Raw genomic sequence first — 56,203 nt, 5'->3', positions numbered from 1 at the left:
TGCTGCTCGGCACTGACGATCCGATCGCCCACATGCTCTGTACGACGGTGACCATCGCCTATACCGGCGGCGGCGCTGCGCGCAATTACGGCCGCCCGCGTATCGTCCAGCTCCATATCCTGCTGTCCTGCGGGCCGATGTCCCTCGCGCTCGCCGTCCATGGCGATCTTTACCATATCGGGCTGGCGGGACTGCTGGTGCTGTTTTTCCTCGGGTTGAAGGACATCAACCTGAGCCTGCACTCGATTTTCGTGAAGGCGCTGGAGGCCAGCGAGCGCGAAGCGGCGATCGCCGCGCAGTTCGATACGGCGTTGAACAACATGCCGCACGGTCTTTGCATGTTCGATGCGAATGGCCGGCTTGCCGTCATGAACTATCGCTTCAACGACATGATGGGTTTGAAAGTCGATCTCATCAGGTCCGGGGCGTCCGCTGCCGATGTCGTCGCGGCCTGTCTCAAGGCCGGCACCGTCACCGCGGCCAGCGCCGACGCGATCATTTCCCAAACTGGAAAGAGCCAAAAGGCCGAGGTCGTCACGCTGTACTCCACGGGCTCCGAGGAGCATGCGCTGGCGTGGACCTTCCAGCCGATGGTGGACGGCGGCACCGTTGTCCTGGTCGAGGACATTACCGCGCGCCGGAATGCCGAGGCCAGGATCGGTCACATGGCGCGTTTCGACGAATTGACGGGACTGCCCAACCGCGTGCATTTCCGCGACGAAATCGGGCAGATGCTGGCGTCCGGCAATGGGCTGTCCGCGCTGCTGTTCATCGATCTCGATCAGTTCAAGCAGGTCAACGATACGCTCGGCCATCCGAGCGGCGACAAGCTGCTGTGCGCGGTCACGGCGCGGCTTCGGCGGCTGCTGCGGCCTGAGGATTTCGTGGCGCGGTTCGGCGGCGATGAATTCGTTGTGTTCCAGCGCGGGCTTCAGTCCACGGAGGATGCCGCATCGCTGGCGCGCAGGATCGTCGAGCGTCTCAGCGAGCGCTACGAGATCGATCATCATCTGGTCGAGATCGGCGCCAGCATCGGCATCGCGATGACGTCGCCCGATGCCAGCGTCGACGTTCTGTTGAAGAACGCCGATATGGCGCTGTATCGCGCCAAGGCCGATGGCCGCGGCACCTACTGCTTCTTCCGCGATGAGATGGCGCACACCGTCGAAACGCGGCGCGTGCTTGAACTGGATCTGCGTCATGCGCTCGCGCATGAGGAGTTCGAGCTGTACTACCAGCCGCTGGTCAATCTCAAATCGGGCCGCATTTCGACCTGCGAAGCGTTGCTGCGCTGGAATCATCCGACGCGCGGCGCGGTTTCCCCGGCCGACATCATTCCGGTTGTCGAGGACATGGGCCTTGTCGTGGACCTCGGCCGATGGATTCTGCGCAAGGCCTGCATGGAATGCATGAAGTGGCCGGATCCGGTCAGCGTCGCGGTCAATTTCTCGCCGCAGCAATTCCATCAACGCGACGTCATGACCGAGGTGCGCTATGCGCTCGAGGTGTCCGGCCTGCCGGCGCATCGGCTGGAAATTGAAATCACCGAGTCATCGTTGTTGCGAAACACGCAATGGACCCTCGACGTGCTGTCGCAACTGCGCGAGGCGGGAGTTCGCATTTCGCTCGACGATTTCGGCACCGGATATTCGAGCCTGAGCTATCTGCATAACTTCCCGCTTCAGAAGGTGAAGATCGACCGCTCGTTCCTCGAGGATATCGGCAGTAGTCATCGGCCGCTGACGCTGCTGCGCGGCGTCGCGCGCCTCAGCGCAGATCTCGGCATGTCGGTCGTCGTCGAGGGCATCGAAACCAACGAGCAGCTCGAACTCATCAGCGCCGAAGGAACGGTCACCGAAGCGCAGGGCTTCCTGTTCAGCCGTCCGGTTCCTGCGCCCCGCGTGCGCGAGCTGTTGAAGGCATCGCACGGTGCCTCGACCAAGGGTGTCATTCCGCTGCGGCAGACATTGCGCTGATATTCGCCCCGCGATCCACACGCCTTCTTCATCCGACATGGCCGCAATGCAGGTAACAGCTTTTATCGTTGACAGGGGTTAAGGTTAACTCCTGCAACACTTTGCGATTTTGTTAAGAAGGTATTAACCTCTGTTCATGTGGCGCGGTACTGTCGTATCGCTCGTCGGAGCATCGAAAATGGTCTCTGCTGTCCGAACGACCGGCCGTTCGTCGGAACGGTTAAGCTATCCGCTCGAAGCCGTTGATTATAAACTCGCCGAAACCCAAGCCGACAAAGAACAGGTCTATCGTTTGCGGTATCGCGCCTACCTGCGCGAAGGGACGATCGAGCCCAACGCAGCGCAGATGGTTCAGGATCAGTACGACGAGCTTCCGAATTCCTGGAACTTCGGGGTGTACCGCGATGGCGTGCTGATGAGCTCGCTGAGGATCACCGTGTCCTCGCCGGAAATGCCGACCTGTCCGTCGCTCGGGGTGTTTCCCGATTTGCTCGAGCCTGAAATCGACAAGGGGCGTGTGCTGGTCGATCCGACGCGGTTCGTTGCGGACCCCGATCGTGAAGCTCGCTGCCCCGAGTTGCCCTACATCACGCTGCGCCTTGCCTATATGGCCTGCGAGTATTTTGCGGCGGACATCGGACTGGCGAGCGTTCGCGCCGAGCATCAGGCATTCTACCGCCGCGTGTTCCTGCACAAGTCGATCAGCGAGCCGCGGGACTATCCCAGTCTCACCAAGCCAATCTGTCTGATGGCGGTCGATTATCCGGCGATGCGCGAACGGGTTTACGAGCGCTATCCCTACTTCCGCTCAAGCTTCTTCGAGCGCCGCAAGCTGTTCGAGCGCAGCCAGTCCCCGATGGAAGCCGCACCGGTTCTCACTCTGCCGCAGTTTCCGTTCGCGCAGGCGACTATCGCCCCGCGGTCCTGAGGCGTCTCCGGCCCGAACAGCCGGAATTTCCTATCAAATAAAGGGCTCCAGCCAGTGGCTGGGGCCCTTTTTACCTGGCGCATTCACCATCGCGCCATATTCATCCCGCATTAACCATCGGCATCGGTTTTGCCGGATGTGTGGCATTTGAGCGTGTCCGGCAACGCCTCATCAAGGTTGACGGAACGTTCGCTTAACCAAGCCGCTGTAGACCGGACCAGTCCTTTAGTAACCAGAGCGTGGAGGCTCCGGAATGAAACATCAGATGCGTATCCTCCAGGGATTGAAGCTGGCTGCGGTCTTGGCTGTGGCGCTTTCGATGGGCGCTTGCGCCAACAAAACCGGAGTCGGCGGCGATGCCATGGCGAGCGCGGCGGTGCCGGGCAGCCAGCAAGATTTCGTGGTCAATGTCGGCGACCGCGTGTTCTTCGAGAGCGATCAGACCGAACTGTCGCCGCAGGCCATCGCGACCCTCGACAAGCAGGCGCAGTGGCTGCAGCAGTACAATCGCTACGCCTTCACGATCGAAGGTCACGCCGACGAGCGCGGCACCCGCGAGTACAATATCGCGCTCGGCGCAAAGCGCGCGCAGTCGGTTCGCAGCTTCCTCGCGTCGCGTGGCATCGATCCGAGCCGCATGCGGACGATCTCCTACGGCAAGGAACGTCCGGTCGCGGTCTGTAATGACATCTCGTGCTGGTCGCAGAACCGCCGCGCCGTGACCGTGCTGAACGCCAGTTCGTAAGAACGTCGCCGAGAGCCTTTTGAAAACGGCGCCTGCGGGCGCCGTTTTTGTTTTGTCGGCCCTGTCGTCAGCCACATTTTTGGCGTACTGAAACCGACATTGTTGTTCGCGAAACTGCTTTATTCGCCGGGTCAAAATGTCATCCAGATTTCAAATTCTCGTCTATGCGGTGCTCGCGTCCGCTCCCGTGTGGCTGTCTGCCGGGGCGTCCGCCCAGCAGGACATTGATCCTGAACTCCGCATCGAGCGGCTGGAAAACCAGCTGCGCACGCTGACCGGACAGAACGAGGAATTGCAATACCGCAACCGCCAGCTCGAGGAGCAGTTACGGGCGCTCCAGGGCGGACAACCGGCGCAGCCTGGTCAGGCCGCTGCGCCGCGACCCGTAGCGCCTAACGTCGCTGTCGTGCCGCAGCCTCAGCCCAATGCAGGATATCAGCCAAATCCCGGTTACCAGCCGCCGCCTGCGAGCGGTCCGGCACCTGCCGTGATTGCAGCCCCCGTCGCCAGCAGCGGCCGTCGCGGCGATGCTTTCGATCCGAGCAAGAACCCCAGTGCGCCGGGTGTGCCGCGCGCGCTCGGCGGAGGTCAGGCGCCGCTGGCCGAAGGTCCGATCGGTGCGCCGGGTGGCCGTGATGCAGGCGAACCGCTCGATCTGTCGAATGTCGGCAATTCGCGCGATCCTAACCATGCGCCGGTGCAGCGCCCGTTATCGCCGGCCCCGAATACGACGGCATCGCTGACGACGTTACCACCGTCGGCAACGCCGCGCGACGAGTTCGATCTCGGTATCGGCTACATCCAGCGCAAGGACTACGCGCTCGCCGAAGAGACGCTGCGGAATTTCGCGCAGAAATATCCGACCGATGCGCTGCTGCCGGATTCGCAATACTGGCTCGGCGAGAGCCTCTATCAGCGGCAGAAGTATCGCGACGCGGCCGAAGTGTTTCTTGGCGTGACCACGAAGTACGACACCTCGGCGAAAGCGCCGGACTCGCTGTTGCGTCTTGGCCAGTCGCTCGCGGCACTCAAGGAAAAGGAAGCCGCCTGCGCCGCGTTCGGTGAAATCACCCGCAAATATCCCCGTGCCTCGAACGGGGTGAAGCAGGGCGTCGGCCGCGAACAAAAGCGCGTCGGTTGCTGAGGATAATCCGCCTCGGCCACATCGACCGGGCGGCGTCCCGGCCACCCGTACCATGCCAGCAAGTAAGACGTGGATGCCCGCGACAAGCGCGGGCATGACGAGTTTATGAGTTTCGAAAGGGTCCGAGCGACTTCGCACCGTTTTTGGGGCATGATCCCACGAAACAAATCCGGACGTCCGGACGACATCATGCCCAGGCCAGAAGAATCTCCCATCGTCAGCGCCGCCGAAGCGCGGAACCTGTTCTCCGAATGGAAGAGCGCGCCGGCGCTTGTGCTGGCAGTCTCCGGCGGTCCGGATTCGCTGGCCTTGATGTGGCTCGCCGCGCGCTGGCGGCGCGCGCTGAAAAAAGGTCCGCGTCTCGTTGCGGTCACGGTCGATCACGGCCTGCGCAAGGAGGCTGCGCGCGAGGCGCGCGACGTCAGGCAACTTGCTAAGGCGCTGGATGTCGAACACCGCACGCTGCGGTGGCAAGGCGAAAAGCCGAAAACCGGATTGCCGTCGGCGGCGCGAGAGGCGCGCTATCGATTGCTGGCGCGTGCCGCGCGGAGTTGCGGAGCGTCGCATATCTTCACTGCTCATACCCGGGACGATCAGGCCGAGACCGTCATCATGCGGCTGTCGCGCGGCAGCGGTATCGCCGGACTGGCAGCGATGGCGCGGCAATCGGACCGCGATGGCGTGGTTCTGGCGCGGCCGTTTCTGGATGTGCCGAAGTCGCGGCTCGTCGCTACGCTCGAGAAGGCCGGCGTCGCGTTCGCCGACGATCCGACCAATCACGATCCGCTCTTCACCCGGCCGCGATTGCGCGCGCTGATGCCGGCGCTCGCGGCGGAAGGCGCCGATGCGCGCAGTCTGGTGCGGCTGGCGGCACGTCTCGCCCGCGCCAATGCCGCGCTCGATGTCATGACCGACGGCGCGGAGCGTTATCTGGCAAGCATCGATGGAGTGAGTTCCACGGCAGGGTTCGACCTCGCGGCGTTCTCGGCATTGACCGACGAAATCCGGGTGCGGCTCCTGATGCGCACGATCAACCGCGTCGGTCACGAAGGACCGGCCGAACTCGGCAAGGTCGAGGCGCTGCTGCAGGCGATGGATCAGGCTGTAACAGCGGGAAAGTCCGTCGCCGGGCGCATCCGGCTGAAGCAGACGCTGGCTGGGGCCGTCATCAGCATCCAGAGTAACCGTATCCAGATCGCGCCAGCGCCGCCGCGGGGCCGGCGCAAGGCTGGATTGCTTTAATAAGGCTTGGTTTGCCTTAACCACTGTTGAAACAGCCGCGCCAAACCGCCCTTATTTCACCCGGAATGGCATTAAGATGCGTTAAATAGTCCCGAGAGGTTCCCTTGGCATCGGGGGGGCCCGCACCTAGATTGTAATGCAACCGACACCGAAAACGTGTTGCAGACCCAAGGACATCAGGCCGCGATCCATGCGGCCACGAAGGAAGCCCAATGAACGCCAATCTGCGCAATTTCGCCCTCTGGGTCATTATCGTCTTGCTGCTGTTGGCATTATTCACGCTTTTCCAGAATCCGGGACAGCGGGCTGCCTCTCAGGACATTTCATTCTCCCAACTGCTGACCGAGGTCGATCAGAACCGCGTCCGTGACGTGGTCATCCAGGGACCGGACGTCAACGGCACCTTCACCAACGGCTCGACCTTCCACACCTACGCGCCGAGCGACCCGACGCTGATCAAGCGTCTGTACGACGGCAAGGTGTCGATCACTGCCAAGCCGCCGGGTGACAACGTGCCGTGGTTCGTGTCGCTACTGGTGTCGTGGCTTCCGTTCATCGCGCTGATCGGCGTGTGGGTCTTCCTGTCGCGCCAGATGCAGGGCGGCGCCGGCAAAGCCATGGGTTTTGGCAAGTCACGGGCAAAGATGCTCACTGAAGCGCATGGTCGCGTGACGTTCGAGGACGTCGCGGGTGTCGATGAAGCCAAGCAGGATCTGCAGGAAATCGTCGAGTTCCTCCGCGATCCCGGAAAATATCAGCGCCTCGGCGGACGGATTCCGCGCGGTGTGCTGCTGGTCGGACCTCCGGGCACCGGCAAAACCTTGATCGCGCGTGCGGTGGCTGGCGAAGCCAACGTCCCGTTCTTCACCATCTCGGGTTCGGACTTCGTCGAAATGTTCGTCGGCGTCGGTGCGTCGCGCGTGCGCGACATGTTCGAGCAGGCCAAGAAGAATGCACCGTGCATCATCTTCATCGACGAAATCGACGCAGTCGGTCGTCATCGTGGCGCAGGCCTCGGCGGCGGCAACGACGAGCGCGAACAGACGCTGAACCAGTTGCTGGTCGAGATGGACGGCTTCGAAGCCAATGAGGGCGTGATCCTCATTGCCGCGACCAACCGTCCCGACGTGCTCGATCCTGCGCTGCTGCGTCCCGGCCGCTTCGACCGTCAGGTCGTGGTGCCGAATCCGGATGTCGTCGGCCGCGAGCAGATCCTCAAGGTTCACGTCCGCAAGGTGCCGTTGGCGCCGGACATCAACCTCAAGACCATCGCACGCGGCACGCCCGGTTTCTCCGGCGCCGACCTGATGAACCTCGTCAACGAAGCCGCATTGACCGCCGCGCGCCGCAACAAGCGCATGGTCACGCAATCCGAGTTCGAAGAGGCCAAGGACAAGGTGATGATGGGCGCGGAGCGCAAGTCGCTCGTCATGACCGAGGAAGAGAAGATGCTGACGGCCTATCACGAAGGCGGCCACGCCATCGTCGGCCTCAACGTCATCGCGACCGATCCGATTCACAAGGCGACCATCATTCCGCGCGGCCGTGCGCTCGGCATGGTGATGCAGTTGCCGGAGCGCGACAAGCTGTCGATGTCGCTCGAACAGATGACCTCGCGTCTCGCCATCATGATGGGTGGCCGCGTCGCGGAAGAACTGATCTTCGGCAAGGAGAAGGTGACGTCGGGTGCGTCGTCCGACATCGAGCAGGCCACACGGCTTGCCCGCATGATGGTGACGCGCTGGGGTCTGTCGGAAGAACTCGGAACCGTGTCCTATGGTGAAAACCAGGATGAGGTGTTCCTCGGCATGTCGGTGTCACGCACCCAGAATGCCTCCGAGGCGACCGTTCAGAAGATCGATAAGGAAATCCGCCGCTTCGTCGAAGAGGGCTACAAGGAAGCGACGCGCATTCTCACCGAGAAGCGCGCCGATCTCGAAACCCTCGCCAAGGGTCTGCTCGAGTTCGAGACGCTCTCCGGCGACGAGATCACCGATCTCCTGAACGGCAAGAAGCCGAACCGCGAATCGGTTCTGGAGCCGACCGGTCCGCGCACCTCGGCGGTGCCGCCTGCCGGCAAGCCGCGTCCGCGTCCGGATGCCGGCCTTGAGCCGCAGCCGCAGGCATAAAGAACGAGACGATACGTTTGAGAAAGGCCGGTTCGTGAACCGGCCTTTTTCTTTTCACTTATGTCCGCGCTCCGCGCGGTCTGCATGGGCTTTTGCAGTTGCCCCCTTATCCAACATAGGTGGCAGCCAGATTGCTTGACCCTTCGCCGCAATCGACGCACGCAGAGAAATCTTCTTGCGGATGAACCGATGACCACCCCGACGGCCCCAGACCACTTTCATGCGCCGGCTTACTGGTCGCGCAACGCTATCATGCCGGGCATCGTCGCCATCGCGCCGATGCTGCCGGGCACGCTCGCCTTCGGCATGGCGTTCGGCGCACTTTGCGCGCAGAAGAATTTCACCCTCACCGAAGTGCAGGTGATGATGGCCTTCGTCTATGGCGGGCTGTCGCAGTTCGTCGCAGTCTCATCCTGACCGGATACGCTGACAGCCTCGTCGATCGCAACGCTGGCGCTGCTGACCCTGACCGTCAACATCCGCTTCGCTCTGATGAGCGCCAGTCTCCGCCCATGGTTCGGCACGCTGCCGGCGTGGCAGTCCTATCCGTCGATGCTGTTGGTCACTGACGGCGGCTGGCTCGCCGCCACGCGCTATCGCAATCACGGCGGGGCGGATGCGTCGTTCTTCGTGAGCGGCGGCGTCGTGCTTTACGTTCTCTGGTTTGTGTCGTCGCTGCCGGGATATCTGCTTGCCGGACAATTGAGCGACCCGAAGAAATACGGCGTCGATCTCGTGGTGCCGGCGTTTTATGCGGCGATGCTGGTGCCGGCCTGGAAAGGTCCGCGGCGGGCGATCCCGTGGGCCGTGTCGGGTGTGGTGGCGCTCGCGGTGCACTGGCTGGTGCCGGGCTGGTGGTTCATCATCGCAGGCGCTGTGTCGGGCGCGATCAGTGCCGGATTGATGGATGACGATCCACCGGCCGAAGACGCGCGCGCCAAACACGGAGATCCCGCATGAGCGAGTTCATGCGTTCCGATGTGATGATCGCGTTCGCCGTGATGACGGCCGTGACCGTCGCTTCGCGCCTCGGCGGCTACTGGCTGATGGGTTACGTCAACGTCACCCCGCGCGTGCGGCGGATGCTGGATGCGCTGCCGGGCTCGATCATTGTCGCAGCGTCGCTGCCGGTCGCGGTCAATGGCGGGGCCGTCGTCCTGTTTGCCATCGGCGCAGCAGTGGCGATCACCATCATCCGGCGCAATGAGTTCGTCGCGGTGATCACCGGCATGGCTGTGGCTGCACTGGCACGGGCGCTCGGATTCAGCGGCTGAAATTTCCCAATTTTTGCTGCACTGCGAATTTGAATCCGGCTGCACCGAATCGCTTGTCTCCGCTTTTGAACTGGTGTTCACTTCTTTTTGGGAGACGAACGCCATCAATGGTTTACAGGCGAACTCATCAGGTCGTGAAGCGCCTTGCGGCACGCCGCAATGCAATCCTTGCGGCAGCGCGCGACGCCGCTGCTGAAGGCGGAATGGCCGCGGTTCAGATCGCGCCGGTCGCCACCCGCGCCAATGTCGCGGCGGGTACGGTCTACCGCTATTTTCCGTCAAAAGCGGACCTGATTTCCGAACTGATTGCCGACGTATCGCGCGCGGAATTGACGGCGATCCGCCGTGCGGCCGACGCGGCACCTGGGCCGTCATCCGCTCTGGCTGCCGCCGTGACCACCATCGCGGTGCATGTGGTGTCGAACCGCAAGCTGGCCTGGGGCATCCTCGCCGAGCCGGTCGATGTCGATGTTACCGAAACCCGGGTCGCCAGCCGCCGCGAGATTTCAGCCGAGGTCGAAGCGCGGATCGAAGCCGCGGTGCGGGCAGGGCACCTGCCGGCGCAGGATATCGCGTTGGCGGCCACCGCCCTGATCGGCGCTCTGCACGAATCGCTGGTCGGGCCACTGGCGTCCGCCGAGATCGACGATCCGGTGAAGCTGCGCGATTCGGTGCAGGCGATCACGCTGTTCGCCCTGCGTGCCGTCGGCGTCCTTGATGCCCGCGCCCGCGGTCTGGTGGTGCAGGCGGTGATGCCGGTGATGCCGATGCGCCGGGAACTGGGAGCGCTGGTCGGATAGCGCGGCCGGATCGGCACCGATCTCCGGTGTCTCTTCGAATCCGAACTTCAAGCACTGTGAAATGCGGCGAACTCGGATTCGTCATGCCAGTTTGGAACTGTTCAAATAGCGCAAGACGTGCTGATATATCAGAGCAACAAGGCGTGACACCACGCGCCGTTTTTGGAGTGCGCGTATGTCCATCATGATGCCTGAAGCGGATCAGGCGGTGCTTGGCCGCCGCGACGAGATCGTCGCCGCTTTGCGCAAAATCGTTCCTGGCGAGGGCGTCATCGCCACGACGCGGGAAATGCAGCCCTATGAGTCCGATGCGCTGACCGCCTACCGTCAGCCGCCGATGGTCGTGGTGCTGCCGGACACCACCGAGCAGGTCTCGCAGGTCCTGAAATACTGTCACGACAACGGCATCAAGGTCGTGCCGCGCGGGTCTGGCACATCGCTGTCGGGAGGTTCGCTGCCGCTTGCGGACGGCGTGCTGCTGGGGCTCGGCAAGTTCAAGCGCGTCCGCGAGATCGATTTCGACAACCGGGTGGCCGTGGTCGAACCGGGTGTCACCAACCTCGCTATCAGCCAGGCCGTGGCGCACGAGGGCTTCTACTACGCGCCCGATCCATCGTCGCAGATCGCCTGCTCGATCGGCGGCAATGTCGCGGAGAATTCCGGCGGCGTTCACAGCCTGAAATACGGCATGACCACCAACAACGTGCTCGGCTGCGAATTCGTGCTGATCACCGGCGAGATCCTGCGCATCGGCGGCAAGGCGCCCGAGAACGACGGCTACGACCTGATGGGCATCATCAACGGCTCGGAAGGCCTGCTCGGCGTGGTCACCGAAGTGACGGTGCGTATCCTGCAGAAGCCGGAAACCGCACGCGCGCTGATGGTGGGCTTCGCGGAAATCGAGGCGGCCGGTCAATGCGTCGCCAACATCATCGGCGCCGGGATCATTCCGGGCGGCATGGAGATGATGGACAAGAACGCCATCGTCGCCGCGGAGGCATTCGTGCATGCGGGTTACCCGCTCGATGTCGAAGCCCTGCTGATTATCGAACTCGACGGCCCGAAAGTTGAGGTCGATGAACTGATCGAGCGCGTGGAGAAGATCGCGCGTGCCTGTGGTTCGACCACGCTGCAGATCTCGAACTCCGAACAGGAGCGTCTGCTGTTCTGGTCCGGCCGCAAGGCTGCGTTCCCGGCGGTCGGACGGCTCTCGCCGGATTATCTCTGCATGGACGGCACCATTCCACGCGGCAAGCTGCCCGAAGCGCTGGCCGGCATTCGCGACCTCTCCGAGAAATACGGCCTGCGCGTCGCCAACGTCTTCCACGCTGGCGACGGCAACCTTCATCCGCTCATTTTGTACGATGCCAATATCGCCGAAGAGATGGACAAGGCCGAGGCCTTCGGCGCGGACATCCTGCGCCTGTGCGTGAAGCTCGGCGGCGTGCTGACCGGCGAACATGGCGTCGGCGTCGAGAAGCGCGACCTGATGCCGGAAATGTTCAGCGATATCGATCTTGCGCAGCAACAGCGGCTGAAATGCGCGTTCGATACGCAAGGGCTACTCAATCCCGGCAAGGTCTTTCCGACGCTGCATCGCTGCGCCGAACTCGGACGGGTTCATGTCCACGGCGGCAAGCTGGCTTTCCCTGATATTCCGCGATTTTGAGGCAATGATCCGGGATCGCGAGAACCGCTTGCCGGGCCAAGTCTGCATGCAAACAAGACAGGATGTGGCGTGGATACGTTGAAAGTACGTGATGCGAAAGATGTAGAGCAGGCGGTGCGCGATGCGCTCGCTGCCGAGCAGCCGCTGGAGATTGTCGGGCACGGCAGCAAGCGCGCGATCGGCCTGCCGATGGCGACCAATGCGGTGCTCGATCTGTCCGCACTCAACGCCGTCACGTCCTATGAGCCCAATGAGTTGATCGTCACGGTTCAGGCCGGTGCGCCGATGGCCGATCTGCTCTCGCTGATCGATTCCAAGAACCAGCAGTTCGCGTTCGACCCGATGGACACCTCGGTGCTTCTGGGAACGCCGCGCGACGCGGGGACGGTCGGCGGCATGATCGCCGCGGGTCTGGCCGGTCCGCGCCGGATCAAGGCCGGCGGCGCGCGCGATCATCTGCTCGGCGCCAATGCCGTGTCGGGATTCGGGGACTCGTTCAAGACCGGCGGCAAGGTGGTGAAGAACGTCACGGGTTACGACCTCTGCAAGCTGCTGGCGGGATCGTGGGGCACGTTGTCGGTGATGACCGAGGTGACGCTGAAGGTGATGCCCAAGGCGGAAACCGAGCGGACGCTGGTGCTGCGCGGCCTCGATGACGTCGCGGCGAACCGGGCAATGACCATGGCGCTTGGATCTCCCTATGACGTATCGGGTGTGGCGCACCTTCCGGCATCGATCTTCCGGGCTGCAGGCGGGGCGCTGTCCGGTCTCGGCGAATCCCGCCAATCGGTGACGCTGATCCGGCTCGAAGGCATCGGCGCCTCGGTTCCTCATCGTGCGGGGTCGGTGAGCCAGGCGCTCGCCGCGTTCGGAGCAGCGGAGATGATCGAGGACGATGTCTCCGCATCGGTCTGGGCTTCGATCCGCGACGTGACGCCGTTCGCGGCGTCCGGGCCGCTGGGCGCGTGGCCGGTCTGGCGGATCGTCTGCCCACCGGCCTCAGGCGGTGCGTTCGGTCAGGCGCTGGCGCGCGAGACCGGCGGCGACGTGATCTACGACTGGGGCGGCGGGCTGATCTGGGCGGCGCTGCCTCCGGCGATGGACGCCCATGCTGCCTTGCTGCGGCAGCGTCTGAAATCCGTCGGCGGCCACGCAACGCTGCTTCGCGCCACCGATCAGGTGCGCAATACCGTCGACGTTTTCCACACGCAGGAGGCGGGCGTCGCGGCGCTGGGACTGCGCGTCAAGGCGAGCTTCGACCCCCGCAATATTCTGAACCGCGGCCGGATGGTGCGCGCATGATCCGGAACCGGTGACGTCATGAAGACCGAATTTTCCCTCGCCCAGCTTGCCGATCCCGACATTCGCGAAGCCGACAAGATCCTGCGGGCCTGCGTGCATTGCGGATTCTGCACCGCGACCTGCCCGACCTACGTCCTGCTTGGCGACGAACTCGATAGCCCGCGCGGGCGGATCTACCTGATCAAGGACATGCTCGAGAACGACCGCAAGCCGACGCAGGAGGTGGTCAAGCATATCGACCGCTGCCTGTCGTGCCTGGCCTGCATGACCACCTGCCCGTCGGGGGTGAACTACATGCACCTGGTCGATCAGGCGCGGGTGAAGGTCGAGGACGAGTATTCAAGGCCGCTGTCCGAGCGATTTCTGCGCGGGGTCCTTGCGCATGTCCTGCCGCGTCCCGGCCTGTTTCGCGCCAGCATGATCGCGGCCCGCCTGGCCCGGCCGTTCGCGGCGTTGCTGCCGGCTCCCCCCAAAGGCCAGACCACGCCGACATTCTTCGACCGGCTGCGTGCGATGCTTGCGCTCGCGCCAGGACGATTGCCGCCGCCGGGGCCGTCCGGTGGCACGGTCTTCCCCGCCGAGGGGCAGAAGCGCGGCCGTGTTGCGCTGTTGCAGGGCTGCGCCCAGCAGGTTCTTTCTCCCGGGATCAATCAGGCGGCGATCCGGATACTGACCCGCAACGGCATCGAGGTCGTGCTGGTGGCGGACGAGCAGTGCTGCGGCTCGCTGACCCATCACATGGGCCGCGACGGCGATGCGCTGGCGCGTGCGCGGGCGAACATTGAGGTGTGGACAAACGAGATCGACCGGAACGGTCTCGACGCCATCCTCGTGACCACGTCGGGATGCGGGACGACCATCAAGGACTACGGCTACATGCTGCGCGAAGACACTGCCTTTGCAGCAAAAGCCGCACGTATTTCGGCTCTTGCGAAGGATGTGACCGAGTACGTCGCGGGCATCGAGATCGCGTGGCCGCAAAGCAAAAACGATCTCGTCGTCGCGTATCACTCCGCATGTTCGTTGCAGCACGGACAGAAAATCACGCAGCTTCCGAAAGAATTGCTTTCCAAGAGCGGATTCGTGGTGAAAGATGTGCCTGAGAGTCATCTGTGTTGCGGTTCGGCGGGAACGTACAACATCCTCCAGCCCGACATTGCGAGGCGACTGCGCGAACGGAAGATCGCCAACATCGCATCGACGGAGCCGGACGTTATCTCTGCCGGTAACATCGGTTGCATGGTGCAGATAGGCTCGGTGGAAAGTGCCGACGGAACGTCAGTCCCTGTGGTGCATACGATTGAATTGCTCGATTGGGCGACGGGCGGACCTCGGCCGGATTTGTTGATGAGATCAATGAAGGGCCCCCACGTTGGGAGTGCTTGAGCGCCGGTGCAACGTGTGGCTGGCGGTAACAGGAGGACCACAATGGCTAAGGCAAAGAAAAAGAAATCGAAGGCTAAAAAAGCTAAAAAGCTGATGGCGAAGAAGAGCGCCAAGAAAGTTTCCAAGAAGGCTGCGAAGAAGAAGTCAGCGAAAAAATCCGCCAAGAAGTCGGCGAAGAAGGCCGTGAAAAAGTCCGCCAAGAAGGCTTCCAAGAAAGCCGCGAAGAAGTCGGCAAAGAAATCGGCGAAGAAATCATCCGCAAAAAAGGCCGCTCCGAAGAAGGCCGCTCCCAAAAAGGCTGCCAAGAAGCGCGCTCCGAAGCCTGCTCCCGCTCCGGCAACCGAGCCGGCTCCGGCCGAATCGAGCTGGTCCAGCCCGGCTCCGGCATCGACTCCCAGCTGGTCTTCGGGCTTCGGCTCCGGCAGCGACGACAACAACAACTGAGGTCGGCACCTGCTTCGGCAGGCGTGCTGCATTCCTCCCGCAGAGCCGCAGCGCATCGCTGCGGCTCTTGTCGTTTTGGGGCCGGAAAGCCGAATCACACCGGCACCGGGAGCGATTCCTGCTGGTATCGATGGCCTGACGGGACCGCCATTGGAGATCGAACCCGCCGCGCGTTCAATTGGGGCCGAAATTTGTTGTTGGAATGCAACACTGCGACAGAACCGCATTCACAGGGCTTGAAACGCCTAAAAAGGCGGCAATTGCTTGGGTTTTTTGCTTCACGCAGAAGACATTGGCCATCACATTGACGCCACGAAACGAATTCGCCCAGTCGATTAACGCTTGTCACTCGGACCTTCGGCAATCGGACTGGATTTTAAACGATGATGGGGATCGTCATGAAGAAAGTAAGTTTGTCGATCGCAGCAGTTTCCGTTGCGATGGGTCTGGGATCGGCTTCCGCCGCCGATTTGGGCAAGGTCTATACCAAGGCTCCGGCACCGATTGTCGTGTCGCCTTGGGATGTCGCCTTCGGCGCGTCGATCGCGAGCAACTATGTGTTCCGCGGTATCACGCAGTCCAACAAGAATGCTTCGGTCGCCGCTTACTTCGAGCCGCGCTACAACATCAACCCGAACCTGCAGCTCTACGCCGGTGTCGGCGGTGCGAGCATCTCTTTCACCAACCGCGCGGCTGCTGAAATCGATGTGTACGCCGGTATCCGTCCGACCTTCGGCGCCCTCGCATTCGACTTCGGTGTGTTCGGCTATCTGTATCCAGGCGGGCAGTGCATCGATAGCTTCGGTGGTCCAGCTGGCGCAGCCGTTTGCCCCCCCGGTTCCAACGTCGTTCTGCCGAGCTTCAACGGCATGAAGAAGGACGTCAGCTTCTACGAAGTCTACGGCAAGGTGAACTACACCTTTAACGACTACTTCGCGATGGGCGGCAACGTGTTCTACTCGCCGAACTTCCTGAACTCCGGCGCTGACGGCACCTACGCCTCGATCACCGCCAAGGCCACCGCACCGGGCACCCTGTTCGGCACCAGCGGCATCGGCGCCTACGTGTCGGGTGAATTCGGCCGCCAGTGGCTCGGCACTTCGGACTCGTTCTACGGCACCAACGTGGTTGCTGCAGGTTTTGCCGGTCCGTTCCCGAACGGCATCAAGTATGATGATTACAACACCTGGAACGTCGGCGTGGGCTTCACCTACAAGGTCTTCACTCTCGACCTGCGCTACTCCGGAACCGACCTTTCAAAGGGTGCATGTAACGCCTTCACCAGCGACTTCACCGCTCAGCAGACCGGTTCGTTCAGTGCGATCAACCCGGGTGGTTTCGGCTCCAAGTGGTGCGGCGATCAGTTCATCGCCAAGCTCTCGGCCGACGTGACCCTCGGCGCTCTGAAGTAATTTTTCTCATCTGAAGGTCTAAGGGCGGCAGAAAAATCTGCCGCCCTTTTTCTTTGATCTCTGCTGGCAGCGCTCGCCTTTGTCTGGCATCGCTGGGTGCGGCGCGAGTCATGGCCGCAGCAAGGATTGATCACGTCACTGTCGCGGGCCGCTCGCTATCACCAAGCGTGAACTGCTCGCCGGAGCGCACCAGCGCAACCTCACGCTGATGGAACGCCTCGAGCGTGCTGCGGTGGCCGATCGAGACGATGGTCGTGTCGGGCAGCTTCTCCGCAATCAGGCGATAGAGCAGGGCCTCGGACGGCTCATCCAGCGACGCGGTGGCTTCATCGAGGAACAGGTACTGCGGCGTATGCAGCAGCGCGCGCGCGATGCCAAGCCGTTGCTGTTCGCCGAGCGACAGCGTCCTGTTCCAGTGCCCTTCCTCGTCAAGCCGCGCCGCCAGCGCGGGCAGGCCGACGAGCTTCAGGACATCGGCCAGCTGGGCTGCGTTGTAGGTGGCTTCCTTCGAGGGATAGGTGATCGCGGACGCCAATGAGCCGACCGGAAAATAAGGTCGTTGCGGCAGCATCATCAGTGACGCGCCCTTCGGAATCGAAATCGCACCTTTGCCGAACGGCCAGATTCCCGCGATGGCGCGGAACAGGGTGGACTTGCCCGATCCGGACGGCCCGGTGACCAGCGTGCGTTCACCGCTCCGCAGCTTGAAGCTGGAGGTCTGCACCAGCGGTTTCCCGTTCGGCAAGCTGAGCAGCAGGTTGTCGAGACCGATGACGCCTGAGTCCGGGGTGGCGACAGGCTGGATCGAGTTGGGGCTCACCGCGAGCGCCTTCGCCGCATCGATTCCGGCCTCGAAGCCGTTGAGGCGGGCAACCACGGCCTGCCATTCCGCCAGTGTGCGATAGGTCGAGATGAAGAACGACAACGCACCCTGCACGCTGCCGAAGGCGGACGCGGTCTGCATCATGCCGCCGAGCTGCATCTTGTTGGCGAAATACGCAGGCGCGACGAGGATGTAGGGAAAGATCACCGAGGCCTGCGAGTAGCTCGCGGTGAATGCCGTGATTTTCTTGGTGCGGCTCATGATGCCGAGCCAGTTCTCGACCACGAATCCGAACCGCGTCAGCAGGCGCTGGCGCTCGGCGGTGTCGCCGTCCAGCAGCGCGATCTGCTCGGAATTTTCGCGGACGCGCACCAGGTTGAAGCGGAAATCCGCCTCGTATTTCTGTTGCCTGAAATCCAGTCCGACCAGCGGGTGCCCGATCAGATGCGTCAGCCATGTGCCGAGCGCCGCATAGATCAGCGCGCCCCAGACCATGTAGCCCGGAATATTGATGTCCTGGCCGAACAGATGCAGCGGGGCAGCGCTCGACAGCGTCCACAGGATTACGACGAACGAGACCAGCGTAACGATGGCGTTCAACAGGCCGACGCCGATGTTCAGCGTGCGGTCGACGAACAGCTTGACGTCGTCGGTGATGCGCTGGTCGGGGTTGTCCGCGGCGTCGCCCTGAAGCTGCATCCGGTAATGGTTGGCGTGGCTGAGCCATTCGCCGAGGTAGCGTTCGGTCATCCATTTGCGCCAGCGGATCTGCAGCCATTGATTCAGGTAGAGCTGATAGACCGCGATGACGATGAAGATCGTGACGATGATCGTGAAGTAGATGATCTCGGAGACGAAGCTCTCCCAGTTGCGCTCCTGAAGCGCGTTGTAGAAGCGGTTGTTCCACGAATTCAGCAGCACATTGATGCCGACGGTGGCGAGTTCGATCACGATCACCGCGGTCAGCAAGGCAAGGCCGGCCCATTTGTCGTCGGAGCGGAAATAGGGTGCAGCAATCCGCCACACCGTTTTGAGCGTCGAGCCAATACCATTCACAGAAAAATTCTCCTTGAAAGAGCCGTAAGGTTCTGAGATTTCGCGAGAAATGTCTCTCTAGCTGAAAGTGGAAAAACGTCGGATCTGCGGCATGCCGTCTACCATGCGGTGCTCATTCCTAGCATGTTGCCGACAGCGCGGGAGGCTGGGGAGGCCGTTCATTGAGCGGCATTGTGAGCATATTGGGGCCTGGGTCCGCGCTCACTGTTCTCATCACACGCTTGTGCTCTCCAGCTTGCAGATAGGCCGACCCGGCGGCGCGAGATCAGTTTAGGCCGTGCGCGCACTGGAAAATCGAAGCTCAAACGTCTAGAACCGCGCGCGGTTGAAATCTGTTGAGGTCACCATGACGGTTCTGCGACGCGCCATCGCCGGTCTTGCTTTCGCGGCCAGCATCATCGGATTTGTGCCAGCCCATGCCGCCAGTGAATTCCCGTTCGGACTGGAAATGACTCTTGAGGCTCGCCCGCAGCCGGGGTTGAAGAAAATTCCGACGCTTGAGATCGGTGACAATGGAGAAGCCACGCTGGATCTGTGGTGCAAGACCGGCAAGGGGCAGTTCTCGGTGGCCAATGACACCGTCATTTTCGTTCCGGGTGCGATGGAAGATCGCGGCTGTACGCCCGAGCGTGCACAGGCTGACGACGCGCTGCTGAATGCGCTCGGCGCGGCGGCGACCTGGAAACGGCAGGGCGATTTCATTTCGTTCATCGGTGCGACGACATTGCGGTTCCGGCTGAGTACGAACTAAGCAGTCAGCGCTCGCGCAGGATCATGTCGGCGCAGGCGCCGCCCGACTGGATCACGCCAGTATAGCCGCCAAATCCCGTATAGGCCGACGCAAGGTAAAGTCCCTGGATCGGCGTCGCCGGTGATCGCTTTGGTGTGCTGAACAGCGAGCGTGGCGGCGTCGGTGCGAAACCGTAGACAGCGCCCTGCGGCGCGCCGAGATATTGCTGCACCGACAGTGCGGTGTTGAAGGTCGATGCCGTGATGGAGTGCGCCAGACCGGGATAGTGCCCGTCGAGATACGTCACGATGGCGTCCTGCCAGCGGGCGCGCTTGGCGCGGTAACTGTCCAGATCGCCGCCGGTCCAGTTCGACAGCAGATCGGGCCCGACGATGGACAGCACGTAAGGCGGTGCAGGGACGCCCGACTCGATCGCGGCATAATCGACGATCGCCAGCGGTGGCATTCGCTCGCCCGGTTCACCCGCCATCAGCGCCGTTGCCTGCGCATAGTCGTTGAGCTTCGTCATCCAGTCCGGCAGCAGCTGTGTCGAATAACTGCTGACGCCAAGTTCGCGCGGCGGCCTCATAAGGCCGAGCGTGAGCGCGAACAGCGAGATCGAGCGCTGGCGATGGCCGTATGTTGAAAGGAGTTTCGCTCCGCTGGATTCGGGCAGCAGCGCGGCCAGTACCTCCGGCGCGGCGTTGCCGATCACGCGCGTGGTCTCCACGGTTTGCGGATCGCTGCCGTCCTTTGCCTTGTGCGTGATGCGCGCGATGCGGCCATGTGAGTCGGTGCCGATGGCGCTGGCGCTGCGCCGCAGGATGACATCGCTGCCCGCGGTCTTGATGGCCCGCGCCAGCGCGCTCGAGAGGCGTTGCGATCCGCCCTGCACGAAACGTCCGCCGCTCAGCAGATAACTGCCTTGGGCTGCCGCGAAGAACACCCACCAGGTCGTAGCGGGGTCGTCATGGTAGTAGGACAGGTTCGCGGCCAGCGCCGCCTTGACCGCCTCATTGCCCCCGAACACCCGGTCGAGCTTTTGCGACAGCGACAGATTCCAGTCGCGGATCGCTGGCAATATGCTCCGCAATGCGCCAAAAGTTTGCCGTGGGGATTTGAATAGGGTGGCTCGTGAAAGCACGCCCGCTGCAGACGCAATCTGTTCCATTTCGTCGAGCAGGCGCACGATGCCCTCACGCGCATCCGGAAAACGCTGAATCAATGCGCGCCGGGCTGCATCGAAATTGTCGGGCAGGGTGAGCGGCGCGCCAACCGGCCCGCCGCGCACATCATAGAACGTACCGGACGGAATCCACGTCACGGCATCGAGCACGCCGGCGCGCATGAGCGGGCCGTGCTTGGGATCGCGCGGATCGTTCGGGTCGCTGGTTTCATGCAGCGAGCCTTCGACGAACAGGTCGCCGACCTTGTAGCTTGAGGCCGCGCCGCCGACCGAATTGCTGCGCTCGATGACGAGCACCTTGCGGCCCGCACGCGCCAGGATCGCGCCGGTGGTGAGACCGCCGAGGCCCGCGCCAATGATGACGGCGTCGTAGCGCGCCATGCGCTAGTGTCCTGAATCCGAAGTTCGCTTCATTTTGCAACGCCTTCCATAGCGAACTTCGGATTCAAAAGGACACTAGCAATCATAAATTCTCGTGCGGCTTTGGTTCGCAAGTCCGCAAAAGAGCGCGCTGTAGGACAGATGCGGACTTGCGAACCGCCGCACGAGCCGATCCCGCGACGGGTGGGCATGGAGCGGTGGGTTATTTCCATGTTGCCTTGTCGGTGTCCCAGCGCTGACCTTTCAGCTCGGTTGCGACCGCCTTGATCATTCCGTCGTCGTCGTTGAACGTGCTCTCTTCCTCGCCGCCGGAACTCTCCGAGAATTGCAACTGAGGATTGGCGGTCTCGTCCGTGGTTTTGCTCGAAGGTACACCAAGCCAGACGATCAGGCGGTCCGATCCGCCGGGTTTGTCAGGACTGACGAGCGCGGTGATTTCCAGCGTTTCGGTCAGGTCCAGCGCCGGCGCCAACTGGCTCGGGCGCTTGAGGGTGAAGGTGAGTTCGCCAGTGGCGTCGTTCCATACCGATGTTGCCGGCTTCGCGCCCATGACCTTCGCCGCGATGGTGGTCAACGCCGAGGTGAACTTGTCCCGGTTCAGTTTTCCAGCCTGGCTCCAGTCGCCGGCGGCAAAGCGGATCGCCCGCTCCATGTCGTAGGTGCCGGAGGTCCAGCCCGCCGCGACCACGCCCGACGCTGTCTTCAGGCTCGCGATCAGGCCGGGCGCGCGGGCCGGATCGACGAAGAAACGCAGCACTTGCTCGCCCGAGCGCAGCGCATTGCAATCGGTCGCGATGCTGTCGAGGGCGATCTGCACGTTCTGGCCTTTCAGGCTCTTGACGAGCTCGGCGAAGTTCTCGCGCTTGACCCGCACCGCCACCGATTGCGGAGACACCTGGGTGAAATCCTTCGGCGCTTCGCTGAGATCGTCATCGACCACCTGCGATTGCTGGAATTCCTTTTCGTCCACATCGGAGTTATCCGGCGACGACACCGAAGTGAGATGGCCGCCCAGCATAATCTTGCCATCGAAGGAGACCGATTTGCCGCCCTTGCGGATCAGGCTGACCGTCACGGGAGTTTTGTTCTCCATGCTCTGTCCGCTGCCGGAGAGCTTCTCGCCGTCTATTTTCAGGTCGATGGTGAAACGATCCTTGCGATCCGAACTGGTCGACACCGAGTAGCAGACGTCGAGCAGCGCCGAGACCACCTTGCCGCCCTGACGGGTTTCCTTGATGAAGGTATCGACCGGAAGTTCGCCGAGCAGATCGCCCAGCGTGTTGAAGTAACGCACTTCGCTCGCGGGAGGTCCGGCCTTTGCGTCCTTGGCGGTCTGGGCCTGAACCGCTGACCATGATCCTGCTCCCACCATTGCGAGGGTGCAGCCAATCATCAATGCGCGCATGAGTTAGATCCTGAATCGGGGGCGGTTCGCTGGTGGAGCGCCGGACAATCTCAAAAGCGGACCGGATTGTCGCGGTGATTCTTGGATATGAGACAATAAAAAAGGCCGCCCGCAGGCGGCCTTTGATGATGTCGTTGAGGCGAGGGTCGCGGGCTCAGAAGCCCATGCCACCCATACCGCCCATGCCACCCATTCCGCCGCCGCCCGGCATTGCCGGCGCTGCTTCCCTCGGCAGTTCGGCGACCATGGCTTCGGTGGTGACGAGCAGACCGGCGACAGAGGCTGCGTCCTGCAGGGCGGTGCGAACCACCTTGGCAGGATCGATGATGCCCTTGGCGACCATGTCGACATACTCTTCGTTCTGCGCGTCGAAGCCGAAGGTCTCGGTCTTGTTGTCGAGGATCTTGCCGACAACGATGGAACCTTCAACGCCGGCGTTCTCGGCGATCTGGCGGATCGGAGCTTCCAGCGCCTTCAGCACGATGTTGATGCCGGCCTGAACGTCGGAGTTGTCGTTCTGGATGCGGCCAACGGCCTTCTTGGCGCGCAGCAGCGCGGTGCCGCCGCCCGGCACGATGCCTTCCTGAACGGCCGCGCGGGTCGCGTTGAGTGCGTCTTCGACGCGGTCCTTCTTTTCCTTCACCTCGATCTCGGTCGCGCCGCCGACGCGAATGATCGCGACGCCGCCAGCGAGCTTGGCCAGACGCTCCTGAAGCTTCTCACGGTCGTAGTCCGAGGTGGTTTCCTCGACCTGCGCCTTGATCTGGTTCACGCGCGCCTCGATGTCGGCCTTCTTGCCGGCGCCGTTGACGATGGTGGTGTTTTCCTTGTCGATCACGACCTTCTTGGCGCGGCCGAGCATCTTCAGGGTGACGCTTTCGAGCTTCATGCCGAGATCGTCGGAGATCAGCTGACCGCCGGTCAGGATCGCGATGTCTTCAAGCATGGCCTTACGGCGATCGCCGAAGCCCGGCGCCTTCACAGCGGCAACCTTCAGGCCGCCGCGCAGACGGTTGACGACCAGCGTTGCGAGAGCTTCGCCTTCGATGTCTTCGGCGACGATCAGCAGCGGCTTGCCGGTCTGAACGACAGCTTCCAGCACAGGCAGCATCGCCTGCAGGCCGGACAGCTTCTTCTCGTGCAGCAGCACATAGGCGTCTTCCAGCTCAGCCGTCATCTTCTCGGGGTTGGTCACGAAGTACGGCGAGAGATAGCCGCGGTCGAACTGCATGCCCTCAACGATGTCGACTTCGGTGTCGAGCGACTTGGCTTCTTCAACCGTGATGACGCCCTCGTTGCCGACCTTCTGCATCGCCTTGGCGATCATCGAGCCGATGGCGGAGTCGCCGTTGGCGGAGATGGTGCCGACCTGCGCGATTTCAGCGGAGGAGGCGACCGGCTTGGCGCGCTTCTCGATGTCCTTGACGACAGCGGCGACAGCGATGTCGATGCCGCGCTTCAGATCCATCGGGTTCATGCCGGCGGCAACCGACTTGGCGCCTTCACGGACGATGGCCTGAGCCAGAACCGTTGCGGTGGTGGTGCCGTCGCCCGCGGTGTCGTTGGTCTTGGAGGCGACTTCGCGCAGCATCTGCGCGCCCATGTTCTCGAACTTGTCCTCGAGTTCAATTTCCTTGGCGACGGTGACGCCGTCCTTGGTGATGCGTGGCGCGCCGAAGCTCTTGTCGATGACGACGTTGCGGCCCTTCGGACCGAGCGTCACCTTGACGGCGTTGGCGAGGGTATCGACGCCGCGCAGCATGCGGTCACGTGCGTCTCCGGAAAATTTAACGTCCTTGGCAGCCATGGGGTTTACTCCTGATGATGTGTGTTCCCGCCATCCTGAGGCGCGAGCCTCGAAGGATGACGGCAGATGGAGAATGGGTGGGCTTAGTTCAGCACGCCCATGATGTCGGACTCTTTCATGATGAGGAGTTCCTCACCGTCGAGCTTCACTTCGGTGCCGGACCACTTGCCGAACAGCACCGTGTCGCCGGCCTTCAGATCGATCGGGATCAGCTTGCCGGCTTCGTCGCGGCCACCGGGGCCGACGGCAACAACCCGACCCTGCGAGGGCTTCTCTTTGGCACTGTCGGGAATGATGATGCCGCCTTTGGTCTTCTCTTCAGCGTCGATGCGCTTGACGACGACACGATCATGCAGCGGGCGAAAAGTTGTCTTGGCCATCGGATGTCCTTCGGGCGTTGGTTAGGTAAGATTTGACGTGCGGCGGGGCGCGAGGCGTGGATAATGGGCTCAGCTAACCCCTTGGGGATGAAGCCTTGCCCTTAGCAATCGCGCTCCAAGAGTGCTAATGACGGGGCCGGAATATGGGTTGCCGCCGATCCTGTCAAGCAAGGCTCTTAAGGCCTTGGTGAGGCCAATATAGGATGATCTGGAAACCATAAAGGGGAACGCTGCGTATTGACGGGGGTCAGCTCACGCAGTGTGACGGCGGGTCTGTCGGTCTGGCAGGCAGCCACGTGTTCTTGCCGGGAGACACCATGACAATAGTGAGCGAACGAACCAACGCCTCCAAGATCGTCACGCTAGCGGGCGTCTCGCTGCTGGCGGGTTTTCTCGGCGCCTGCGGTGGCGGCGGTTTTGGCGGCTTCGGCGGCGGCCAGGCCACGGTGCAGGAACCGGCCATGGCGCCCGAAGTCCCCGCAACCATCAGGGCCGATGAAATCGTCGGACGGTGGGGTCTCGCCTCCTATCACAAGCCCGACGACAAGACCCGCACGGAAACCGCCGCGCGAGGGCAGTGCAAGAATCCCTACGTGATCGGGCAGGGCGCCAGCGGCGGTGTCATCATGCATCTGCCGGACGAAGCCACGCCACAGGAATTGCGCCTGAAGGGCAGCCAGAGCGGCAAGAATTACATCGGTCCGGCTGGCCCCGCCGGCGGCGATAAAGATCGCGAGATCGTCTCGTTCGACGGACGGGTGTTGATGACTCGGTTCATCGACAAGGATGCCTCCAGCCGCTATGGAACCATGGTGTACGTCCGCTGCGCACCGCGCGCCTGAGGCGCGGGGTTATAATCCCGCCGGACGGATAACTTTCGACGTCGGGGAAGCACGAGCGCAATGGCCGGGCCGCAGGTACTAAGCTCCGGGCCTAGCCGCGCGGTCGTTGTTCTTTCCATCACACAGGTGTTGGGCTGGGGCGTTCTGTTCTATCCGCCCGCGCTCACCATGACGCACATCGCCACCGCCCACGGCTGGTCGCTGGCGCAGGCGCTGGCGGGGTTCTCCATCGCGCTTGGCGTCTCGGGTCTGTTCGCACCGCTGGCTTGCGGATTGATCGACCGGCACGGCGGGAATCTGGTGATGGCCTTCGGCGCGCTGATCGGTGCGCTCGGCCTGCTGATCCTGCCGCTCGCGGATCAATACTGGCTCTATGTTCTGGGCTGGATGCTGCTCGGCGTCGCGATGGCGTCGATCCTCTATGATCCGGCATTCACCACCCTGACCCGCACCTTCGGGGCAGCGTCACGGCGGCCGATCACGCTGGTGACGTTTGCCGGCGGCCTCGCCTCCACCGTGGCATGGCCCGTGACCCACTTATTGATCGAACACGGCGGATGGCGCAGCGCCTATTTCGTTTTCGCCGGCGTACTTGTTTTCATTGTCGCGCCTCTGCACGCATTTGCGCTGCCGCGCCACGCGGTGCATGTGCCGCCTCCGCCGGTTGCGGGCGCTCCGATAGCCGCCCCGGCCAAGATCATTCCGCCGAGCGGCCTTCCGTTCATTTTGATGGCCACGGGATTTGCCGCCCACGCCTTCGTGCTGTCCGGGACGTCCACGCACCTGCTTGCAATCCTGCAACGCGGCGGTCTCGATGCCGGGACGGCTGTGTTTATCGGGGCACTGTTCGGGCCTGCTCAGGTCCTGACGCGGTTTGCCGATTTCATGACCGGCGGGCGATTGCATCCGCTCTGGGTGGCGCGCGTCTCGATGGCGCTGATGGCCTGCGCCTTCATCCTGCTGGCAACGGCAGGGTTCTCCACCGGGATCGCGGCCCTGTTCGCCCTGATGTATGGCGCGGCCAATGGCGTGGTGACGATTGCGCGCGGTGCTTTGCCGTTGGCGATGTTCGGGGCTGTTGGATATGGGCGCGTGGTGGGTCGAATCTCCCGGCCGGCGCAAATCCTCCAGGCGCTGGCGCCTTTCGCGCTGGCATACGTAATCGAACGCTGGTCTGATCAGGGGGCTCTTGAGGTCTCGATTGCAGGCATTCTGCTGGCGCTGGCGTGTTTCGCGGCGCTGCGGCGGTCGACATAAGAAAAGAGCCCCGGAAGCGAGGCCTCCGGGCTCTTTGAACCTGTTCCGAAATGTCGCGGCGCTTAGCCGAACATCGCGTCGATATCGTCCTGCGATGCGTGACCTTCGTCGTCCATGCCCTTGGGGCCGTTCAACAGCTTGGCATCGCCGACGCGGGTGTCGATGATGGCCGGCGCGTGCTGCTTGATCGCATCGACGCCGCCCCAGATTTCCATCATGACGTTGATGTGATGCTCGATGAACTTCATCGTCGTCATCACCTTGTTGATGCGCTGGCCGGTGAGGTCCTGGAAATTGCAGGCCTCGAAGATGCTGACGACGCGCTCCTGGATGTCTTCACTGAGCTGAGCCTGCTGATCGGGCGGCATCACTTTGCCAAGTGCGCTTGCGGCCTGATCGATCGCCTCTGCGGCTTCGAGGATCTGCTGGGTGGCTTCCTCGGTCCCGCCGACAACTGCACCCAGTTCGCCGGTGACTTTCGACATCTCGTCGCCGCTGAAGCTCTTGCCGTGCAGCACCGCGATTTCCTGCTTGGTGCGATTGATGGCGTCGTGGATCAGATCGAGTTCGACCTTCAGCTTTTCGCACTGCTCGATTTGGGCGCGATAGCTTCCAAGGAGTTGTTGGGCTTCCGTCAGTTCCTGCGGCGAAGGATTTGCGTCCTGCTCGGCAACCGGTCCGTTGTGGTGAGACGCCATCTGCGCGCGAATGGCGCGCAGTTCGCTCATGATCTGATTGTGATGCGGCGCGGCATCGCCCTCGATGAGGTCGAGCACCGGCATATCGCCAGACTGAATTCTTTCAATACGAAATCGCTTACGCTGTACGGCCATGGTTTTCCCCACTCCCTGATGAAGTGTTTGTACCCGCTGACTTTTAACGCGAGGTTTCAAACGGAATTGCGGGTGCCATTATGCAGAAAGCGCTGCATACCAACGATTAACCATGCGGTTCGCGCCTTCATCGAAAATAAACGCTACCGCGAGGAACACGCCGCACTTGTTGACGTGGTGAATCCCAAACCCCGTCCCGTTTACCAAACCGACGCGATTTTAAATCTAAATTGAGCGTGTTCAGGCGCGCTGTCCGCGCGTCAACGACGAAACAGTGCAGAGTACGTCGATGACCAGAAAAATGTCCCTCGCGCTCATGGCGGGCGCAGTGTGTTTTGGCGCCAGTTCCATACAGGCCTTCGCATTTGACGAGCCCCGCGTGATCTACGCGCAACCTCCGTCAACACCGCCGATGCCGATCCGCGTTGCCTATCAAGAGCGATCCAATATGGGTGGCGGCTTGATCGAATTCCTTTTCAGCGGCGGTCAGTCCGGCGACCCGAATTATCAGGCGCCGCGCTACGAGCAACGCTATGAGCAGATGCCGTCGCGCGGGGGATTGCCGCCGATGGATCCGCAATACCGTCAGGACATGCGTCAGGGCGATATGGGGATCGAACCTGTCCGTCCGGGGATGGACCCGAAATTCGAGAAGCAGGTGGTCGAATATAGTGGCCGGCATGCACCGGGCACGCTGGTGATCGATACGCCGAACCGGTTTCTTTATCTGGTGCAGGGCGGCGGCAAGGCGCTGCGCTACGGCATCGGTGTCGGCAAGCCGGGCTTCGAATGGTCCGGCGTGAAGACGATCTCCGCCAAGAAGGAATGGCCGGCCTGGACGCCGCCGCCGGAAATGCTCAAGCGCCGTCCCGATCTACCGCGCCACATGGAAGGTGGTCCGGAAAATCCGCTCGGTGCGCGCGCGATGTATCTCGGCTCGTCGCTGTATCGCATTCACGGCTCCAACGAACCGTGGACCATCGGCATGGCGGTCTCTTCGGGCTGCATCCGGATGCGCAACGAAGACGTGATCGATCTCTATGGCCGGGTGAACGTCGGCACGCGTGTTATCGTCATCTGAGCGATTCCAAGTTCAAATAAAAACGGCCGCTGAATCCAGCGGCCGTTTTCTTTTGTCCGGTGCGACACCAATCAGGCGAAATCGCTGTCGCCATCATCGAAGTCGTCGTCACCGTAATCATCATCGTCATCGTCATCGTGGCCCTGATCGGTGTCGGCCTGCGCCTGATCGTAAGAACTCTGACGCTGGCTGTCGCCGCTGCCGCTCTTGCCGACGTCGTTGACGCCCGCATCGCGCGCGAGATTGCCCGAGGACTGGCTGTTGTTGTCCCACGGCATCTTGCTGCCACCGGACTCTGCGGTGTTGCCGAGGCTTTGCTGCTGGCCGCTGCCGCCCCCCATCATGCCGCGAATGCTGTTCATCAGCATCGATCCGCCGATGACACCGGCCGCGGTTGCCGCCGCCGTTCCGAGGAACGAGCCGCCGCCGCCACCGGCATTGCCGCTGCCGAACAATCCGCCGCCCGGATTTCCAGACCTTGGATCATTGAGCCTTGAATCATTAAGCCTTGGATCATTCATTCGGGGATCAGCGTTCATGCGCGGATCGCCGCCCATGCGTGCATCGGCTTGCCCCAGTGCCTGACCGCTGTTCCACGTCGGACCGCGCTGCGCACTATCGCCAGGACGAACGTTCGGCACCGAGCCGCGACCCTGACCGGGGCCGAGAATCGCGTCGCGCATCGAATCGAGAAAACCGCCGGAGGGTTGCTGTTGCTCGGCGCCGCCTTCAAGTTCCTGAATGCGGGCGTCGGCACGCCTCAGCGCTTCGTCCTGCACCAGCACCGTCTGCACGAGCGCGTAGACCGCGTTGGGCGCGCGGCGCAAACCCTGCGCGATCGCGGCATCCGCATCCGGCTCGCGTGGCGACGTCTCCAGCCTCGCAAGGCGGTCGAACAGATCGTCGACGAGTTGGCGTTCCTGTGGCGTCATAACATCCTCCTGAAGCATCCGGCATGCGAATGCGCGTCATGATGTAGGGCCGCATTGTGTCGGGTTAAGTCCCGGCGCGAATTAAATTTAGGAAAGTTCGCTGCCGCGGTGCGACAAAAAGACTTAACCCACGCATTGAACCATCAGGCCCGGTCGAGCGTGATGTTGTTCGTGGCCAGCAGGCGCGGGAAGTCGTCGCTGCTGAGAAACGCAAACTCCCGTTCGCGCTGATGGGTCACGTTGTCGAGGCTGACAAGCGTTTCGTCGACGAATCCGGGATGGCACATCACAAGCCCGCCGTCCGGCAGACCGTCGAGAAAGCCCTGCATCGCATCGGAAAATTCGCGTCCGCGCACCATGTCATAGGCGCCCGCGAAACCTGGATTGAATGCGATGCCGAGGCGCGCGCTCTTTCTGCGGAACGTCTCGCTTAGCGCATCGAGCAGCAACGCCTTCGGGCTGTCGAGCCTCTGCGCCAGCGGCAGGCTGCGGCCGCATTGGCGCACCCACGCGCCGGGGGCGGCGTCATTCACCGCGGCGAGAAACGCGTCGCGAATCTGCGGAAACAACTGCACATGCTGATGGCCGTCAATGTAGTCCGGTACGCGCCCGAACATCTGCCTGAAGGCTGACATCTGAGCCAGCAACTCGGCTTGCGTGATTTCCGGATCGAGCCGGCGCAGCAGGCTTGCCCGCAACAGCCTGCCGAGCGGCAGAAACTGTCCGCCGTCGAGCGGCTTGAAATGCATGGTTAGCGGGTGAAACGGGGCGGTGAGCGTCGCGTGCAGGCCGATGGTGCAGTTCGGATTGGCAGCGACGGCCTGCATCAATCCATCGATCTCAGCGCGATCGACAGCGGCACCGACCACCATTACCGACGTCGCGTTGATCCGCTTCATGCTGATCAACTCGCGGATCGCGCGATTGACGCCCGGGCTCATGCCGTAATCGTCGGCGCACAACCAGATGCGGCGCGGCGGCAAATCCACGCTCATTCAGCCGCGGTCTGCGGTGTCTTGTCGGCGGCCGCCCCGGCGTCGGCGTTCTTCACGCTGTGCTCCGCGACGAAGTAGATCGGGCGCGCCTTGATCTCGGACAGGATCTTGCCGATGTATTCGCCGACCACGCCGATCATGATGAGTTGCACGCCGCCGATGGTCATCAGGCCGACCACCAGCGAGGGATAGCCGGGGACCGACTTGCCGTCGATGAAGGTCTCCCACAGAATCGACAGGCCGAACAGAAACGCGACGAAAGCGAGCAGCAACCCGAGCAGGCTCGCCGCACGCAGCGGCGCCACCGAGAACGAGGTCAGTCCTTCGATCGACAGGCCGAGCAAGCGTCCCGGGCTGAACGTGGTGACGCCATGGGCGCGGGCTTCCGGCTCGTAATCGACGCGGATCTGCTTGAAGCCGATCCAGGTCGCGAGCCCCTTGAAGAAGCGGTTGCGCTCCGGCAGTTGCCGCAAGGCCGCGGCCGCGCGGGGCGACAGCAGGCGGAAATCGCCGGCATCTTCCGGAATTTTCTGACGCGCGCCCCAGTTGATCAGTGTGTAAAAGGTGCGCACGCTCAGCCGCCGCAGCGCCGATTCGTTGTCGCGGTGCGCCTTCGCGGTATAGACGACATCGTAGCCGTCCACGATCCAGTGCTTGACCAGTTGCTCCACCAGTTCGGGGGCATGCTGGCCATCGCCGTCCATGAACAGCACCGCGCCGCGGCGGGCATGATCGAGCCCGGCCATCAACGCGGCTTCTTTGCCGAAATTGCGCGACAGCGAGACCACCTGCACGTCGAGCGCCGCCGGCGGCAGACCGCGTGCGATGCTCAGCGTTGTGTCGCTCGATCCGTCATCGACATAAACCACTTCGCAGGCGAGGCCGTACGTCTGCTTGAGCGTGCCGGCAAGCGCGCAGAGACGTTCGTGCAGCAGCGCGAGGCCCGCCGCTTCGTTGTAAACGGGCACGACGATCGACAGGCCCTGAGTCGATGAGTCTTGCGCAGCCGGAGCGCGGCTGCTGCCTGACAGGTTCGAAATATCGGCACTCGGCGTCATCGGTCGGTTTCCAGCACGTTACGTCCGGGCATGATGCGATCCGAAAACCGCTTCACACTGTTCGGCGTCATGTTCCTGATCATCATATGGTCATCGCCGCGCTGTCGCCAAGGTAGCGGAGTGTCTGATGGTCGGTTGCACCGCCGCAAGCCTTGAATCTATTGCCCCAGGAATGTCTGGAGTTTGGCGAAAAGCGGATTGTCGCGGTCGAACACATAGTCCAGCGACGCGACCGATACCGTCTCCGCGCCGCGATCGCGCAGGAAACTCCCAAGCGCATAGAGCTGCGCCGGCGGACAGTGCAGCGTCACCATGCCCGACGAGGTCGGTCCGCCGAACGGCGACACCACGCCGAACCGGTTGTGGGCTTCGGCCAGCAGCGCGGCATCGCAGGCCGCGAACCGGGTGCGGACTTCCTTGTATTTGCGGGCGCGGGCGCTGGCGGCGATGTGATCGAGGATGATCCGCGCTGTCTCCCGTGCACTGTCCGACCAGTCGGCCTCACGCGAGGCCACGAGATTGGCGTGGCTGCGCAGCATCACGCCGTCGTCGAGCACCTTCAGGCCGTTGGCCGCGAGCGTCGCGCCGGTGGTGGTGATATCGACGATCAGTTCGGCCGTTCCCGCGGCGGGGGCGCCCTCGGTCGCTCCGGCGCTTTCCACGATGCGGTAATCGACGACGCCCTGCGCGGCGAAGAAACTGCGCGTCAGGTTGATGTACTTGGTCGCCACCCGCATGCGGTGATTGTGCCGGGCGCGGAACGAGGTCGCAACATCGTCGAGGTCCGCCATGGTGCGCACATCGATCCACGCCTGCGGCACGGCCACAACGACGTTGGCGCTGCCAAAGCCGAGGCTTTCGATCAGCATCACGCGCTTGTCGGCGTCGTGAATGTTCTCGCGGATCAGATCCTCGCCGGTGATGCCGAGATGCACCGCACCGCGCGCAAGCTGGGCAGCGATTTCGCTGGCTGAGAGATAGGCGATCTCGACATTGTCGAGGCAGGGCATGGTGCCGCGATACTCGCGCGCGCCGCGCGGTTTTGCGAGCGTCAGGTTGGCCTGCGCGAAGAAGGCCTCGGCGTTTTCCTGCAGCCGTCCCTTGGACGGAACGGCGACGACGAACGGCGTGCTCATGCGGCGCTCCCTTGCGAAAGCGCTTCGATCCAGATCGAGAAACCGACCGCCGGAATGGGCGCGCGTGCGCCGAGCCGCGTCAGCAGCCCGTCATAGCGCCCGCCGCCGACCAGCGGCTCCGTGCTGTTGCCCTTGGCGTGCAGTTCGAATTCGAAGCCGGTGTAGTAATCGAGACCGCGTCCGAACGCGGTGGAAAAGCGGATCGTCCTGGTGTCGATGCCGCGTGCGGCCATGAATCCGGTGCGGCTTTCGAACTGGTCGATGGCGGCGTTCAGATCCAGTTTCGCGTCTGCTGCCAGCGTACGCAACTGGCTTGCCGCATCGTCCGGTTCGCCGGCAATGCCGAGGAAGCGTTCGATCAACTGCAGCGCGTCGCGCGGCAATGCGCCGCCCTTGAGGGTCGATTGCTCGAGAAAGCGGTCGGCGATTTCCGACACGGTGCGGCCGCCGACATTGCTGGTGCCGGCGATCGACATCAGGTCGGTGACCAGCGCCAGCGCAGCCTTGCGATCCGAGCCTGCGAGCGCGGCCAGCACGCCTTCATATTCATTGCGGGTCTTGCCGGTCTCCAGCGTCAGGCGCTGCAGATCCTGCGCGAGCGAGATCTTGCGGTTGAAATCCTTGATCAGCCGGCGCTTCCAGACCGGGTACAGATCGAGCGCGTCGATCAGCGCTGCGAACAGTGCGACGTCGCCGGTGCGAATATCGAGGCTCGCGACGCCGAAGGCGGCCGTGGCCTCAACGCCGAGCGCCAGCATCTCCGCGTCGGCCGCCGCGCGATCCTGCCGGCCGAAGGACTCCACGCCGGCCTGGTTGAACTCGCTGGCGGTGCCGCCGCGAAAACGAAACACCGGCCCGAGATAACAGAACCCCGCGGGCGCGCCTGCGCGCTTTGACGTGAGATACTCGCGCGCCACCGGGATGGTGAGATCAGGCCGCAGGCACAGTTCCTCGCCGGTGGCATCGGTGGTCAGATAGAGGCTCTTGCGAATGTCTTCGCCGGACAGATCGAGAAATGGTTCCGCCGGCTGCAGGATTGGAGGCCGGGCATGGGTGTAGCCAGCCCGCGCAAATGTCTGCAGCAAGGCCTCCGCCTGTGCGGCGGACCCGGTCGCGGTTGCGGCACTGGTCTGGCTCATTCTTCGGTGTCCAATTGGCATAAAGGCTTGAATCGGCAGTCCCTTAACACGGGATTGCCCGGGTTTCGACGACGATCCGGAAAAGGGCTTAATAAGACGCTTTCCGGAATGCAACCTCAGCGTGCATCGGGTTTGCCCCAATCGCCAAGGGCCGTCTGTACCACGGCCAGCGCCGCGACCGCAGCCGTGTCGGCGCGCAGGATTCGCGGTCCGAGCGCCAGCCGCGCGACGTGTGGTTGCTTTAGCAGCAATGCGCGTTCCTCCTCGGCAAATCCGCCCTCGGGACCGATCAGCACGTCGGCGCCCTTTGTCCGGTCCGCGCCGGCAAAGGCAGCCATCGGATCGGCGATCGGGGCGTCCTCGTCGCAGAACACCAGCAGGCGCTCGCCATCGCGCTGGTTCAGATAACGCTCCAGCGGTTCGGGATCGTGGACGTCGGCGAGGCTGAGGATGCCGCATTGCTCGGCGGCCTCGATAACGTTGGCGCGCATGCGTTCGACATTGACGCGGCTCGCCTGCGTAAATCGCGTCGTGACAGGCCGCAGCGCTGCAACCCCCATTTCAACGGCTTTTTGCACCATGTAGTCGAGCCGCGCATGTTTCAGCGGGGCGAACACGTAATGCAGATCGGGCAGGCGATCCTGGGGGCGGGTCTGGCTGACGATTTCCGCACGGTCTGGCCGTTTGCGGCCAGCGAGATTGGCCCGCCATTCACCGTCGCGGCCGTTGAACACCAGCACGGTGTCGCCGGCGGCAAGCCGCAGCACGTTGCCGAGGTAATTGGACTGGTCGCGATCGAGTGCGATGCCTGTCCCGGCGGCAAGTGGCGCATCGACGAAAAGCCGGGGACTGCGAAAATCGAGTTTGGGCATCGGCACCAATCCGTTCATTTTCCGACTTCTAGCCCAAATAATTACGGATTCGCAGCTAATTGGGTGGCGAACTGCCGCGCTGCTGCCGGATTCATCGGGTTGTTAAGCGGCAGCGAGAATCGTAAAAGTCCCCTGTGTGGTGGGTCGCCGCGTGGACACTCGGGACACAGGAACCCGCCGGAGGAGAATCCGTGACCGCCTATCGTCTTATCGCATCGCTGGCTGCCGCCACGTTCGTCATGCATGCTGCGGATGTCCGCGCGCAGGGCGCGTTTCCGGCGCCGCTGCCGGGACAGGCAGCGCCGCCACCGGCCAGCAATGCGTCGCCGTTCCCGCCGGTGAACAACGCGGCGTCGCCGTTTCCGCCCGTCAATGGTGCGGCCAGTGCGCCGGTCAGGCAGCAGCCGTCATCCAATGCCTTCTCGACCGGCGCTCCGCCGGTTGGCGGCGGTGGCTTCGGCGCGCCACAGCAGCAGGCTGGCCCGCCTCCCGGCGCCGAGGAGTGCCAAAAGGGTTTTCTGCCGCTGCGTGCGGATGCCGAAGCCAAGGCCAAGCTGATTCAGGCGGCCGGCAAGCGCAAGGCGCCGCCGCAGGAGGCCTGCAAGCTGATCGGCAATTTCGCGCAGGCCGAAGTGAAGATGATCAAGTTCGTCGAAGCCAACGCGCAAAAATGCGGCATCCCTGCTCAGGTCGGCGACCAGATGAAGAAGGGCCACGCCAACACCTCCCAATTGCAGCAGCGGGTGTGCGCGGCCGCGTCGCAGGCTCAGGCCGCGCCGGCGGGCCCCAGCCTGAGCGAAGCGCTCGGGTCCGCATCGCTGCCCGAAGCCAAGCCGTTGAAGCGGGGCGGCAGCACCTTCGACACGCTGAACGGCAACGTCCTGACCCGCTGATTGGCTCCGAATGAAAAGGTTGCGATGAGCAACGCCGCAGCCCCCGTCGCCGACTCAACCGCCAACTGGGTCGATACCCACGCGCCGATCTGGATGCGGCCCTATCTGCGGCTGTCGCGGTTCGACCGCCCGATCGGATGGTGGCTGCTGCTGCTGCCGTGCTGGTGGTCGGCTGCGCTGGCGGCGGGCATTGCTCATGATGTTCGCGGTCTGCCGCTGGTCATCGTGTTGTTCTTTATCGGCGCGGTGGTGATGCGCGGTGCGGGATGCACCTGGAACGACATCACCGATCGCAATCTCGATACGCAGGTCGAGCGCACACGGTCGCGGCCGATTCCGGCGGGGCAGGTGACGGTCACGCAGGCGGCGATATTTCTCGTGCTGCAGGCGCTGATCGGGCTTGCGGTGCTGCTGCAGTTCAACCGCTTTGCAATTCTCACCGGCATCTGCTCGCTGGTGGTGGTTGCGGTCTATCCCTTCATGAAGCGCATCACCTACTGGCCGCAGGTGACTCTCGGTCTTGCGTTCTCGTGGGGCGCACTGATGGGATTTGCGGTGATCCTCGGCCGGATCGATGCCACCGCGCTGGCGCTGTATGCCGGATCAATTTCGTGGGTGATCGCCTATGACACTATCTACGCCCATCAGGACACCGAGGACGACATCCTGGTCGGCATCAAATCGACGGCGTTGCTGTTCGGCGAACGGACGCAGATGGCGCTGACGATCTTCTACAGTCTGGCCGTGGTGCTGATCGGTGTCGCGTTATGGCGCGGCGGATCGCAATGGTCCGCATGGATCGGGCTCGCGGCGTTCGCGACGCATTTGGTCTGGCAGGTGCGGACGATCCGGATCGACAATCCCGCGCTATGTCTGCGGCTGTTCAAGTCGAACCGCGATGCGGGATTGATGCTGTTCGCCGGCCTGCTCGCCGACGCTGTGCTGCGTAGCTATTAGCAATTAGTTGCGCGCGATGATCTCTCGTTCGCCGCGATGAATGGATATCTCCATCGCAGCGCGTCCGACCTTGCGACGCACCAGAAATTTCGGACGACGATCCTTGATGATGTTGCGGCGGCGCCGGCGCGGAGCCGGTTCGCGTGCTGCTTCATTTTCATCCTCGATCTGCGGCAGAGCGAACAGGTCGCCCCACATCTGCCAGGCCAGATCGAGTTGCAGTTCATCGGCGGTGACCAGCAGCGGCACCGACAGCGACGGATCGCTGTGAACCAGCACCAGCGCGCGCCCATCGTTCGTTTCGCGGCAGGCAATGCCGAGAAAATCACGCACGCGAACGTTGATCGCCATGCGAATGCCGCCGACAGCACGGCGCACGGTGACGCGCTCGCGATTGATTTCGATGTGCCTGACGCCGCCATCGGCGCGGCCATCGCGCGCTTCAAAGCTGACGGGCAAAGAATGGGGGTCGAGCTGCAACATGCAGCTCGACCCGACGGGTTGCATCCCGCCGACTCCGAATTGACGCCTCACGACTTTATCTCCCTCGCCGGAATTATGTTCCCGGTCGATGGGATGAGCATGCCAGAGCCGTGTCCGAATCCGCTTAAGAAGGCTGGTTAATCGTCTCTCACTGCTATTGCTTCAGTTCTCATGATTGACGAGAGGTTGGCGCGGATGATTGACGAGACCTTGCCACTGTCCCGAATCCGACGTTCGCCTCCCTTTGTGGGACACGCCATAGGCTGCGGAAATATCTTCCGCAACGGCCTCGAAAACGCTTGAAGTCCGCGTAAAACAGGCACATCTCATGATAGGTTGCATTCGTCTCCAAGTTTCTTGAATCCAAGCCTCGGGAATTTGTTTGTGAACTCTTCACCAAACGCGTCGTTGTCGCAGTCGCCGAAATCAACAACATCCGGACTTCTTGATCAGAGCGCGTTGAGCGATCTGGCGCAGCGGCTCGTGGAAGCCGCAAAGCGCGCGGGTGCCGATGCCGCTGATGCCATCGCGGTGCGCGGCGTATCCCAAGGTGTCGAGATCCGCGAAGGCAAGGTTGAAGAATCCGAGCGCTCCGAAGGCGACGATGTCGGCTTGCGCGTGTTCGTCGGAAAGCGGCAGGCCGTGGTTTCGACCAGCGACATCGGTGGCGATGTTGCAAAGCTCGCCGAGCGCGCGGTGGCGATGGCGAAGGTTGCGCCCGACGATGCGTATGTCGGTCTCGCCGATCCATCGCTGCTGGCGAAGCAGTTTCCCAATCTCGACCTGCTCGACCCGCAGGTGCCATCCGTCGATGAACTGGAGCGGCGCGCGCAGGAAGCAGAAGCCGCAGGTCTGGCGGTCAAGGGCGTGTCGAAGTCCGGCGGTGCATCGGCATCGGCAGGCATCGGCGGTATGGTGCTCGTGACGTCGACCGGCTTTCACGGCTCGTATCTGAGGTCGAGTCACGGCATCTCGATGACGGCGATTGCGGGTGAAGGCACCGGCATGGAGCGTGACTACGATTTCACGTCGGCAATACACGGCTCCGATCTCGAATCTCCTTTGAGCGTTGGACAAAGTGCTGGTGAGCGCACCGTGGCGCGGCTCAATCCGCGCAAGGTCGCGACCTGCAAGGCGCCGGTGGTGTTCGATCCGCGTGTGTCGAATTCGCTGGTCGGCCATCTGATCGGTGCGGTCAACGGCGCGTCGATTGCGCGCAAGACCAGCTTCCTGAAGGATCGCCTCGGCCAGCAACTGTTCGACAAGAACATTCGTATTATCGACGATCCGCTGCGCGTGCGGGGAATGCGGTCACAGGCGTTCGATTCAGAGGGTGTCGCGACCAAGAAGCTCGCCATTATCGACGACGGCGTGCTGACCACATGGCTCCTCGATTCCGCCACCGCCCGCGAGCTTGGCATGGCCACCACCGGTCACGCCCATCGCGGCGTGTCGTCGTCGCCCTCGCCCGGGCCGTACAATCTTCATCTCGAAGCTGGCCAGGTTTCGCCGGCTGATCTGATCTCGGACATCAAGGAAGGCTTCTACGTCACCGACCTGATCGGGTCCGGCGTTAACGGCGTGACCGGCGATTACAGCCGCGGTGCCGCGGGCTTCTGGATCGAAAACGGGAAACTGTCGTATGCGGTCAGCGAAGTGACCATCGCGGGCCATCTGCTCGAGATTTTCAAGTCGATGGTTCCGGCCAACGATCTGACGTTCAAGTACGGCGTCAACGCGCCGACCGTGCGCATCGGGGAATTGACGATTGCCGGTCGCTGATTCTGACATCGCCGGTGCGAACCTCACGCGCGACGCCGCGCTGCTGGCCGACGTGGTGCGCGAAGCCGGCGCGCTGGCGCTCAGTCTGTTTCGCACCGAGCTGAAAACCTGGATCAAGGGCAAGACGTCTCCGGTGTCGGAAGCCGACATCGCCGTCAACGACCTGATCGAGGCGCGGCTGCGCGCGGCAACGCCGGGTTACGGATGGCTGTCGGAAGAAAGCGCTGACGATTCCGCGCGGCTCGGCAAATCGATGACATGGATTGTCGATCCGATCGACGGCACCCGCGCCTATCTGGCGCGGCAGGACGACTGGTCGGTCTCGATCGCGCTGGTCGCGGACGGGCTGCCGGTATTGGGTGCGGTGTTCGCGCCGGCCAGCGACGAGTTCTTTTTCGCAACGCGCGGGCAGGGCACCGTGCTGAACGGTGCGCCGATCGCCGCTGCGCCGGGTGCAGAAATTCACTTCCCGAAAATCGCCGGACCGAAACCGCTGGTTGAGCGTCTCGGCGGCATGCGTGACGATGAGAGCCTCTACCCACGGATCGGCTCGCTGGCGCTCCGGCTGGTACGGGTGGCCGAAGGGCGGCTGGATGCCGCATTCGCAGGCGGGAACAGCCGCGATTGGGACCTTGCCGCCGCCGATTTAATCGTGCACGAAGCGGGCGGGGAAATGACCTCACTGGCTGGCGAGCGTCTGGTTTACAATCAAGCCGACGTGCGTCACGGATTGCTGGTGGCGGCGGGGCGTGCGCGCCATGCGCATATCGTCAAGCACTTTCGGGAAAACCCGATTTTGTAATGCTTGCGTCCGGGTTTGGTGCTTCAATTCAAGTGCCGGTCATCGCTTTGGGAAAACGATTCATGTCCGAAACTGTGCAACCGCAGTTGCTTCATCTTGTCATCGGCGGCGAACTTCTCGACCTCGATCATGTGACCTTCAAGGATCTCGACAAGGTCGAGGTCGTCGGCCTGTTCCCGAACTACGCCACGGCCTATGTGGCGTGGAAGGGCAAGGCCCAGCAGACCGTCGATAACGCGCACATGCGTTATTTCATCGTCCATCTTCACCGGCTGCTCGATCCAGGCCAAGATGCGAAGCCGTCCCATTGAAAGCCACGCTTCGAAAACTCGGCCGCGCCAGCTGGGTGCAGCATGCTGCGGGTTTCACCGCGGCTGAATTCCTGCGGCTGGTCTGGTGGACGAACCGCTTCACGCTCGATCCGCCGGACGTTTATAAACGCGTCGAGCCGGATATGCCCGTCATCATCGCGTTCTGGCATGGCCAGCACTTCATGATGCCGTTCCTGAAGCGCAAGGAATATCAGGCCAAGGTTCTGATCTCGCGCCATCGCGACGGCGAGATCAACGCCATCGCGGCGGAGCGTCTCGATGTCGGAACCGTGCGCGGGTCCGGCGATCATGGATCGGAATTTCACCGCAAGGGCGGCGTGAGCGCGTTCAAGGCGATGCTGCGGACGCTGGATGAAAAGATCAACATGGCGCTGACCGCCGATGTGCCGAAGGTTTCACGCAAGGCCGGACTCGGCATCATCATGCTCGCGCGCGAATCCGGACGGCCGATCCTGCCAGTGGCGATCGCCACCAGTCGCTTCAAGCGCCTCAACAACTGGGACCGTTCGGTGATCCATTTGCCATTCGGACGCGGCGTCATCGCAGGCGGCGAATTGATCAGGGTACCGCCCGACGCGGACAATGAAACCATGCAGATGATCCGCTTACAGCTTGAAGAGCGGCTGAACGAAGTAACGCGCCGCGCTTACGAATGCGTGGGCCGTCCGGACGAGGGCATCCATGCCTAGCGCTCTGCCAGCGACGCTAGCGGCGTATCGGCGGCTGTCGGCCCTTGCCGCGCCGCTCGCGAGCCCGCTGATTGCGCGGCGGCTGAAGCAGGGCAAGGAAGATCCCGAGCGTCTCGGCGAGCGCCGTGGCGTTGCGAGCATGCCGCGCCCGCCGGGGCCGCTGATCTGGATTCACGGCGCAAGCGTCGGCGAGGTTCTGGCGGCCGCAGGACTGATCGAACGGCTGCGCGCGCTGAACGTCCGAATTCTGCTGACGTCGGGAACAGTCACGTCGGCTGCGATCGTCGCCCGCCGGTTTCCGCCTGACGTGATTCATCAATATGTGCCGTTCGACTCGCCGCGCTTCGTCTCGGCGTTTCTCGATCACTGGAAGCCAGGTCTGGCACTGTTCATCGAGTCCGATATCTGGCCCAATCTGATCCTGTCGAGTGCCGAGCGGCGCATTCCGATGGTCATCATCAATGGTCGGATGTCGCCGCGTTCGTTTCCGCGCTGGCAGAAGCTGCGCGGCACCATCTCGGCGCTGCTGGAATGCTTCGACCTTTGTCTCGCGCAATCCGAACGCGACGGCGAGCGCTTCGCGGCGCTCGGCTGCCCCAATGTCGTCACGTCCGGCAATCTGAAGCTCGACGTCGAAGGGCCGCCTGCGGATGTGCGGAAGCTTGAGCGTCTCAAGGAGGCGATGCAGCGCAGGCTGGTGTTCGTCGCGGCGTCCACGCATCCCGGTGAAGACGAAATCATGCTCGACGCGCACCGGCGTTTGGCCTCGCGCATGCCGCAGTTGCTGAGCGTGATCGTGCCGCGTCATCCCAACCGGGGCGGCGCCATCGCACAGATGCTGACAGCCGCCGGCATGCAGGTGGCGTTACGCTCGCAGGATGAAATGCCCGGTCCCGACACGGATATGTATGTCGCCGACACCATGGGCGAACTTGGATTGTTCTACCGGCTGGCGCCGGTGGTGTTCATGGGCGGATCGCTGGTGCCGCACGGCGGGCAAAATCCGATCGAGGGCATCAAGCTTGGCGCTGCGATCCTGCACGGGCCGCATGTGTTCAATTTCAGCGACATCTACGAGTCGCTCGATCAGGCAGGCGGCGCCATTTGCGCCGAGACCGGCGAGGACTTCGTCAAACTGCTCGGGCACCTGCTGGTCAATCCGATTGCGCGGCAGCGGTCGGTCGGAGCCGCGGAAGGCGTCGTGAACAGGCTCGGCGGCGCGCTGGACAAGACACTCGCCGCGCTGGAGCCTTATCTTTTGCAGCTACGGCTGGAGGGGGGCTCCGATGCGTGAGCCGGCCTTCTGGTATCGGCCGCCATCGTTGTTATCGCGACTGCTTGCGCCGCTTGGTGCGATTTACGGCGCGGTTACCACACGGCGCATGGCGCGCGATGGCGCGTTCGCCGGACTTCCGGTTCTCTGCGTCGGAAACTATCACGTCGGCGGCGCGGGCAAGACCCCGGCGACGATCGCGCTGGTGAAACTGCTGCGCGAGATGGGCGAAAAGCCATTCGTCGTCAGCCGGGGTTACGGCGGTTCGCAACAAGGTCCCGTTCGTGTCGATCAGGCTGAGCACACGGCTGCGGACGTGGGCGATGAGCCGCTGATGATGGCTTCAAGCGTATCCGTCATCGTATCGCGCGACCGTGTGGCCGGAGCGGCGCTGGCGCGCGCGCAGGGCGCAAGTGTCGTCCTGCTCGATGATGGCTTCCAGAATCCGGCGCTGGTGAAAGATGTCTCGCTGATCGTGATTGATGCGTCGCGCGGGGTCGGCAACGGCGGTATGTTTCCGGCCGGTCCGCTGCGTGCGCCTCTTGAACCGCAGATCGCGCGTACCGATGCGCTGATCGTGATCGGTGCGGGCAACGCGGCCAGTGAAATTGAGGCGGCGGTGGCCAAACGTGCCGCGCCGGTGTTACGCGCGCGCCTTGTTCCAGATCAAGCCTCGGTCGATAGACTGCGCGACCAACGCTTGCTCGCCTTTGCAGGAATCGGCGATCCGCCCCGGTTCTTTGCGACGTTACGCGCCTGCGGTGTGGATGTGGCCGAGGAAAGAACCTTCGCCGACCATCATCCGTTCACGCCGGAGGAAATCGAACGGCTGGTGTCAGATGCGGCAGCAAAGTCATTGACGCTGGTGACCACTGAAAAGGACATGGCGCGCATCCGCAGCGATGCCCGCCTCAAAGGTCATGCAGACAGGTTCGCTACCTTCGCGGTCACGCTGGATTTCGACGATGCGGCGATGTTGCGGAATTTTGTGGCCGAACGGCTGGCGAAAGCCCGCGCGCGATAGATATCAGACCTTTTTCAGTTGCGCCGGATAGTGCCGCTGCAGCACCGCTTCCGGTGTTGCATAGGCTTCCTGCCGGTCGACGCTCCAGTATTTCAGTTCATCCAGCGGAATGTGTTCACCGGTGATGGCGCAACGGACGTAGGAACCGGGAGAGGTCACACGAAAATCGCCGTCGAGATATTCGACCTGCGCTTCGCCCTGGCCGGAAGGCCCGAATTTATTGAGCACGATAATTGTCCTTGTGGGATCCGGCAGATGTCGTCCGGAGAGGCTGCTCAAATATAGGCATGATCCCGAAAGGTGGAAACCGATTTTCGGGAAGGATCATACGGAAATCAAAAACGAAATCTCTCCGAACGTCTTAAAAAAGGTCGCCTTGCACCTTTTTGACGCCGAAATCGGTGGTGCGCTTCGACGCGGGCTTTGCCGGCGCCCCCTTTGGCTTCGCTTCAGTGGTTTCGTAGCCATCCGCCATCGCGCCAATGCGTCCGTCGGCGAATTCGATGGTGAGGCGCTGGCCGGAGCCCACATTGGTTGCGGCGTGCAACGGCTGGTCATGCTCGTCGCGCACCAATGCGAAACCGCGATCCAGCACGCCCTTGTAGGAGAGCGCTTTGAGAAGCTGCGCGACATATTTCAGGCGCGTCTCGCGCTGCTGGATCTGCAAATCCGCGCCGCGCCGCGCGCTTGTCGCCAGCCGCGTCACCTTCTCCTTGCCGCGATCAATTTGCGCGCGCAACGCCGTCACCGTCAGACGCCCGCCGATGGCCGACAGCCGCCGCTCGTAGACATGCGCGTTGGCACGCAGTGCGCGTGGCAGTTGTGCGCTGGCGCGATCGAGGCGCTGGCGCGGAATGTTCAGCAACTCCGTCGCCTTCGGCAGTGCGCGGGCGGCCGCGCGCAGTTCGCTGCGCCGATGCTCCTGGCCGCGCTGCCAGCACAGCATCGCGCGTCGCTCCAGCGAGGTGACTTCGACGAACAGTTCGGCGCGCACCGGCACCGCCATCTCGGCGGCCGCGGTCGGTGTCGGCGCGCGCTTGTCGGCAGCGAAATCGATTAGCGTCACGTCGGTCTCGTGGCCTACCGCGGAGATCAGCGGGATCATGCTCTCCGCCGCCGCGCGCACCACGATCTCTTCGTTGAACGACCACAGGTCTTCCAGCGAGCCGCCGCCGCGCGCGACGATCAGCAGATCCGGTCGCGGAATTCTGCCGCCTTCTTCCAGCGCGTTGAAGCCGTGGATGGCGGCGGCGATCTGCTCGGCGGAGCCTTCGCCCTGCACCCGCACCGGCCACACCAGCACGCGGCGCGGGAATCTGTCTTCAAGCCGATGCAGGATGTCGCGGATCACCGCGCCCGTCGGCGACGTCACCACGCCGATCACTTCGGGCAGCCAAGGCAGAAGCTGCTTGCGGGCCTCGTCGAACAGGCCTTCGGCGGCGAGTTTCTTCTTGCGCTCTTCCATCAGAGCCATCAGCGCGCCGACACCGGCGGGCTCGATGGCTTCAATGACGATCTGGTACTTCGACGAGCCGGGATAGGTGGTGAGCTTGCCGGTGGCGATGATCTCGAGGCCTTCCTGCGGCTTGAACCGCATCCGGCCATGGACGCCCTTCCAGATCACTGCCTCGATCTTGGCGCTCTCGTCCTTCAGCGCGAAATAGCAGTGGCCGGAGGAATGCGGCCCGCGAAAGCCGGAAATTTCGCCGCGTACCCGCACATGGCCATAGGCGTCCTCCACCGTCCGTTTGAGCGCCGAGGACAGCTCGGAAACGGTAAATTCCGGCGAATTAATAAGGGCTTCGGCTGCTGGCATCTCGGCTATCGAATCGGGTTGTTGAGGCTCGGGTGCAAGGTAGGGAATTCAGCCGCCATCGCCAAACGGTCCTTGCTCAATCCAGTACTCTGTAATACAGAGTTCTCTATAGATTTATCTTTTGGAGCGTACACGATGCTCATCGTTCGTATCTTGCGATGGCCGCTTGCAGCGGCGGGATTGGTGGCCCTGATCCTTGCCGGAATGATCGCGGTGCCGGTCGTGCGCCCATCCGAACTGGCTGCGGTATCGGATGGCGTAAAGGTCGCAGATCGCAGCAACATTCCGCCCTTGCGCTTCACTCAGGCGCGGGACGGCACGCATCTGGCCTACCGTCATTATCCAGCCCAGGGACCATCACGCGGCGCGGCGATCCTCATTCATGGCTCATCCGGTTCGAGCGTCGCAGTTCACCCGCTGGCGCGGGTGCTCGCTGATCGCGGCATCGAGAGTTTCGCGCCGGACATGCGCGGTCACGGTGCGTCGGGCACGCGAGGGGACATCAGCTACCTCGGGCAGCTTGACGACGATCTGGCGGATCTCGTCGGACGTATCCGGCAGGACGGCGTCTCAGCACCGCTGATGCTGGTGGGACATTCCTCCGGCGGCGGCTTTGCGCTGCGCATCTCCGGATCGCCGCTGCAGAACCTGTTTACGCATTCCGTGCTGCTGGCGCCGTGGCTGGGGACCAATTCGCCGTCGAGCCGGAGCAATGCCGGTGGATGGGCGAGCCCGAATCTGCCGCGCATCGTCGCGCTCAGCATCCTGCGCGGAGCGGGAATCGTCTGCTGCGACCAGTTGCCGGTGATCGCCTTTGCGGTTCCACCTCATTCGTCGCGAATTCTGACCTCTGAATATTCGATGCGGCTGCTCACGAATTTCGGCGCCAACCGCAATTACCGCGGCGATCTCGTCACCGCCAAGCTGCCGATCACGCTGATCGGCGCAGCTGACGACGAACTGATGCATGCCGGGAAATATGAAGAGGCCGTGCGCGGGACATCGGCTACAGTCGATGTCCGCATTCTCGACAACGCGCGCCACATGGATGTTGTCACGAGCCCGCCGACATTGACGCGGGTCGCCGATCTCATCGCAAACCTGCGGGGACCATAATAATGATCGAAGCCCGCGAGGCCGGTGCCCTGCTGTCCGACATCGACAGAATTGGGCGCGATGTGCGCAGGTCGTTGTTCTACCGCCGCGCGAGCTCAATGCTTTTGCTGTGGGGTGCCCTGACGTTCATCGGGTACGTTCTCACATTCAGTCTTCAGGGCGCCGCAGGAATCATCTGGTCTATCGTGATCGCAGCGGGAATGGCGGCTCGGTGATCATTGGCGCCGTCAGCGCCCGGCGCGAGGGTGTCCGGACGTTCGACGCGCGGATGTTCACCGCCTTTGCAGTGTTCATTGCGTTCGGCTGTGTCTGGAGCATTGCGCTTGGCGGATTTTCGCCGCGCCAGCTTGCAGCATTCTGGCCCTCCTATTTCATGTTGCCTTACATCATGGTTGGCGTCTGGCTCGGGCGCGCCTTCGTCGCGATTGGCGTGAGCGTCATCGCACTTACCGTAATCGGCTATTACGTCGCGGGATCCTGGTTCACGCTGTGGATGGCCGCGGTCAACGGCGGCGGCCTGATGCTCGGCGGTCTCTGGATGCGGCGGAACTAGGCGATGGTAGAGCTGGATGAAATCATTCATCAGCCGCTTCGCCTGAGGATCATGGCTGCGCTGAATGCGTTGCCGGCTGGCGCGGGGTTGGATTTTCCCCGGCTGAAAAAACTGACCGGAGCCACCGACGGCAATCTCGGCGCCCATATCGAGACACTGGCGAAGGCGGGTTATGTGGCGGTCGCCAAGGCCTTTGTCGGCAAGAAGCCGCAAACCACGGTGACCGCCACCCCCGCAGGGCGGGGGGCCTTCACCCGCCATGTGGCCTCGCTGCGGCAGATCATCGAGGCCGGCGGATAGCGTTTCGGACCTCTTGTGCGGGCTGCGCCGACCCGGTAACCGAACGGGTTAGGAGACATCATGAACATCCTCTTGATCGGTTCCGGCGGGCGCGAGCACGCGCTGGCGTGGAAAATGGCGGCTTCGCCGCTGCTGACGAAGCTGTGGTGCGCGCCGGGCAATGCCGGCATCGCGCAGGACGCGGAATGCGTCGCGCTGGATGTGGCGAACCACGCCGCGGTGATCGACTTCTGCCAGGTGAACAAGATCGACCTGGTTGTGGTCGGCCCTGAGGCGCCGCTGGCGGCCGGTATTGTCGACGATCTTGCAGCTGCGGGCATCAAGGCATTCGGGCCCAGCAAGGCAGCGTCGCAGCTCGAAAGCTCCAAGGGCTTCACCAAGGACATCTGCAAGGCGAACAACATCCCGACCGCGGCCTATGAGCGGTTTCGCGATGCGGCTGCGGCGAAGGCCTACATCCGCAAGCAAGGCGCGCCCATTGTCGTGAAGGCCGATGGCCTTGCGGCCGGCAAGGGTGTCGTGGTGGCGATGACGCTGGCAGAGGCGGAAGCCGCCATCGATGCGCTGTTCACTGCAACTGGCGCGGAAGCCGTGGTCGAGGAATTCATGGAAGGCGAGGAGGCCTCGTTCTTCGTGCTGTGCGACGGCGACAATGCGCTGCCGCTGGTCGCGGCGCAGGACCACAAGCGCGCTTTCGACGGCGACAAGGGACCGAATACCGGCGGCATGGGCGCCTATTCACCGGCGCCGGTGTTCACCGACGCGGTGCGCGAGCGCACGATGACCGAGATTATCCTGCCGACGCTGCGCGCGATGAAGGCGATGGGCATGCCCTACAAGGGCGTGCTGTTCGCTGGACTTATGATTACGAAGGATGGTCCCAAGCTGATCGAATACAATGCGCGCTTCGGCGACCCCGAGACGCAGGTGCTGATGATCCGTTTAATATCGGATCTGGTGCCGGCGCTGCTGGCGTCGGTCGATGGCGAGTTGAAGCATTTCGACCTGCGCTGGTATCCGGAGCCTGCACTCACCGTGGTGATGGCGGCGAAAGGATATCCGGGCGACTACGCCAAGGGCACAACCATCGAGGGGCTCGATGATGCCGCAAAGGTGGAGGGGGTCGAGATTTTCCACGCCGGCACCAAGGCCGACGGGGACAAGATTCTCGCCAATGGCGGACGGGTTCTGAACATCACCGCGACAGCCAAGACCGTCAGCGAGGCGCAGCGCCGTGCCTATGAGGCGATCGATCGCATCCAGTGGCCGGAGGGTTTCTGCCGCCGCGACATCGGCTGGCAGGCGGTGGCGCGGGAGAACCAGCCTTAAACGACGCATCGTCCTGCGAGGGCGGGGACCCAAACCCCGCCAAATCGTTATATCTGCCGAAATATTCCTTGTGGTGTCGCGTTAGTGCAAGATTGAACTTCGATAATTGAATTCAGTGAGGGCTTGTCCCGTGTTCGCGGGGCGCCGCCAGGGTCTAGGATTGTCCATGCCTGATCTCGCCGATCTCTATCCCGGTTTTACGTCTGAATGGGTCAGCACATCGCGCGGCCGTATTTTCGCCCGCGTCGGCGGCAAAGGCCCGCCATTGTTGCTGCTGCACGGCTATCCGCAGACCCACGTGATGTGGCATCGCGTTGCGCCGATGCTCGCGGAGAAATTCACCCTCGTGATACCGGACCTGCCCGGCTACGGCTGGTCGGACGTGCCGAAGACCGACGAAAACCATACGCCGTTCACCAAGCGGACGATGGCGCAGGTGATGATCGAGGTGATGGAAAAGCTCGGTCATGTGCATTTCGGCCTCGCAGGTCATGATCGTGGCGGCCGCGTCGCCTATCGGCTCGCGCTCGATCACCCCGGGCGGCTGTCGCGTCTCGCGACGCTGGATATTCTGCCGACGTATGACTACTGGGCGAAAATGGATCGCGGCTTCGCGCTCCGGATTTATCACTGGGCATTTCTGGCGCAGCCGCACCCGCTGCCCGAAAATCTGATCGCGTCCAATCCTGACGATTATTTCGGGCGAACCTTCAAGAGCTGGGCGAAGAAGGATGCGCTCAATCCGTTCGATCCGCGCGCGGTCGAACATTATCTGACGGCGTTCCGCGATCCGCTGCGCATTCATGCGGCGTGCGAGGATTATCGCGCCGGGGCCTATGCCGATTTCGAGCAGGATAAGGGCGACGTTGAAGCCGGCAACAAGATCACGGTGCCGCTGCTGGCACTGTGGGGCGGCGCAGGCATCGCGTCCTCGACCTCAAGCCCGCTCGACACCTGGCGCAGGTGGGCGACGAACGTCAGCGGGTACGCCATCGATTCCGGACATTTCCTTGCCGAGGAAAACCCTCAGGCAACGGCTGACGCATTACTTGAATTCTTTTTGGAGCAAGATTGATGGCATTACGTGAGGCGCGGCGAGAAGACATCCGACGCATCGTCGAGATGCTGGCGGACGATGAGGTGGCGCGCGGCCGGGAGGATTTCTCCGGCGATATGGCGGCGTATTATGCCGCCTTCGACGCCATCGCGGCGGACCCCAACAACACCCTTTACGTGTGGGATCACGAGGGAACGGCGATGGGTTGCCTGCAACTGACGTTCATTCCCGGCATATCCTATCACGGCGCCTGGATCGCGAAGGTCGAAGGCGTGCGGGTCGATCGTTCGCTGCGCGGCCTCGGCATCGGCGAACAGATGATGGATGCGATGATCGCCAGGTCGCGGGCGCGCGGCTGCAAGCAGCTGCAGCTCACGACTGACAAGCGGCGTGCCGACGCGCAGCGCTTCTATGCGCGGCTCGGCCTGGACGCCTCGCATGAGGGCATGAAGATCAACCTGTTTTAACGTCGCGCCTTGAAGAAGCTTGTTAGAAGCGCGGCCGCTTCGCTTTCGCCGACCGACGGATAAATCTCCGGCGCATGATGACATGTCGGCGAGGCGAAAAACCGCACGCCGCTGTCCACCGCGCCGCCCTTCGGATCGCTTGCGCCGTAGTAAAGCCGCCGGATTCGCGCGAAGGATATCGCGCCGACGCACATGGTGCAGGGTTCCAGCGTGACATAGAGGTCGCAATCGGTCAGCCGTTCGCTGCCGGTGACGCGGGCGGCCTCGCGGATCGCCAGGATTTCGGCATGCGCGGTCGGATCGCGGTCGGCGAGGGTGCGGTTGCCGGCCTGCGCGATCACCGTGCCGCCCCGCACGATGACGCAGCCGATCGGCACTTCCCCGGTCGTTTCGGCGATTTCGGCCTGTTTGAGCGCCAAATCCATGAAAGATCGTGCCGTCATGCCTCGTTTCCGGCAATAAACTCTGTTAGTAAGACGTCTTCAGCAAACGCGAGAACCGGTTTTGCGCGAAAATGCGCCCTGATTTAAAAGGGCGCGTGCCGCCAGCCAATTTCACGTTGTGCGACAGTCCCATATTCCGCCCAACGTCCTGAGAGATCATTCATGCCCCGCGACAACGATAAAAACAACGGCCGTCCGCCGCGCCGTGAAGGCGGAGCCGGTGGAGGCTTCAAGGCCGGTGGCAGAGGCCGTCCGGGCGGAGGCTCGCGCAGCGGAGGAAGCTCGCGCGACGAGCGCCCCGCTCGATCGGCCGGCCCGCGCGGTGGTGACAAGAAGTTTGGTGACCGCAAATTTGGTGACAAGCGGCCGTCCGGCGACAAGCGCCCTTATGCGTCGAAGCCGTACGCCGGCAAGCGCGACGATTTCCGGAAGGACGGACCGGATCGTGGCCCGCGCAAGGAATTCGGTTCGCGGGATCGCGGCGACGCACGTTCATTCAAGCCACGCGAGGATCGTGGCGAAGGTCGTCCGTTCAAGCCACGTGGAGATCGTCCCGAAGGACGCTCGTTCAAACCGCGCGAGGATCGTGGCGAGGGACGTTCATTCAAGCCGCGTGGAGATCGTCCTGAAGGACGTTCGTTCAAACCGCGCGAGGATCGCGGTGAGGGACGTTCGTTCAAGCCACATGGAGACCGTCCCGAAGGGCGTTCGTTCAAGCCCCGTGAGGATCGTGGTGAAGGCCGTTCCTTCAAGCCGCGTGAGCGCGACGACCGCGCGCCCCGCAGCGCGGGCGCCGGGCGTTTCCAGGACAAGAAGTTCGGCGAGAAGCGGGCTTATACGCCGCGTGGCGAGGGGAGCGATGCACGTCCGGCCCGCTTCAATCGGGACGACCGCCTGCAGCGCGATGAGCGCCCGCGGTTCAACCGCGATGACCGGCCCGGGCGTGGTGCGCCGGACCGCGGACCGCGCAAGGATTTCAGCCGCGGTGAAGACCGCGGTGGCGACAAGCCCTGGCAGAAGCGCGGACTGTCACGCGACGCTGAGAGCCGTCCGCCACGCCGCGAAGGCGGCGGTTTCGATAAGCCCCGGTTCGACCGTGGCGACCGTGATCGCGATTCCAGCGAGCGTCCGCGTTTTTCGCGTCCCCGCTTCGACAAGCCACGTGATGATCGCGCGCCGCGTGGCCGCAGTGACTGGCAGGAACATCCGCGCAGTGAAACCGGTGATCGCCCTCGCCGCGACAACGAGGACGACAGCAAGGTCTTTGCCAAGCGGCCAGCATTTGGCGGGCGCGGCGAATATCGCGAACGCAAGCCCGATTTCGACAAGCGTGCGCCGCGTGCCGCGCCGGAGAAGAAGAAATCCGGCGAACGCATCGCCAAGATCGTCGCGCGTGCGGGTCTGTGCTCGCGCCGCGATGCCGAGGAATGGATCGTGCAGGGCCGCGTTGCGGTGAATGGCCGCGTCATCAACTCGCCGGCACTCGATGTCACCGCCAATGATGTGGTCACCATCGACGGCAAGCCGTTGCCGGAGCGTGAGCGCACGCGGCTGTTTCTGTATCACAAGCCGCGCGGCCTGATGACGACCCATGACGATCCCGAGGGCCGTCCCACGGTGTTCGACAACCTGCCGGAAGGTCTGCCGCGCCTTATCAGCATCGGCCGGCTCGATTTCAACACCGAAGGCCTGCTGCTGCTCACCAATGACGGCGGGCTGGCCCGTGCACTGGAATTGCCGGACACCGGCTGGCTGCGGCGTTATCGCGTCCGCGCCCACGGCGAAGTCACCCAGGGCCAGCTCGATCAGCTCAAGAACGGTGTTGAGGTTGATGGCGTCAAATACGGATCGATCGACGCCACGCTGGAACGCGACAAGGCGGCCAACGTCTGGATCGTGTTTGCGATCCGCGAAGGCAAGAACCGCGAAGTCCGCAACGTCATGGCGCATCTCGGCCTCGAGGTGAATCGGCTGATCCGCATTTCCTACGGCCCGTTCCAACTCGGCGAGATCGAGGAAGGCCAGGTCGAGGAGATCAAGTCGCGGGTGCTGCGCGAGCAGCTCGGCGACAAGATTGTCACGATGTCCGGCGCGCAGTTCGACAAGCCGGTAAACGACGCGTCCCGCGGCGAACAGCCGAGTGGCGGTCCGAAGCCCAAGCCAAAGCGCAGCGTGACTGAGGATCGGAAGGGCCGTCGCGTGCTTGTGATGCGTACAGGCAGCGAGAATACGCGTGCGCGCAACGAGGAAGAAGCCAACGGCTACGGCTCGCCGCGCCGCCCGACGCGCGGCTACAAAGGCAAGCGCGATCTGAAGCCCAAAGACGACACCACGGAAGACTGAGCACATCCATGCGCGTCGTCGGTGGTCGTCTGAGAGGCCGCAACATCGCCTCGCCCGCGTCGAATGACATTCGTCCGACGCAGGACCGCCTGCGCGAGTCGCTGTTCAATATCCTGATGCATGCCTACGACAACCCGATCGACGGCGCGCGGGTGCTCGACCTGTTCGCGGGCACTGGTGCGCTGGGCATCGAAGCCGTGTCGCGCGGCGCAGCGTTCACATTGTTCGTGGATAACGGCGCGGAGGCGCGGGCGCTGTTGCGCAACAATGTAGAGGCGCTGGGGCTCGGCGGCGTCACCAAGGTCTATCGCCGCGACGCTACCAATCTTGGCCCGGCCTATCCGGTCGAGCCGTTCTCGCTGGTCTTTCTAGATCCGCCCTATAAGCGCGGACTTGCCGACAAGGCGCTCGCGTCGTTGCGCGACGGCAAATGGCTGACGCCGGAAGCGCTGGTGGTTGTCGAGGAATCGAAGGAGGCGGGGTTTGTGACGCCCGAAGGCTTCGAGGAACTTGAGCGACGCGCCTATGACGACACGGAGTTCGTTTTTTTGCGGGGCGCTGCTAGTTGATATGCGGAGAAATAGTCAAGAAAGCGCCGCCTCACTCCGCTCTCTCACCAAGTGAGTCAGTCAATTTTGTCGTCGGAAGGCGCAAATGTATCGAATAAGTCCGGTGTTTCGTTATCTCGTCTTCGACTGAGCTTTTCACCTCGATCAAAGCAAGGATGTTTGACCCGCCCCAGACCGTTCGCTCCTTCGAAATGTGCCCAGCCACCGCGTTTCATCTGAACGCTCACAACTAGTGCTCCGCAATCTGGGCAACGATGACGATAAGCGGGCGCCCTTTGCTTACTTTCTTCCGATCTCAGTTCCCAAGTAGCAGGAATGATAGCGGTGCGTCCCGACCTTAAACGTCGCGGGTGAGAGCGGCGTCGTCTCCAATGACTTCCCATTTTATCGCCTCAAGCGACTATAATGCTCCAGCGAAGATTTATCTTCGCCCGAACAGCTTCTCGATGTCCGCGAGCTTCAGTTCGACATAAGTTGGGCGGCCGTGGTTGCACTGGCCGGAATTCGGGGTCACTTCCATCTCGCGCAGCAGCGCGTTCATCTCCTCGGGCTTGAGGATGCGGCCGGCACGCACCGAGCCGTGACAGGCCATGGTGGCTGCAACGTGCATCAGCCGTCGTTCAAGCGGCAACGCCTCGTCCCATTCGGCCATGTGCTCGGCGAGATCGCGCAACAATGACGCCGCATCGGCCTTGCCGAGTAGCGACGGCGTCTCGCGTACTGCAACGGCACCGGGTCCGAAGGACTCGATGCTGAGCCCAAATTTCTCCAGTTCATCCGCGCGCGCGACCAGCCTCTCGACGGTGGCCTCGTCCATCTCGACGATCTCGGGGATCAGCAGGATCTGCCGCTGCACGCCGTTTCGTTCGAGAGACGCCTTGAGCCGCTCATAGACGATGCGCTCATGGGCGGCGTGTTGATCGACCACCACGAGGCCATCGCGGGTCTGCGACACGATATAGGTTTCGTGAATCTGCGTGCGTGCCGCGCCGAGCGGGCGGTCAATCAGATCGCTCAAAGGTGCCTGTTCGTAGCGCACGTCGGCGGTGGGCGTGCCGGTGTCGAACGCGGCCTGTGCGGCTTCGGCAAACGTACTGGACGAAAACGCATTCGCATACGCTGGCGCGGCGGGGGCCGCGGGAAAATTCGGCGAGCGCCGCCAGTCCCATCCGCCGCGCGGAATGCTGCTGCCGGGGCGGAACGCCATGATCGCGGTGCCGTCGGAATTCGCCGCCGTGCGTTTGCCCTCGCGGGCGAGACCGTCCTTCAGCGCGTGCACGATCAGCGCCCGCACCAGACCGGCATTGCGGAAGCGCACCTCGGTCTTCGCCGGATGCACGTTGGCGTCGACCTCCTGGGTGTCGAGAGTCACGAACAGCGCCACAACCGGATGCCGGTCGCGCGGCAGATAGTCCGCATAAGCCGCACGCACCGCGCCGAGAATGAGCTTGTCGCGTACCGGACGGCCATTGACGAACAGGTATTGTCCCAGCGCATTGGCGCGGGTCAGCGACGGGGCGGCCGCAAAGCCTTCGACACTCACGCCGTCGCGTTCGGCGCGCACCTCGATGGCGCTGGCGCGAAAGTCCGCGCCCAGAATGTCGCCGAGCCGCGTCAGTCGCCCCGGAGCACCGGGCAGCGCCGCCGCCCATGTCACAGGCGCGCGTTCTTCGCCCGACAGCGAGAACGCAATGTCAGGCCGGGCCATCGCGAGACGGCGCACCACTTCGCGCACCGCTTCGGCCTCGGTGCGGTCGGTCTTGAGAAACTTCAATCGCGCCGGTGTGGCATAGAATAGATCGCTGACCTCGACGCGCGTTCCGGCGGTCAATGCCGCCGGCACAATGTCGGACTTCGCTCCGGCATCGACACTCAACGTCCATGCATGAGGTTCGCTGGCGTGCCGCGTGGCAATGGTGAGTTTTGACACCGCGCCGATCGACGGCAGCGCTTCACCGCGAAAGCCCAGCGTGCGGATGCGCAGCAGGTCTTCATCGTCGAGTTTCGATGTGGCGTGACGATCGACCGACAGCGCGAGATCGTCGTGGGTCATGCCCGCGCCATCGTCGGTGATGGCGATGCGCCGGCGTCCGCCACCTTCGGTGAAAACATCGACACGTGACGCGCCCGCGTCGATGGCGTTTTCCACCAGTTCCTTCACCGCGCTTGCAGGCCGCTCCACCACTTCGCCGGCGGCGATGCGGTTGACGATCTGAATGGGAAGCTGGCGGACGGGCATAAATGTTCCTGGCGCGACTCGATACGGCGTGGACGCATTTTACCGGGTCGGATGCATCAAAGGGAACCTCAACCGCGTTGATTTGTCCGGCTTTCACCGCTGCGCACAGGGCCAATCAACCGCCGAATATGCGGTCGTGATGTGGCGGAATATCCCCGAAATGACCTCGAAATCTCTGAACAATGGTCACACGACGCAGTTTGCATGCACTCGCGCCGTTCGTGAGAGATATCTCGGCGAACTGATCCGGCAGATGCGGGCGGCGCACGAATCGAAACCGGACTGAACGCCGCCATTGAAGGAGAAGTGGATGAAGGTCGTAAAAACTGCAGCGCTCGTACTCGCAACCTCGGCAATGCTGACCGGTGCCGTGCTGGCGCAAGGCGCCTCGTCTGACACGCGGGTTCGCGGCGGTGCGCAGGGCGGTGTTACCGGCCCTGCCGGTGTGACCGGCGGGGCCAATACCGGAGCCGGCGTTGATTCACATGTCGGAGGTTCGGGTGCGCATGTCGGAGCCGGCGCGCAGACTGGCGCGAAGGGAACTGTCGGATCGGGCGCCGGTGGAGCCGTCAACGGGGCGACCGGCGCGGCCGGCGGTGCTGCGGGCGGCCTCAAACGCTAAAGAACTCGAAAGCTTTAATCTTCGCAAAACAAGAACTCCGGTCGCGTCCGCGGCCGGAGTTTTCAATGGATGCGACGGCAATCAATCGTCGAAGCTGCGCGTATTGCGCTTTGCCTTGACGTCGCTGCGGCGTTTCTTGCCGTCGAGACGGCGTATCTTGGAGCCCAGCGTAGGCTTGGTGGCGCGGCGCGGCTTCGGGCGCACCGAGGCCTCGCGCAGAAGGTCCAGCAGCCGGTCGATGGCGTCGGCCCGGTTGCGCTCCTGGGTGCGAAAGCGCTGGGCGTGAATGACGATCACGCCGTCCTTGGTCATGCGCTGGCCCGCGAGTGTTGTCAGCCGCATCATGGTATCGGGTGCAAGCGCCACGCGGCTGACGTCGAAGCGCAGCTGTGCCGCGGTCGAGAGCTTGTTGACGTTCTGCCCGCCCGGCCCGGAGGCGCGGACGAAGGCGATGTCGAGGTCTTTCTCGTCGATCGTGATGTCGCGGGTGACTCGGATCATACAGAACGCCTAGCACGATCCGGATACGTCGGCACCGGTTTTCCGGAACGAGAGGAAAAGCCTAGGCGTAAATCTTCGCCAGCATGTCACCCGCGAGATAGATGCCGAGCAGCAGCATGGCGATCAGAAACCAGCGGCGGAACGTGTCCGCATCCATCCGCGAGCGCAGAAGCTGACCGAGATACATGCCTGAAAAGGCCGCGACCATCGCGACAAGACCGGGAACGGCGACCGTTGCATTCAGCAATC

55 protein-coding genes and 1 pseudogene (2 of these 56 running past the window's edge) are annotated in these 56,203 nt (G+C 63.0%); 37 read left to right on the top strand and 19 right to left on the bottom strand.

The features are described from left to right. From HNQ36_RS14540 to HNQ36_RS14475, 14 genes and pseudogenes are all read left to right on the top strand, one after another. A protein-coding gene (locus HNQ36_RS14540; RefSeq protein WP_184086247.1) for a putative bifunctional diguanylate cyclase/phosphodiesterase crosses the window boundary here: on the top strand, positions 1-1,976 show its 3' portion. Its footprint begins 340 nt before the window's first position; only the last 1,976 of its 2,316 coding nucleotides appear in the window; the start codon falls outside the window, past its left edge; the stop codon is at positions 1,974-1,976. 178 nt (positions 1,977-2,154) lie between these two features. Further along, positions 2,155-2,904: an N-acyl amino acid synthase FeeM domain-containing protein gene (locus HNQ36_RS14535; RefSeq protein WP_184086245.1), complete on the top strand. Its 750-nt coding sequence runs from the start codon at positions 2,155-2,157 to the stop codon at positions 2,902-2,904. 253 nt (positions 2,905-3,157) lie between these two features. Beyond that, the gene (pal, locus tag HNQ36_RS14530; RefSeq protein WP_184086244.1) at positions 3,158-3,649 is read left to right on the top strand and encodes a peptidoglycan-associated lipoprotein Pal; all 492 of its coding nucleotides are present in this window, start codon (positions 3,158-3,160) and stop codon (positions 3,647-3,649) included. A gap of 136 nt (positions 3,650-3,785) precedes the next feature. Continuing rightward, positions 3,786-4,793, top strand: coding sequence for a tol-pal system protein YbgF (ybgF, locus tag HNQ36_RS14525; RefSeq protein WP_184086243.1), 1,008 nt, complete (start codon positions 3,786-3,788; stop codon positions 4,791-4,793). Positions 4,794-4,982: 189 nt separating this feature from the next. Further along, positions 4,983-6,035 (top strand): tRNA lysidine(34) synthetase TilS, encoded by a 1,053-nt coding sequence (tilS, locus tag HNQ36_RS14520; protein WP_184086241.1) that lies wholly within the window; start codon positions 4,983-4,985, stop codon positions 6,033-6,035. Positions 6,036-6,247: 212 nt separating this feature from the next. Further along, positions 6,248-8,164, top strand: coding sequence for an ATP-dependent zinc metalloprotease FtsH (gene ftsH / locus HNQ36_RS14515; RefSeq protein ID WP_184086239.1), 1,917 nt, complete (start codon positions 6,248-6,250; stop codon positions 8,162-8,164). A 189-nt stretch (positions 8,165-8,353) separates the two neighbouring features. Further along, positions 8,354-9,124, top strand: a pseudogene (locus HNQ36_RS14510) (AzlC family ABC transporter permease). After that, positions 9,121-9,438 carry an AzlD family protein gene (locus tag HNQ36_RS14505; protein ID WP_046827740.1) on the top strand — a complete coding sequence of 106 codons (318 nt, stop codon included), beginning with the start codon at positions 9,121-9,123 and terminating at the stop codon, positions 9,436-9,438. Before HNQ36_RS14510 ends, HNQ36_RS14505 begins: the two are co-directional and overlap by 4 nt. Positions 9,439-9,545: 107 nt before the next feature. Further along, positions 9,546-10,238 (top strand): TetR/AcrR family transcriptional regulator, encoded by a 693-nt coding sequence (locus HNQ36_RS14500; RefSeq protein ID WP_046827739.1) that lies wholly within the window; start codon positions 9,546-9,548, stop codon positions 10,236-10,238. A gap of 175 nt (positions 10,239-10,413) precedes the next feature. Further along, a complete protein-coding gene (locus tag HNQ36_RS14495; protein WP_184086237.1) occupies positions 10,414-11,907 on the top strand; it encodes an FAD-linked oxidase C-terminal domain-containing protein in 1,494 nt (497 codons plus the stop codon). A gap of 69 nt (positions 11,908-11,976) precedes the next feature. Continuing rightward, a complete protein-coding gene (locus HNQ36_RS14490; protein ID WP_184086235.1) occupies positions 11,977-13,209 on the top strand; it encodes an FAD-binding protein in 1,233 nt (410 codons plus the stop codon). Positions 13,210-13,227: 18 nt separating this feature from the next. Beyond that, positions 13,228-14,595: a glycolate oxidase subunit GlcF gene (gene glcF, locus HNQ36_RS14485; RefSeq protein WP_184086233.1), complete on the top strand. Its 1,368-nt coding sequence runs from the start codon at positions 13,228-13,230 to the stop codon at positions 14,593-14,595. Positions 14,596-14,637: 42 nt separating this feature from the next. Continuing rightward, the gene (locus HNQ36_RS14480) at positions 14,638-15,039 is read left to right on the top strand and encodes a histone (protein ID WP_184086231.1); all 402 of its coding nucleotides are present in this window, start codon (positions 14,638-14,640) and stop codon (positions 15,037-15,039) included. A gap of 398 nt (positions 15,040-15,437) precedes the next feature. After that, on the top strand, positions 15,438-16,451 hold the full coding sequence (locus HNQ36_RS14475; protein WP_184086229.1) for a TorF family putative porin: 1,014 nt from the start codon (positions 15,438-15,440) through the stop codon (positions 16,449-16,451). A 130-nt stretch (positions 16,452-16,581) separates the two neighbouring features. On the opposite strand, the gene HNQ36_RS14470 is transcribed toward HNQ36_RS14475, so the two are convergent. Further along, positions 16,582-18,330 carry an SbmA/BacA-like family transporter gene (locus tag HNQ36_RS14470; protein WP_184086227.1) on the bottom strand — a complete coding sequence of 583 codons (1,749 nt, stop codon included), beginning with the start codon at positions 18,328-18,330 and terminating at the stop codon, positions 16,582-16,584. Between the two features lie 346 nt (positions 18,331-18,676). Between HNQ36_RS14470 and HNQ36_RS14465 the strand changes: the two genes are divergently transcribed. Next, positions 18,677-19,081 (top strand): META domain-containing protein, encoded by a 405-nt coding sequence (locus HNQ36_RS14465; RefSeq protein ID WP_184086225.1) that lies wholly within the window; start codon positions 18,677-18,679, stop codon positions 19,079-19,081. Between the two features lie 4 nt (positions 19,082-19,085). Here HNQ36_RS14465 and HNQ36_RS14460 read toward each other — a convergent pair whose 3' ends face one another. From HNQ36_RS14460 to groES, 4 genes are all read right to left on the bottom strand, one after another. Further along, positions 19,086-20,627: a phytoene desaturase family protein gene (locus tag HNQ36_RS14460; protein ID WP_184086223.1), complete on the bottom strand. Its 1,542-nt coding sequence runs from the start codon at positions 20,625-20,627 to the stop codon at positions 19,086-19,088. A gap of 202 nt (positions 20,628-20,829) precedes the next feature. Then, positions 20,830-22,032 (bottom strand): hypothetical protein, encoded by a 1,203-nt coding sequence (locus HNQ36_RS14455; RefSeq protein WP_184086221.1) that lies wholly within the window; start codon positions 22,030-22,032, stop codon positions 20,830-20,832. A gap of 154 nt (positions 22,033-22,186) precedes the next feature. Further along, positions 22,187-23,839 carry a chaperonin GroEL gene (gene groL / locus HNQ36_RS14450; RefSeq protein ID WP_184086219.1) on the bottom strand — a complete coding sequence of 551 codons (1,653 nt, stop codon included), beginning with the start codon at positions 23,837-23,839 and terminating at the stop codon, positions 22,187-22,189. Between the two features lie 83 nt (positions 23,840-23,922). Next, positions 23,923-24,219, bottom strand: a complete 297-nt coding sequence (gene groES, locus HNQ36_RS14445) for a co-chaperone GroES (RefSeq protein WP_019195488.1) — start codon at positions 24,217-24,219, stop codon at positions 23,923-23,925. 317 nt (positions 24,220-24,536) lie between these two features. Between groES and HNQ36_RS14440 the strand changes: the two genes are divergently transcribed. Together HNQ36_RS14440 and HNQ36_RS14435 are read left to right on the top strand one after the other, a co-directional pair. Beyond that, positions 24,537-25,061: a hypothetical protein gene (locus HNQ36_RS14440; protein ID WP_184086217.1), complete on the top strand. Its 525-nt coding sequence runs from the start codon at positions 24,537-24,539 to the stop codon at positions 25,059-25,061. A 60-nt stretch (positions 25,062-25,121) separates the two neighbouring features. Further along, complete coding sequence (locus HNQ36_RS14435; protein ID WP_184086215.1) at positions 25,122-26,318, top strand: MFS transporter; 1,197 nt, start codon at positions 25,122-25,124, stop codon at positions 26,316-26,318. A gap of 62 nt (positions 26,319-26,380) precedes the next feature. Here HNQ36_RS14435 and HNQ36_RS14430 read toward each other — a convergent pair whose 3' ends face one another. Next, complete coding sequence (locus tag HNQ36_RS14430) at positions 26,381-27,151, bottom strand: protein phosphatase CheZ (protein WP_046827726.1); 771 nt, start codon at positions 27,149-27,151, stop codon at positions 26,381-26,383. 289 nt (positions 27,152-27,440) lie between these two features. Here HNQ36_RS14430 and HNQ36_RS14425 point away from each other — a divergent pair, with 289 nt between their 5' ends. Then, positions 27,441-28,232, top strand: coding sequence for a L,D-transpeptidase (locus HNQ36_RS14425; protein ID WP_184086213.1), 792 nt, complete (start codon positions 27,441-27,443; stop codon positions 28,230-28,232). 71 nt (positions 28,233-28,303) lie between these two features. Here the strand turns inward: HNQ36_RS14425 and HNQ36_RS14420 are convergent, their stop codons facing one another. From HNQ36_RS14420 to HNQ36_RS14395, 6 genes are all read right to left on the bottom strand, one after another. Continuing rightward, on the bottom strand, positions 28,304-29,164 hold the full coding sequence (locus HNQ36_RS14420; RefSeq protein WP_184086211.1) for a DUF2076 domain-containing protein: 861 nt from the start codon (positions 29,162-29,164) through the stop codon (positions 28,304-28,306). 143 nt (positions 29,165-29,307) lie between these two features. Then, on the bottom strand, positions 29,308-30,159 hold the full coding sequence (locus HNQ36_RS14415; RefSeq protein WP_184086209.1) for a ChbG/HpnK family deacetylase: 852 nt from the start codon (positions 30,157-30,159) through the stop codon (positions 29,308-29,310). After that, complete coding sequence (locus HNQ36_RS14410) at positions 30,156-31,217, bottom strand: glycosyltransferase family 2 protein (RefSeq protein WP_184086207.1); 1,062 nt, start codon at positions 31,215-31,217, stop codon at positions 30,156-30,158. The genes HNQ36_RS14415 and HNQ36_RS14410 overlap by 4 nt, the downstream gene beginning before the upstream one ends. 158 nt (positions 31,218-31,375) lie before the next feature. Next, positions 31,376-32,353: an ATP phosphoribosyltransferase gene (gene hisG / locus HNQ36_RS14405; RefSeq protein ID WP_046827722.1), complete on the bottom strand. Its 978-nt coding sequence runs from the start codon at positions 32,351-32,353 to the stop codon at positions 31,376-31,378. Continuing rightward, the gene (locus HNQ36_RS14400; protein ID WP_184086205.1) at positions 32,350-33,492 is read right to left on the bottom strand and encodes an ATP phosphoribosyltransferase regulatory subunit; all 1,143 of its coding nucleotides are present in this window, start codon (positions 33,490-33,492) and stop codon (positions 32,350-32,352) included. Before HNQ36_RS14400 ends, hisG begins: the two co-directional genes overlap by 4 nt. A gap of 116 nt (positions 33,493-33,608) precedes the next feature. Continuing rightward, the gene (locus tag HNQ36_RS14395; protein WP_184086203.1) at positions 33,609-34,364 is read right to left on the bottom strand and encodes a 16S rRNA (uracil(1498)-N(3))-methyltransferase; all 756 of its coding nucleotides are present in this window, start codon (positions 34,362-34,364) and stop codon (positions 33,609-33,611) included. Between the two features lie 191 nt (positions 34,365-34,555). Between HNQ36_RS14395 and HNQ36_RS14390 the strand changes: the two genes are divergently transcribed. Beyond that, positions 34,556-35,257 carry a hypothetical protein gene (locus HNQ36_RS14390; protein WP_184086201.1) on the top strand — a complete coding sequence of 234 codons (702 nt, stop codon included), beginning with the start codon at positions 34,556-34,558 and terminating at the stop codon, positions 35,255-35,257. 24 nt (positions 35,258-35,281) lie between these two features. After that, positions 35,282-36,214 carry a 4-hydroxybenzoate octaprenyltransferase gene (ubiA, locus tag HNQ36_RS14385; protein WP_184086199.1) on the top strand — a complete coding sequence of 311 codons (933 nt, stop codon included), beginning with the start codon at positions 35,282-35,284 and terminating at the stop codon, positions 36,212-36,214. A 3-nt stretch (positions 36,215-36,217) separates the two neighbouring features. Here the strand turns inward: ubiA and HNQ36_RS14380 are convergent, their stop codons facing one another. Next, positions 36,218-36,721 carry a DUF6101 family protein gene (locus HNQ36_RS14380; RefSeq protein WP_210312045.1) on the bottom strand — a complete coding sequence of 168 codons (504 nt, stop codon included), beginning with the start codon at positions 36,719-36,721 and terminating at the stop codon, positions 36,218-36,220. Positions 36,722-37,081: 360 nt separating this feature from the next. On the opposite strand from HNQ36_RS14380, the gene HNQ36_RS14375 reads away from it, so the two are divergent. From HNQ36_RS14375 to lpxK, 6 genes are all read left to right on the top strand, one after another. Beyond that, the gene (locus tag HNQ36_RS14375) at positions 37,082-38,479 is read left to right on the top strand and encodes a metallopeptidase TldD-related protein (RefSeq protein WP_184086195.1); all 1,398 of its coding nucleotides are present in this window, start codon (positions 37,082-37,084) and stop codon (positions 38,477-38,479) included. Next, the gene (locus tag HNQ36_RS14370) at positions 38,466-39,281 is read left to right on the top strand and encodes a 3'(2'),5'-bisphosphate nucleotidase CysQ (RefSeq protein ID WP_184086193.1); all 816 of its coding nucleotides are present in this window, start codon (positions 38,466-38,468) and stop codon (positions 39,279-39,281) included. Before HNQ36_RS14375 ends, HNQ36_RS14370 begins: the two co-directional genes overlap by 14 nt. A gap of 62 nt (positions 39,282-39,343) precedes the next feature. Further along, entirely contained in the window at positions 39,344-39,592 is a 249-nt protein-coding gene (locus HNQ36_RS14365) for a DUF4170 domain-containing protein (protein WP_046827715.1), read from the top strand. Then, complete coding sequence (locus HNQ36_RS14360) at positions 39,589-40,302, top strand: lysophospholipid acyltransferase family protein (RefSeq protein ID WP_184086191.1); 714 nt, start codon at positions 39,589-39,591, stop codon at positions 40,300-40,302. The genes HNQ36_RS14365 and HNQ36_RS14360 overlap by 4 nt, the downstream gene beginning before the upstream one ends. Next, positions 40,295-41,596, top strand: coding sequence for a 3-deoxy-D-manno-octulosonic acid transferase (locus HNQ36_RS14355; protein ID WP_184086189.1), 1,302 nt, complete (start codon positions 40,295-40,297; stop codon positions 41,594-41,596). The genes HNQ36_RS14360 and HNQ36_RS14355 overlap by 8 nt, the downstream gene beginning before the upstream one ends. Continuing rightward, the gene (gene lpxK, locus HNQ36_RS14350; protein WP_184086187.1) at positions 41,589-42,599 is read left to right on the top strand and encodes a tetraacyldisaccharide 4'-kinase; all 1,011 of its coding nucleotides are present in this window, start codon (positions 41,589-41,591) and stop codon (positions 42,597-42,599) included. Before HNQ36_RS14355 ends, lpxK begins: the two co-directional genes overlap by 8 nt. A gap of 3 nt (positions 42,600-42,602) precedes the next feature. Here lpxK and HNQ36_RS14345 read toward each other — a convergent pair whose 3' ends face one another. Both HNQ36_RS14345 and xseA read right to left on the bottom strand, forming a co-directional pair. After that, positions 42,603-42,827: a DUF2093 domain-containing protein gene (locus tag HNQ36_RS14345; protein WP_019195509.1), complete on the bottom strand. Its 225-nt coding sequence runs from the start codon at positions 42,825-42,827 to the stop codon at positions 42,603-42,605. A 133-nt stretch (positions 42,828-42,960) separates the two neighbouring features. Continuing rightward, positions 42,961-44,415, bottom strand: coding sequence for an exodeoxyribonuclease VII large subunit (gene xseA, locus HNQ36_RS14340; RefSeq protein WP_184086185.1), 1,455 nt, complete (start codon positions 44,413-44,415; stop codon positions 42,961-42,963). A 135-nt stretch (positions 44,416-44,550) separates the two neighbouring features. On the opposite strand from xseA, the gene HNQ36_RS14335 reads away from it, so the two are divergent. The 7 genes from HNQ36_RS14335 to HNQ36_RS14310 all read left to right on the top strand — a co-directional run bounded on the left by HNQ36_RS14335 (position 44,551) and on the right by HNQ36_RS14310 (position 49,237). Continuing rightward, the gene (locus tag HNQ36_RS14335) at positions 44,551-45,531 is read left to right on the top strand and encodes an alpha/beta hydrolase (RefSeq protein WP_184086183.1); all 981 of its coding nucleotides are present in this window, start codon (positions 44,551-44,553) and stop codon (positions 45,529-45,531) included. A gap of 2 nt (positions 45,532-45,533) precedes the next feature. Next, positions 45,534-45,746, top strand: a complete 213-nt coding sequence (locus HNQ36_RS26195; protein ID WP_246395389.1) for a hypothetical protein — start codon at positions 45,534-45,536, stop codon at positions 45,744-45,746. Beyond that, positions 45,743-46,084 (top strand): hypothetical protein, encoded by a 342-nt coding sequence (locus HNQ36_RS26190; RefSeq protein WP_246395388.1) that lies wholly within the window; start codon positions 45,743-45,745, stop codon positions 46,082-46,084. Before HNQ36_RS26195 ends, HNQ36_RS26190 begins: the two co-directional genes overlap by 4 nt. A gap of 3 nt (positions 46,085-46,087) precedes the next feature. Then, positions 46,088-46,384 (top strand): winged helix-turn-helix domain-containing protein, encoded by a 297-nt coding sequence (locus tag HNQ36_RS14325; RefSeq protein WP_184086181.1) that lies wholly within the window; start codon positions 46,088-46,090, stop codon positions 46,382-46,384. A gap of 60 nt (positions 46,385-46,444) precedes the next feature. Further along, positions 46,445-47,713, top strand: a complete 1,269-nt coding sequence (gene purD, locus HNQ36_RS14320; protein ID WP_184086179.1) for a phosphoribosylamine--glycine ligase — start codon at positions 46,445-46,447, stop codon at positions 47,711-47,713. A gap of 166 nt (positions 47,714-47,879) precedes the next feature. After that, complete coding sequence (locus HNQ36_RS14315; RefSeq protein ID WP_184086177.1) at positions 47,880-48,788, top strand: alpha/beta fold hydrolase; 909 nt, start codon at positions 47,880-47,882, stop codon at positions 48,786-48,788. Then, positions 48,788-49,237, top strand: a complete 450-nt coding sequence (locus HNQ36_RS14310; protein WP_046827705.1) for a GNAT family N-acetyltransferase — start codon at positions 48,788-48,790, stop codon at positions 49,235-49,237. The genes HNQ36_RS14315 and HNQ36_RS14310 overlap by 1 nt, the downstream gene beginning before the upstream one ends. Here HNQ36_RS14310 and HNQ36_RS14305 read toward each other — a convergent pair. Next, complete coding sequence (locus HNQ36_RS14305) at positions 49,234-49,680, bottom strand: nucleoside deaminase (protein WP_184086175.1); 447 nt, start codon at positions 49,678-49,680, stop codon at positions 49,234-49,236. The genes HNQ36_RS14310 and HNQ36_RS14305 overlap by 4 nt on opposite strands. Positions 49,681-49,842: 162 nt before the next feature. Here HNQ36_RS14305 and HNQ36_RS14300 point away from each other — a divergent pair, with 162 nt between their 5' ends. Together HNQ36_RS14300 and rsmD are read left to right on the top strand one after the other, a co-directional pair. After that, positions 49,843-52,023 carry a pseudouridine synthase gene (locus HNQ36_RS14300; protein ID WP_184086173.1) on the top strand — a complete coding sequence of 727 codons (2,181 nt, stop codon included), beginning with the start codon at positions 49,843-49,845 and terminating at the stop codon, positions 52,021-52,023. A gap of 8 nt (positions 52,024-52,031) precedes the next feature. Next, positions 52,032-52,592 (top strand): 16S rRNA (guanine(966)-N(2))-methyltransferase RsmD, encoded by a 561-nt coding sequence (rsmD, locus tag HNQ36_RS14295; RefSeq protein ID WP_184086171.1) that lies wholly within the window; start codon positions 52,032-52,034, stop codon positions 52,590-52,592. Positions 52,593-53,013: 421 nt separating this feature from the next. On the opposite strand, the gene mutL is transcribed toward rsmD, so the two are convergent. Then, positions 53,014-54,831, bottom strand: a complete 1,818-nt coding sequence (gene mutL, locus HNQ36_RS14290) for a DNA mismatch repair endonuclease MutL (protein WP_184086169.1) — start codon at positions 54,829-54,831, stop codon at positions 53,014-53,016. Positions 54,832-54,859: 28 nt separating this feature from the next. Here mutL and HNQ36_RS14285 point away from each other — a divergent pair, with 28 nt between their 5' ends. Together HNQ36_RS14285 and HNQ36_RS14280 are read left to right on the top strand one after the other, a co-directional pair. Then, the gene (locus HNQ36_RS14285) at positions 54,860-55,117 is read left to right on the top strand and encodes a hypothetical protein (protein ID WP_184086167.1); all 258 of its coding nucleotides are present in this window, start codon (positions 54,860-54,862) and stop codon (positions 55,115-55,117) included. 24 nt (positions 55,118-55,141) lie between these two features. Then, positions 55,142-55,453 carry a hypothetical protein gene (locus HNQ36_RS14280; RefSeq protein WP_184086165.1) on the top strand — a complete coding sequence of 104 codons (312 nt, stop codon included), beginning with the start codon at positions 55,142-55,144 and terminating at the stop codon, positions 55,451-55,453. An 81-nt stretch (positions 55,454-55,534) separates the two neighbouring features. On the opposite strand, the gene arfB is transcribed toward HNQ36_RS14280, so the two are convergent. Both arfB and HNQ36_RS14270 read right to left on the bottom strand, forming a co-directional pair. Then, complete coding sequence (arfB, locus tag HNQ36_RS14275; RefSeq protein ID WP_184086163.1) at positions 55,535-55,954, bottom strand: alternative ribosome rescue aminoacyl-tRNA hydrolase ArfB; 420 nt, start codon at positions 55,952-55,954, stop codon at positions 55,535-55,537. A gap of 61 nt (positions 55,955-56,015) precedes the next feature. Then, a protein-coding gene (locus tag HNQ36_RS14270; protein ID WP_184086161.1) for a sulfite exporter TauE/SafE family protein crosses the window boundary here: on the bottom strand, positions 56,016-56,203 show its 3' end. The gene runs 568 nt beyond the window's last position; the window shows 188 of its 756 coding nt (coding positions 569-756); its start codon lies off the right edge, out of view; its stop codon occupies positions 56,016-56,018.

Source organism: Afipia massiliensis (assembly GCF_014203115.1).
GTDB lineage: Bacteria > Pseudomonadota > Alphaproteobacteria > Rhizobiales > Xanthobacteraceae > Afipia > Afipia massiliensis.
This window is presented reverse-complemented; position numbering and strand designations above follow the sequence as displayed.

Bases quoted from the DNA above. Each gene is read 5' to 3' on its own strand.
- HNQ36_RS14395 (WP_184086203.1), bottom strand. From the start codon at position 34,364: ATGCCCAAACTCGATTTTCGCAGTCCCCGGCTTTTCGTCGATGCGCCA.
- HNQ36_RS14430 (WP_046827726.1), bottom strand. From the start codon at position 27,151: ATGGCCGTACAGCGTAAGCGATTTCGTATTGAAAGAATTCAGTCTGGC.
- HNQ36_RS14410 (WP_184086207.1), bottom strand. From the start codon at position 31,217: ATGACGCCGAGTGCCGATATTTCGAACCTGTCAGGCAGCAGCCGCGCT.
- HNQ36_RS14425 (WP_184086213.1), top strand. From the start codon at position 27,441: ATGACCAGAAAAATGTCCCTCGCGCTCATGGCGGGCGCAGTGTGTTTT.
- groES (WP_019195488.1), bottom strand. From the start codon at position 24,219: ATGGCCAAGACAACTTTTCGCCCGCTGCATGATCGTGTCGTCGTCAAG.
- HNQ36_RS14420 (WP_184086211.1), bottom strand. From the start codon at position 29,164: ATGACGCCACAGGAACGCCAACTCGTCGACGATCTGTTCGACCGCCTT.
- HNQ36_RS14465 (WP_184086225.1), top strand. From the start codon at position 18,677: ATGACGGTTCTGCGACGCGCCATCGCCGGTCTTGCTTTCGCGGCCAGC.
- HNQ36_RS14505 (WP_046827740.1), top strand. From the start codon at position 9,121: ATGAGCGAGTTCATGCGTTCCGATGTGATGATCGCGTTCGCCGTGATG.
- lpxK (WP_184086187.1), top strand. From the start codon at position 41,589: ATGCGTGAGCCGGCCTTCTGGTATCGGCCGCCATCGTTGTTATCGCGA.
- pal (WP_184086244.1), top strand. From the start codon at position 3,158: ATGAAACATCAGATGCGTATCCTCCAGGGATTGAAGCTGGCTGCGGTC.
- HNQ36_RS14495 (WP_184086237.1), top strand. From the start codon at position 10,414: ATGTCCATCATGATGCCTGAAGCGGATCAGGCGGTGCTTGGCCGCCGC.
- rsmD (WP_184086171.1), top strand. From the start codon at position 52,032: ATGCGCGTCGTCGGTGGTCGTCTGAGAGGCCGCAACATCGCCTCGCCC.
- HNQ36_RS14415 (WP_184086209.1), bottom strand. From the start codon at position 30,159: ATGAGCGTGGATTTGCCGCCGCGCCGCATCTGGTTGTGCGCCGACGAT.
- HNQ36_RS26195 (WP_246395389.1), top strand. From the start codon at position 45,534: ATGATCGAAGCCCGCGAGGCCGGTGCCCTGCTGTCCGACATCGACAGA.
- tilS (WP_184086241.1), top strand. From the start codon at position 4,983: ATGCCCAGGCCAGAAGAATCTCCCATCGTCAGCGCCGCCGAAGCGCGG.
- glcF (WP_184086233.1), top strand. From the start codon at position 13,228: ATGAAGACCGAATTTTCCCTCGCCCAGCTTGCCGATCCCGACATTCGC.
- HNQ36_RS14365 (WP_046827715.1), top strand. From the start codon at position 39,344: ATGTCCGAAACTGTGCAACCGCAGTTGCTTCATCTTGTCATCGGCGGC.
- purD (WP_184086179.1), top strand. From the start codon at position 46,445: ATGAACATCCTCTTGATCGGTTCCGGCGGGCGCGAGCACGCGCTGGCG.
- arfB (WP_184086163.1), bottom strand. From the start codon at position 55,954: ATGATCCGAGTCACCCGCGACATCACGATCGACGAGAAAGACCTCGAC.
- HNQ36_RS14535 (WP_184086245.1), top strand. From the start codon at position 2,155: ATGGTCTCTGCTGTCCGAACGACCGGCCGTTCGTCGGAACGGTTAAGC.
- HNQ36_RS14280 (WP_184086165.1), top strand. From the start codon at position 55,142: ATGAAGGTCGTAAAAACTGCAGCGCTCGTACTCGCAACCTCGGCAATG.
- HNQ36_RS14300 (WP_184086173.1), top strand. From the start codon at position 49,843: ATGCCCCGCGACAACGATAAAAACAACGGCCGTCCGCCGCGCCGTGAA.
- HNQ36_RS14355 (WP_184086189.1), top strand. From the start codon at position 40,295: ATGCCTAGCGCTCTGCCAGCGACGCTAGCGGCGTATCGGCGGCTGTCG.
- groL (WP_184086219.1), bottom strand. From the start codon at position 23,839: ATGGCTGCCAAGGACGTTAAATTTTCCGGAGACGCACGTGACCGCATG.
- mutL (WP_184086169.1), bottom strand. From the start codon at position 54,831: ATGCCCGTCCGCCAGCTTCCCATTCAGATCGTCAACCGCATCGCCGCC.
- HNQ36_RS14325 (WP_184086181.1), top strand. From the start codon at position 46,088: ATGGTAGAGCTGGATGAAATCATTCATCAGCCGCTTCGCCTGAGGATC.
- HNQ36_RS14310 (WP_046827705.1), top strand. From the start codon at position 48,788: ATGGCATTACGTGAGGCGCGGCGAGAAGACATCCGACGCATCGTCGAG.
- HNQ36_RS14335 (WP_184086183.1), top strand. From the start codon at position 44,551: ATGCTCATCGTTCGTATCTTGCGATGGCCGCTTGCAGCGGCGGGATTG.
- ubiA (WP_184086199.1), top strand. From the start codon at position 35,282: ATGAGCAACGCCGCAGCCCCCGTCGCCGACTCAACCGCCAACTGGGTC.
- HNQ36_RS14500 (WP_046827739.1), top strand. From the start codon at position 9,546: ATGGTTTACAGGCGAACTCATCAGGTCGTGAAGCGCCTTGCGGCACGC.
- HNQ36_RS14460 (WP_184086223.1), bottom strand. From the start codon at position 20,627: ATGGCGCGCTACGACGCCGTCATCATTGGCGCGGGCCTCGGCGGTCTC.
- HNQ36_RS14315 (WP_184086177.1), top strand. From the start codon at position 47,880: ATGCCTGATCTCGCCGATCTCTATCCCGGTTTTACGTCTGAATGGGTC.
- ftsH (WP_184086239.1), top strand. From the start codon at position 6,248: ATGAACGCCAATCTGCGCAATTTCGCCCTCTGGGTCATTATCGTCTTG.
- ybgF (WP_184086243.1), top strand. From the start codon at position 3,786: ATGTCATCCAGATTTCAAATTCTCGTCTATGCGGTGCTCGCGTCCGCT.
- HNQ36_RS14400 (WP_184086205.1), bottom strand. From the start codon at position 33,492: ATGAGCCAGACCAGTGCCGCAACCGCGACCGGGTCCGCCGCACAGGCG.
- hisG (WP_046827722.1), bottom strand. From the start codon at position 32,353: ATGAGCACGCCGTTCGTCGTCGCCGTTCCGTCCAAGGGACGGCTGCAG.
- HNQ36_RS14480 (WP_184086231.1), top strand. From the start codon at position 14,638: ATGGCTAAGGCAAAGAAAAAGAAATCGAAGGCTAAAAAAGCTAAAAAG.
- xseA (WP_184086185.1), bottom strand. From the start codon at position 44,415: ATGCCAGCAGCCGAAGCCCTTATTAATTCGCCGGAATTTACCGTTTCC.
- HNQ36_RS14475 (WP_184086229.1), top strand. From the start codon at position 15,438: ATGAAGAAAGTAAGTTTGTCGATCGCAGCAGTTTCCGTTGCGATGGGT.
- HNQ36_RS14435 (WP_184086215.1), top strand. From the start codon at position 25,122: ATGGCCGGGCCGCAGGTACTAAGCTCCGGGCCTAGCCGCGCGGTCGTT.
- HNQ36_RS14380 (WP_210312045.1), bottom strand. From the start codon at position 36,721: ATGCAACCCGTCGGGTCGAGCTGCATGTTGCAGCTCGACCCCCATTCT.
- HNQ36_RS14455 (WP_184086221.1), bottom strand. From the start codon at position 22,032: ATGCGCGCATTGATGATTGGCTGCACCCTCGCAATGGTGGGAGCAGGA.
- HNQ36_RS14440 (WP_184086217.1), top strand. From the start codon at position 24,537: ATGACAATAGTGAGCGAACGAACCAACGCCTCCAAGATCGTCACGCTA.
- HNQ36_RS14305 (WP_184086175.1), bottom strand. From the start codon at position 49,680: ATGACGGCACGATCTTTCATGGATTTGGCGCTCAAACAGGCCGAAATC.